General features: G+C 35.2%; 60 protein-coding genes, 1 tRNA gene and 2 riboswitches (2 of these 63 cut by a window edge). Of the genes, 19 read left to right on the top strand and 42 right to left on the bottom strand.

Features of this window, described 5'->3' with window-relative positions; genetic code table 11:
• From HWV59_RS06285 to HWV59_RS06265, 6 genes are all read right to left on the bottom strand, one after another.
• Positions 1 to 115, bottom strand: the 5' portion of a protein-coding gene (locus tag HWV59_RS06285) for a DUF2442 domain-containing protein (RefSeq protein ID WP_175638338.1). It extends 275 nt beyond the left edge of the window; the window shows 115 of its 390 coding nt (coding positions 1-115); its start codon is at positions 113 to 115; the stop codon falls past the left edge of the window.
• A 71-nt stretch (positions 116 to 186) separates the two neighbouring features.
• Positions 187 to 444 (bottom strand): hypothetical protein, encoded by a 258-nt coding sequence (locus HWV59_RS06280; protein ID WP_175638337.1) that lies wholly within the window; start codon positions 442 to 444, stop codon positions 187 to 189.
• 298 nt (positions 445 to 742) lie between these two features.
• Entirely contained in the window at positions 743 to 1000 is a 258-nt protein-coding gene (locus HWV59_RS06275; RefSeq protein ID WP_175638336.1) for a hypothetical protein, read from the bottom strand.
• A 131-nt stretch (positions 1001 to 1131) separates the two neighbouring features.
• A complete protein-coding gene (locus HWV59_RS27255) occupies positions 1132 to 1263 on the bottom strand; it encodes a hypothetical protein (protein ID WP_268921751.1) in 132 nt (43 codons plus the stop codon).
• A gap of 201 nt (positions 1264 to 1464) precedes the next feature.
• Complete coding sequence (locus HWV59_RS06270; RefSeq protein WP_175638335.1) at positions 1465 to 1809, bottom strand: DUF6075 family protein; 345 nt, start codon at positions 1807 to 1809, stop codon at positions 1465 to 1467.
• Between the two features lie 73 nt (positions 1810 to 1882).
• Positions 1883 to 2278, bottom strand: a complete 396-nt coding sequence (locus HWV59_RS06265) for a hypothetical protein (RefSeq protein WP_175638334.1) — start codon at positions 2276 to 2278, stop codon at positions 1883 to 1885.
• Positions 2279 to 2478: 200 nt separating this feature from the next.
• On the opposite strand from HWV59_RS06265, the gene HWV59_RS06260 reads away from it, so the two are divergent.
• Positions 2479 to 2817: a YolD-like family protein gene (locus HWV59_RS06260; RefSeq protein ID WP_175638333.1), complete on the top strand. Its 339-nt coding sequence runs from the start codon at positions 2479 to 2481 to the stop codon at positions 2815 to 2817.
• A gap of 99 nt (positions 2818 to 2916) precedes the next feature.
• Here HWV59_RS06260 and HWV59_RS06255 read toward each other — a convergent pair whose 3' ends face one another.
• Both HWV59_RS06255 and HWV59_RS06250 read right to left on the bottom strand, forming a co-directional pair.
• A complete protein-coding gene (locus HWV59_RS06255) occupies positions 2917 to 3561 on the bottom strand; it encodes a hypothetical protein (RefSeq protein WP_175638332.1) in 645 nt (214 codons plus the stop codon).
• Between the two features lie 31 nt (positions 3562 to 3592).
• Positions 3593 to 3892 carry a hypothetical protein gene (locus HWV59_RS06250; protein WP_175638331.1) on the bottom strand — a complete coding sequence of 100 codons (300 nt, stop codon included), beginning with the start codon at positions 3890 to 3892 and terminating at the stop codon, positions 3593 to 3595.
• Positions 3893 to 4166: 274 nt separating this feature from the next.
• On the opposite strand from HWV59_RS06250, the gene HWV59_RS06245 reads away from it, so the two are divergent.
• Positions 4167 to 4634 carry a helix-turn-helix domain-containing protein gene (locus HWV59_RS06245; protein ID WP_217708441.1) on the top strand — a complete coding sequence of 156 codons (468 nt, stop codon included), beginning with the start codon at positions 4167 to 4169 and terminating at the stop codon, positions 4632 to 4634.
• Positions 4635 to 4751: 117 nt separating this feature from the next.
• Complete coding sequence (locus HWV59_RS06240) at positions 4752 to 5258, top strand: hypothetical protein (RefSeq protein WP_175638329.1); 507 nt, start codon at positions 4752 to 4754, stop codon at positions 5256 to 5258.
• A 956-nt stretch (positions 5259 to 6214) separates the two neighbouring features.
• Here HWV59_RS06240 and HWV59_RS06235 read toward each other — a convergent pair.
• From HWV59_RS06235 to HWV59_RS06215, 5 genes are all read right to left on the bottom strand, one after another.
• On the bottom strand, positions 6215 to 7228 hold the full coding sequence (locus tag HWV59_RS06235) for a hypothetical protein (RefSeq protein ID WP_175638328.1): 1014 nt from the start codon (positions 7226 to 7228) through the stop codon (positions 6215 to 6217).
• A complete protein-coding gene (locus HWV59_RS06230) occupies positions 7215 to 8651 on the bottom strand; it encodes an AAA family ATPase (protein WP_175638327.1) in 1437 nt (478 codons plus the stop codon). Before HWV59_RS06230 ends, HWV59_RS06235 begins: the two co-directional genes overlap by 14 nt.
• Positions 8652 to 8689: 38 nt before the next feature.
• Positions 8690 to 9520, bottom strand: coding sequence for a hypothetical protein (locus HWV59_RS06225; protein WP_175638326.1), 831 nt, complete (start codon positions 9518 to 9520; stop codon positions 8690 to 8692).
• Positions 9521 to 9974: 454 nt separating this feature from the next.
• On the bottom strand, positions 9975 to 12530 hold the full coding sequence (locus tag HWV59_RS06220) for an AAA family ATPase (RefSeq protein WP_175638325.1): 2556 nt from the start codon (positions 12528 to 12530) through the stop codon (positions 9975 to 9977).
• 429 nt (positions 12531 to 12959) lie between these two features.
• The gene (locus HWV59_RS06215) at positions 12960 to 13163 is read right to left on the bottom strand and encodes a helix-turn-helix domain-containing protein (RefSeq protein WP_175638324.1); all 204 of its coding nucleotides are present in this window, start codon (positions 13161 to 13163) and stop codon (positions 12960 to 12962) included.
• A 245-nt stretch (positions 13164 to 13408) separates the two neighbouring features.
• On the opposite strand from HWV59_RS06215, the gene HWV59_RS06210 reads away from it, so the two are divergent.
• Both HWV59_RS06210 and HWV59_RS06205 read left to right on the top strand, forming a co-directional pair.
• Positions 13409 to 14194 (top strand): hypothetical protein, encoded by a 786-nt coding sequence (locus HWV59_RS06210; RefSeq protein ID WP_175638323.1) that lies wholly within the window; start codon positions 13409 to 13411, stop codon positions 14192 to 14194.
• Between the two features lie 21 nt (positions 14195 to 14215).
• Complete coding sequence (locus HWV59_RS06205; RefSeq protein WP_175638322.1) at positions 14216 to 15403, top strand: tyrosine-type recombinase/integrase; 1188 nt, start codon at positions 14216 to 14218, stop codon at positions 15401 to 15403.
• A gap of 539 nt (positions 15404 to 15942) precedes the next feature.
• Here the strand turns inward: HWV59_RS06205 and HWV59_RS06200 are convergent.
• Both HWV59_RS06200 and HWV59_RS06195 read right to left on the bottom strand, forming a co-directional pair.
• Positions 15943 to 16014: transfer RNA gene (locus tag HWV59_RS06200), tRNA-Val, on the bottom strand.
• 264 nt (positions 16015 to 16278) lie between these two features.
• A complete protein-coding gene (locus HWV59_RS06195) occupies positions 16279 to 17289 on the bottom strand; it encodes a TAXI family TRAP transporter solute-binding subunit (RefSeq protein ID WP_102232279.1) in 1011 nt (336 codons plus the stop codon).
• Positions 17290 to 17485: 196 nt separating this feature from the next.
• Here HWV59_RS06195 and HWV59_RS06190 point away from each other — a divergent pair, with 196 nt between their 5' ends.
• Entirely contained in the window at positions 17486 to 20020 is a 2535-nt protein-coding gene (locus HWV59_RS06190; protein WP_102232278.1) for a bifunctional diguanylate cyclase/phosphodiesterase, read from the top strand.
• Between the two features lie 465 nt (positions 20021 to 20485).
• On the opposite strand, the gene HWV59_RS06185 is transcribed toward HWV59_RS06190, so the two are convergent.
• The 4 genes from HWV59_RS06185 to HWV59_RS06170 all read right to left on the bottom strand — a co-directional run bounded on the left by HWV59_RS06185 (position 20486) and on the right by HWV59_RS06170 (position 25754).
• Complete coding sequence (locus HWV59_RS06185) at positions 20486 to 21481, bottom strand: DoxX family membrane protein (protein WP_102233226.1); 996 nt, start codon at positions 21479 to 21481, stop codon at positions 20486 to 20488.
• Between the two features lie 246 nt (positions 21482 to 21727).
• On the bottom strand, positions 21728 to 22915 hold the full coding sequence (metC, locus tag HWV59_RS06180) for a cystathionine beta-lyase (protein ID WP_102233227.1): 1188 nt from the start codon (positions 22913 to 22915) through the stop codon (positions 21728 to 21730).
• A complete protein-coding gene (locus HWV59_RS06175) occupies positions 22902 to 24026 on the bottom strand; it encodes a methionine biosynthesis PLP-dependent protein (RefSeq protein ID WP_175638321.1) in 1125 nt (374 codons plus the stop codon). The genes metC and HWV59_RS06175 overlap by 14 nt, the downstream gene beginning before the upstream one ends.
• Before the next feature lie 356 nt (positions 24027 to 24382).
• Positions 24383 to 24522: riboswitch (SAM riboswitch) on the bottom strand.
• 953 nt (positions 24523 to 25475) lie between these two features.
• Entirely contained in the window at positions 25476 to 25754 is a 279-nt protein-coding gene (locus HWV59_RS06170) for a hypothetical protein (RefSeq protein WP_175638320.1), read from the bottom strand.
• 172 nt (positions 25755 to 25926) lie between these two features.
• On the opposite strand from HWV59_RS06170, the gene HWV59_RS06165 reads away from it, so the two are divergent.
• The 3 genes from HWV59_RS06165 (at position 25927) to HWV59_RS06155 (ending at position 27690) form a co-directional block, all read left to right on the top strand.
• The gene (locus tag HWV59_RS06165; protein WP_175638319.1) at positions 25927 to 26652 is read left to right on the top strand and encodes an alpha/beta hydrolase; all 726 of its coding nucleotides are present in this window, start codon (positions 25927 to 25929) and stop codon (positions 26650 to 26652) included.
• An 84-nt stretch (positions 26653 to 26736) separates the two neighbouring features.
• A complete protein-coding gene (locus HWV59_RS06160) occupies positions 26737 to 27252 on the top strand; it encodes a YjcG family protein (protein ID WP_175638318.1) in 516 nt (171 codons plus the stop codon).
• Between the two features lie 3 nt (positions 27253 to 27255).
• Positions 27256 to 27690, top strand: a complete 435-nt coding sequence (locus tag HWV59_RS06155) for a GNAT family N-acetyltransferase (protein ID WP_175638317.1) — start codon at positions 27256 to 27258, stop codon at positions 27688 to 27690.
• Positions 27691 to 27711: 21 nt separating this feature from the next.
• On the opposite strand, the gene HWV59_RS06150 is transcribed toward HWV59_RS06155, so the two are convergent.
• Positions 27712 to 28725 carry a DUF3231 family protein gene (locus HWV59_RS06150; protein WP_175638316.1) on the bottom strand — a complete coding sequence of 338 codons (1014 nt, stop codon included), beginning with the start codon at positions 28723 to 28725 and terminating at the stop codon, positions 27712 to 27714.
• Between the two features lie 156 nt (positions 28726 to 28881).
• Between HWV59_RS06150 and HWV59_RS06145 the strand changes: the two genes are divergently transcribed.
• Positions 28882 to 29556, top strand: a complete 675-nt coding sequence (locus HWV59_RS06145; RefSeq protein WP_102233234.1) for a YetF domain-containing protein — start codon at positions 28882 to 28884, stop codon at positions 29554 to 29556.
• A 107-nt stretch (positions 29557 to 29663) separates the two neighbouring features.
• On the opposite strand, the gene HWV59_RS06140 is transcribed toward HWV59_RS06145, so the two are convergent.
• Both HWV59_RS06140 and HWV59_RS06135 read right to left on the bottom strand, forming a co-directional pair.
• Positions 29664 to 31232 (bottom strand): IS1182 family transposase, encoded by a 1569-nt coding sequence (locus tag HWV59_RS06140; RefSeq protein WP_102228465.1) that lies wholly within the window; start codon positions 31230 to 31232, stop codon positions 29664 to 29666.
• 184 nt (positions 31233 to 31416) lie between these two features.
• Complete coding sequence (locus HWV59_RS06135; protein WP_175638315.1) at positions 31417 to 31662, bottom strand: PLP-dependent aminotransferase family protein; 246 nt, start codon at positions 31660 to 31662, stop codon at positions 31417 to 31419.
• Positions 31663 to 31838: 176 nt separating this feature from the next.
• Between HWV59_RS06135 and HWV59_RS06130 the strand changes: the two genes are divergently transcribed.
• On the top strand, positions 31839 to 34124 hold the full coding sequence (locus tag HWV59_RS06130; protein WP_102228463.1) for an ATP-dependent helicase: 2286 nt from the start codon (positions 31839 to 31841) through the stop codon (positions 34122 to 34124).
• A 55-nt stretch (positions 34125 to 34179) separates the two neighbouring features.
• Here the strand turns inward: HWV59_RS06130 and HWV59_RS06125 are convergent, their stop codons facing one another.
• The 7 genes from HWV59_RS06125 to HWV59_RS06100 form a co-directional block, all read right to left on the bottom strand.
• Positions 34180 to 34434: a stage VI sporulation protein F gene (locus HWV59_RS06125; protein WP_102228462.1), complete on the bottom strand. Its 255-nt coding sequence runs from the start codon at positions 34432 to 34434 to the stop codon at positions 34180 to 34182.
• 166 nt (positions 34435 to 34600) lie between these two features.
• Positions 34601 to 34726 carry a YjcZ family sporulation protein gene (locus tag HWV59_RS06120; RefSeq protein WP_026561090.1) on the bottom strand — a complete coding sequence of 42 codons (126 nt, stop codon included), beginning with the start codon at positions 34724 to 34726 and terminating at the stop codon, positions 34601 to 34603.
• 92 nt (positions 34727 to 34818) lie between these two features.
• Positions 34819 to 35022 carry a hypothetical protein gene (locus HWV59_RS06115; RefSeq protein ID WP_102228461.1) on the bottom strand — a complete coding sequence of 68 codons (204 nt, stop codon included), beginning with the start codon at positions 35020 to 35022 and terminating at the stop codon, positions 34819 to 34821.
• A 16-nt stretch (positions 35023 to 35038) separates the two neighbouring features.
• A complete protein-coding gene (locus HWV59_RS06110) occupies positions 35039 to 35731 on the bottom strand; it encodes a DUF421 domain-containing protein (protein ID WP_175638314.1) in 693 nt (230 codons plus the stop codon).
• A 163-nt stretch (positions 35732 to 35894) separates the two neighbouring features.
• Positions 35895 to 37169, bottom strand: a complete 1275-nt coding sequence (ltrA, locus tag HWV59_RS06105; RefSeq protein WP_175638313.1) for a group II intron reverse transcriptase/maturase — start codon at positions 37167 to 37169, stop codon at positions 35895 to 35897.
• A gap of 558 nt (positions 37170 to 37727) precedes the next feature.
• The gene (locus HWV59_RS27250) at positions 37728 to 37853 is read right to left on the bottom strand and encodes a hypothetical protein (RefSeq protein WP_268921750.1); all 126 of its coding nucleotides are present in this window, start codon (positions 37851 to 37853) and stop codon (positions 37728 to 37730) included.
• A 142-nt stretch (positions 37854 to 37995) separates the two neighbouring features.
• Positions 37996 to 38346: a DUF1360 domain-containing protein gene (locus HWV59_RS06100; RefSeq protein WP_102228459.1), complete on the bottom strand. Its 351-nt coding sequence runs from the start codon at positions 38344 to 38346 to the stop codon at positions 37996 to 37998.
• Positions 38347 to 38652: 306 nt separating this feature from the next.
• On the opposite strand from HWV59_RS06100, the gene HWV59_RS06095 reads away from it, so the two are divergent.
• From HWV59_RS06095 to HWV59_RS06075, 5 genes are all read left to right on the top strand, one after another.
• Positions 38653 to 39075, top strand: a complete 423-nt coding sequence (locus HWV59_RS06095; RefSeq protein ID WP_102228458.1) for a spore coat protein — start codon at positions 38653 to 38655, stop codon at positions 39073 to 39075.
• 74 nt (positions 39076 to 39149) lie between these two features.
• Complete coding sequence (locus HWV59_RS06090) at positions 39150 to 39431, top strand: hypothetical protein (protein ID WP_102228457.1); 282 nt, start codon at positions 39150 to 39152, stop codon at positions 39429 to 39431.
• Between the two features lie 93 nt (positions 39432 to 39524).
• Positions 39525 to 40031, top strand: a complete 507-nt coding sequence (locus tag HWV59_RS06085; protein ID WP_102228456.1) for a spore coat protein — start codon at positions 39525 to 39527, stop codon at positions 40029 to 40031.
• 383 nt (positions 40032 to 40414) lie between these two features.
• Positions 40415 to 40903, top strand: coding sequence for a CotY/CotZ family spore coat protein (locus HWV59_RS06080; protein ID WP_102228455.1), 489 nt, complete (start codon positions 40415 to 40417; stop codon positions 40901 to 40903).
• 330 nt (positions 40904 to 41233) lie between these two features.
• Positions 41234 to 41644, top strand: a complete 411-nt coding sequence (locus HWV59_RS06075) for a CotY/CotZ family spore coat protein (RefSeq protein ID WP_102228454.1) — start codon at positions 41234 to 41236, stop codon at positions 41642 to 41644.
• Positions 41645 to 41696: 52 nt separating this feature from the next.
• Here the strand turns inward: HWV59_RS06075 and HWV59_RS06070 are convergent, their stop codons facing one another.
• Positions 41697 to 42224 (bottom strand): CotO family spore coat protein, encoded by a 528-nt coding sequence (locus HWV59_RS06070; RefSeq protein ID WP_175638312.1) that lies wholly within the window; start codon positions 42222 to 42224, stop codon positions 41697 to 41699.
• A gap of 219 nt (positions 42225 to 42443) precedes the next feature.
• Here HWV59_RS06070 and HWV59_RS06065 point away from each other — a divergent pair, with 219 nt between their 5' ends.
• Positions 42444 to 43406 (top strand): EAL domain-containing protein, encoded by a 963-nt coding sequence (locus HWV59_RS06065; protein WP_175638311.1) that lies wholly within the window; start codon positions 42444 to 42446, stop codon positions 43404 to 43406.
• 33 nt (positions 43407 to 43439) lie between these two features.
• On the opposite strand, the gene fabI is transcribed toward HWV59_RS06065, so the two are convergent.
• The 10 genes from fabI to mgtE form a co-directional block, all read right to left on the bottom strand.
• Positions 43440 to 44213 (bottom strand): enoyl-ACP reductase FabI, encoded by a 774-nt coding sequence (fabI, locus tag HWV59_RS06060; protein WP_102228451.1) that lies wholly within the window; start codon positions 44211 to 44213, stop codon positions 43440 to 43442.
• 79 nt (positions 44214 to 44292) lie between these two features.
• Positions 44293 to 44934, bottom strand: a complete 642-nt coding sequence (gene thiE / locus HWV59_RS06055) for a thiamine phosphate synthase (protein ID WP_175639988.1) — start codon at positions 44932 to 44934, stop codon at positions 44293 to 44295.
• Between the two features lie 181 nt (positions 44935 to 45115).
• Positions 45116 to 45934: a bifunctional hydroxymethylpyrimidine kinase/phosphomethylpyrimidine kinase gene (gene thiD, locus HWV59_RS06050; protein WP_102228449.1), complete on the bottom strand. Its 819-nt coding sequence runs from the start codon at positions 45932 to 45934 to the stop codon at positions 45116 to 45118.
• A 17-nt stretch (positions 45935 to 45951) separates the two neighbouring features.
• Positions 45952 to 46968, bottom strand: coding sequence for a thiazole biosynthesis adenylyltransferase ThiF (locus HWV59_RS06045; protein WP_102228448.1), 1017 nt, complete (start codon positions 46966 to 46968; stop codon positions 45952 to 45954).
• On the bottom strand, positions 46968 to 47735 hold the full coding sequence (locus HWV59_RS06040; RefSeq protein WP_102228821.1) for a thiazole synthase: 768 nt from the start codon (positions 47733 to 47735) through the stop codon (positions 46968 to 46970). Before HWV59_RS06040 ends, HWV59_RS06045 begins: the two co-directional genes overlap by 1 nt.
• Positions 47736 to 47740: 5 nt before the next feature.
• On the bottom strand, positions 47741 to 47944 hold the full coding sequence (thiS, locus tag HWV59_RS06035) for a sulfur carrier protein ThiS (protein ID WP_175638310.1): 204 nt from the start codon (positions 47942 to 47944) through the stop codon (positions 47741 to 47743).
• A 4-nt stretch (positions 47945 to 47948) separates the two neighbouring features.
• Positions 47949 to 49067, bottom strand: coding sequence for a glycine oxidase ThiO (gene thiO, locus HWV59_RS06030; RefSeq protein WP_175638309.1), 1119 nt, complete (start codon positions 49065 to 49067; stop codon positions 47949 to 47951).
• Entirely contained in the window at positions 49064 to 49672 is a 609-nt protein-coding gene (locus HWV59_RS06025) for a thiamine phosphate synthase (RefSeq protein WP_175638308.1), read from the bottom strand. Before HWV59_RS06025 ends, thiO begins: the two co-directional genes overlap by 4 nt.
• A gap of 76 nt (positions 49673 to 49748) precedes the next feature.
• Positions 49749 to 49858: riboswitch (TPP riboswitch) on the bottom strand.
• 367 nt (positions 49859 to 50225) lie between these two features.
• Entirely contained in the window at positions 50226 to 52073 is a 1848-nt protein-coding gene (locus HWV59_RS06020) for a monovalent cation:proton antiporter family protein (RefSeq protein WP_102228444.1), read from the bottom strand.
• Positions 52074 to 52260: 187 nt separating this feature from the next.
• Positions 52261 to 53631, bottom strand: a complete 1371-nt coding sequence (gene mgtE, locus HWV59_RS06015; protein ID WP_175638307.1) for a magnesium transporter — start codon at positions 53629 to 53631, stop codon at positions 52261 to 52263.
• A 351-nt stretch (positions 53632 to 53982) separates the two neighbouring features.
• Between mgtE and HWV59_RS06010 the strand changes: the two genes are divergently transcribed.
• Both HWV59_RS06010 and prpE read left to right on the top strand, forming a co-directional pair.
• Positions 53983 to 55158, top strand: coding sequence for an FtsW/RodA/SpoVE family cell cycle protein (locus HWV59_RS06010; RefSeq protein ID WP_102228442.1), 1176 nt, complete (start codon positions 53983 to 53985; stop codon positions 55156 to 55158).
• A 121-nt stretch (positions 55159 to 55279) separates the two neighbouring features.
• Positions 55280 to 56014, top strand: coding sequence for a bis(5'-nucleosyl)-tetraphosphatase PrpE (gene prpE / locus HWV59_RS06005; protein WP_102228441.1), 735 nt, complete (start codon positions 55280 to 55282; stop codon positions 56012 to 56014).
• A 28-nt stretch (positions 56015 to 56042) separates the two neighbouring features.
• Here the strand turns inward: prpE and HWV59_RS06000 are convergent, their stop codons facing one another.
• Both HWV59_RS06000 and HWV59_RS05995 read right to left on the bottom strand, forming a co-directional pair.
• Positions 56043 to 56942, bottom strand: coding sequence for an RluA family pseudouridine synthase (locus HWV59_RS06000; protein WP_175638306.1), 900 nt, complete (start codon positions 56940 to 56942; stop codon positions 56043 to 56045).
• Positions 56942 to 57671: the 3' portion of an NAD kinase gene (locus HWV59_RS05995; protein WP_102228439.1), read on the bottom strand. Its footprint extends 74 nt past the window's final position; 730 of the gene's 804 nt are visible here — the last part of the coding sequence; its start codon lies beyond the right edge, outside the window — the gene reads right to left on this strand; it ends in the stop codon at positions 56942 to 56944. Before HWV59_RS05995 ends, HWV59_RS06000 begins: the two co-directional genes overlap by 1 nt.

Here is a 57671-nt window from a genome sequence, read left to right as displayed (position 1 = left end):
CTGTTCCTTCTTCGTTCTGTAGAAACTCCCGCATATCTAAAAGTCGATAATCGCCATTTTCAAATTCCATTATAAACTTGAAGGTTTTAGTCAGGTAAAACGATAAAATCCTCATGCATTCCTTCCCCCTATTGATTAAGATGCTATTCTTCACAATCAAAACTAATCAAGACTCCTAACTACTTATCATAACAATAATCTCTTAGCATGCATTTTAAGCAATTTGAAGTCTTCATCTAACTTTTCTTTTGAATAAATACCTTGTTCCAACGCCTGCTTCCATAAATCACTTCTCTCCCAAAACAACCTTACTTGTTCCTTAAAATCTGGAATCGTCATATCTTTATATGTTTTACCGCTTTCAATAAATTCTGATAATTCCTTCAACGCATTTTCATAGTTCTCTTTTAATTGCTTCAATTTGATTTCATTATTTGAATTCAATACATCGCCTCCATTTCTTCAAACATAAATTCGTATCAATAACCTTGTTTTTCAATTATCCTTGTCAACAACCAAAACTAATGGTGAATTATTAATAGCAAAATATTCAATCAGTTTAATCACCTAACAAAACCAGAAATATCTACTATTTTCTTCTGTATATTAAATCAATGACTCTATCTATTTCAGATATTACTTTTGATAATCCCCAATTCGTCACTTTTGTTCTCGGAAGTTTGGGATTCCTTTTATTCCCCCTTTTTATTCCTGCTTTCTTTTCCACTCTATATTTAGCCATTTAATCCCGATTCCTCGGTGTTCTTGCTCGAACAACGATGTTCTCTGCCGAATCATGGGAAAAGTACCTTTTCCCGTTTACTTCCCACACTTCTTTTATTACAATTGCAAATTCAGAAATATCCTTTATAATAACGATACTTCCTGAAACCAGCTCTTTATCCGTTTCAATCAATGAACCATTTAAATTATCAAAACGGTACTGATAAACCTCATCAAAATCGTCATATGTTTTGCGAATTGGATGATAAAGTAACAATGACAACATCTCCTTTTTGATTTCATTTCCCATTAATTATTCGATCACTATGTCACTTTTTTATTTAACACCCTGTTGTTCACATTAGTGTGCAGGACAATTAACTTTGTATAATAAGGAATTATCTTACATCAAAACAACCAAACTTTTAATGAGTATCCAATCATCAAGCCAACCATAAGAAAAAGAATTTTACCAGATGCCTCAATGACAAGATTTCGAATAACGCCTTTTGCTTCTAATTTTGAAATTATCCTTTCCATTACAAATCACCCTTTCAAAAATGTGATATCGTTTCTCTGACAACATAATAAAAAATGCCCAGACGATGTGTCTGAGCATAATTCTTCCATTTATTAAATTGTGAGGTCTCTCTACTGATATCCCCATCATTTTCACCTATTCAAATATTGTATTTATCCATTCATCATAAATGAACTTCACTAACACGTCAATAAATCATGTTAATCCATTTTAAATCTAAATTGAATCGCATTTAATGCCAACATTCGATTCTTTTCATCCAAATTTCCAAACAAATCAACCACTGTACCACAAGGGGAATTGTTGTATAGATTAAACCCCAATTTTACTAACGATTTTTCACTACTGGATAAACTTGCTTCATCATAGCCCTCAATCCGAATCATTCTTTCCGAAAAATCGTAAAAGAATGGAATCTTATCTGCCAATTCGCTAATCCCTGAAAAAATGTAAAACATTGCTTTTCTCTCAACATCCAAATTGTGAGTCCCATCTTGCTCTAAGAAACATTTAAACCTTTCCTGATGGTCTTGACATAGAAACATAGAAATTCCCTCCTACTTTTGTTAATTTCTATGTTATATGTAGAAATGGTGATAATAATAATGGAACGAAAAGTTAAAGCAGATGCAGATTGACTTTTATTAACCATACGAGTTTTTCTATCTCTTCCTTCCTATGAATTTTCACATCTGGTGGCTCCACTTCATTTCCTACATCAAATCCTTCATTCTGTAGTTGCTCTTGGTTCAAAAGATTATTAAATATAACAACATGAATATGGTCATGATCTCGCCTTGGTGCAGATGATAATAGCCGTTTCTTTGGTTTGCTTGAAAAGTAGTAGTAAAGTACACCATACCCCCTATTTGGTGTCGGCTTTTCACTGATTAATTTTGCAAGCCCCGATTCCAATAGACATTTTTCTAAACACTCCATTAACGATTCAGAATTCTTAGTTGCTTGATAGATTTTCTTAGTTTCCGAAGTATTCCAACTAACGTTATATAGCATTTGTATCCTCCCTTCCATTTTTATGTACTAAAAATTCCCTCCTTTATTTTACTGTTAAAATACCATGAAATAGGGCAACTTTTTTTAAATAAAATACAAAAGACCTACATTTTTGTTCGTCAGAAGCAATCCGATATTTTGGTTGTTGATATTACAAGAACGTATGTTCTATAATAAGATAATAAAAGGGGGGCAAATTAGTGGCGATTCGTGATCGAGGCAAGCTAAAATGGCAATCAGCGTTCTTTATGCCAGAGCATGTAAAAATGCTTCAAGATTTAAAAAGAGATGATCAAAAAGTAGGTAGGCCTATCCTTGATGAATACCAAATAGTTGAATTTGAGCAGAAGATATGCTTGGCAATGGAATTTTCATATCAGGTAAAAGTTAAGACTTGGGAAAAAGGATTCTTTAAGTGTTATACAGGATTACTCCATAGGCTTGATGAAATCAATAAGACTTTAATTATCGAGCAAGAAGAACAGTTTATCTATCTTAGATTTAGTTACATTGTTGGCATAGAGTTAGTGGAAGGATAAAAGAGTAATCATAGATATGAATTACATAAAAAGGTATTGTTCAAATAAACCCAAAGGATAGTGAACCCACTTTTTCCTTCGGGTTATACTTTTCTTAAATTAGTTTTTCGTAGCGACTTTTTCTTTATCTTGAAAGGGAGCAAACTCTTCATCAAAACACATAAACCAATAATCCGATTCGTCTTGTTTGCATACTGCCTGTCTACTTTCACTTAAACCAGATGGCGTATAAAAATAGGCATTTACTCTTTCTATATCATAATCACTTTCATAATAACGGTAGATCATCAAAGCATTTGACTTTTGAATAGAATTCTTTTTAGAAATCAATTCATTTAATAAGTCTATTCTCTCAACTGATTCGATGTATTGTATTCCTATAACATTATGTGGAGTATAGCCTTCCTCCGTATTAGAAAAGAGCTTTTCAATTGTATCAACATCTTTATTCCATACATTTTCTCTTTCTAAATGTAATGCAAGATATATAAAATTTTCCTTATCCTTACGTGCATCCCACTTCCACCATGATAAATCCATTGGTCTTGAACGACCTTTAATCCGATCAAATTTGGAATCCTCAACAAATGCATCAAAACCTAACATTTCACCTAAATTAGCAAAATAGTCAATTTCCCTTTTTGTAAACATTGATCGGTTATGCAAGTGAGATAAATTCATTCTTCGATAATTTCGAACGTACCCATCAAAAAATTGCATTAGATTAAAATATTGCTTTTCCATTCGGAGAATACCTCGCTATCTCGATTAATGTCTATAAACTCCTTGTTTTTTCATAAAGTTTGATTCGAGGAAATTCCCTTTCATTGATGAATAGATAATACTTTCTTACAGCATTTTGATAAACATTGTGGTGCAATCCATCATTCAGCTCCATCTGTATTTGAAGCAATAGATTATACATCTTCTCATCATCCTTAACCTCATTATCCAAATTCACATTTAATTGCCTTTCGACCATTAGTGCTTTTGCAACCCTCGAATTAACCGCTTTCACTTTACTTTCAATATCACTATTATTGATAAGGAACTGTCTAAACTCTACCTCTCTCATTTGAAATCTCCCAATCAGTATTTTTCTAAATAGTATCACATAAAAGTGCTGTTGTGATTTAACATTTTCCTTATGAAGCACTGGTGTTTAATCATTCATTATCAAATAAGGTTTGTAAACATACTTAACTCCAAACTTTCATCTTTTGATACAAGAAATAAAACCACCCAAATTATTATTTTTTGAAATTACAGAAATTTCAATCAAAATATATTGACACATACACACACACGTGTGTATTATGTGTGTATAAGACATTTGGGCGGTGAACAACGTGCTAACTACTAAAGAAATCAGCCAAATCCTTAGCGTCTCAGAAGAAACAGTCAGGAGGTGGATTCGGAATCAGGAGCTAAAAGCCAATCAGGAAGGTAAGAGCTACTATGTTGACAGTAATGACTTAATTGAGTTTGTAAAAGAGAAAGCAAAGGCTGGAACTACTACTTCAATTGGAAAGATGGCATCCTTTTTACCAATTGCAGGACTTATTGCAGGTGGAGCAACAGCTTCTTTATCAAAGATAATCAGTATGATTAATGCTAAGGAAAAAACAACACAGACTAAGATACAACCTATGCACAAAAATTTTGAAAAACAATCAATTGAACAGGTCGAGGAATGTATCAATGCTCTGAATCGTCAAAAAAAGAAACTTGAATTAGAGTATCAAATGAACTTACTTGAAGTCGAAGAGGAAATTGAAAAATATCAAAAAATAAAACAAAACTTAAAAACGGAGTGATAACACAAGGCTAATACAGGAAAATTGGAATTAAACATTTTAATAGCTGTATTACCATTAGTGATTCAATTCTTTTTAGAAACTATGAAAGAAAAAAACAAGGAGTGTGATTAAGATATGGAAAACGAGGTATTGTTGAAGAAAATTCAAAAAAAGGGAATAGATCCAGATCACCTGACTAATGACGACATAAAGACATTGATAGAAATGAACATACAAGGTCAAATTGAAAAGGAAATTCTCAAGGAATTCTTAAAGGAATCTAATATAACTTACAAAACATTTGTTGAAGGTTTAAAGACTTTTATTGATAGCCATAAATCTTCCAGTAATAAATATATGGAAGCATTGGATTATCGTATGAAAGGGTTGATGAAACAAGCAGAGAATGCAAATACTCCTGAGGATAAGGAAAAAGTAGATAAAGAAATAGATATAATACTTGATCGTTTAAAAGAAGAGGTTGATTCCAATAGAAAGCACACTTTGAAAGTTGTAATGGTAGCTGGTGGCATAGGAACAATTCTTGCAGGAAGTGCAATCTTTATAGCTACACGTAATCCAGAGGTTTTGAAAAAAGGTGTAGAAATGATTGCTAAAGAGACTGTTAAACAAATCGTCTAAAAGGACTGATGTTTCATCTCAGTTCTTTTTTTATTTGAATGCGGTAAGGCATTTTGTTTGAAAATGACATTTATCCACTTTTGATTTTAGTATTCAAGCAAATCTTCTATTTCTTCTCGCTTTAAATCTTTAGGTTTTACTCCTTATTGCTTACAGTAGTCCACATAGCCCTCACCTTTACTCTTGGTTCTTTTGGATTTGGAATAATCACAAAGATAACATCAGGAAAAGCATTATCAAACTCCTCAATTTTCCTGCTAAACCCTCACCCCCTAAATCCCTTTTCGGCTACTATATCTCTTTGTAATTAAGTTGTTATCTCCCCATATCTTCTCTAATCCCCCTCAAACCATTCTCCCGCTTGCCTACGCTCTTTCTCACCTTAAACCTTATCTCTTTCCTGTATTTCAAGTTCTTCCCCAAAACCAACCTTTCGGGTGGAAAAATTGTACGATAACGGAACAGAAAGTAAGGTGAAAATTTAGTTAAGTTTTTCCGTAGTAGAGGCAAGGATTAAGGTCAAAAGATGGTTAATCAGACGTTTTTTTCAGGCTTTTCTCCACGCCTTTTTCTTACTTGTTTATTACCTGTTGATATCTAACATTTCTTCGCTCTTCCCCATGCTTTTCCTCTAACCTTATCCCTAATCTGTGTATATACTGTTGATATTGCAGTGTTTCCTTTTCCTCTTATTCACACTTATCCACCATTTAACTCAAACCATCCCCTCTCTTTTTCGCCATTTTTTAATGCACACAAAAAAGAACCGAGAAAACGTAACAACGGCACGTATCCCGATTCTTCTAAAGTAATCATACATAATGTTGTAATTGCTCCCGCATTCTCCCCTGTTCAGGTACGAACTTGAATTACATAGGGAAGAACTAAATTGCGAAAAGACATAATAGATGCAAGGTAAAAAAAGCAAGAAGTTCTTACTCCTTATTAACATTATATTATTTAAAGGTCTTGTACATCGGATAATTACTAATAATCGACCTTAGAGCAAGTGACAAATTGTTCATTTTTTCTCTTCTTTGAATATATAAATCTATTTCTTTTAATGTAGGTGAACCAGAATTGGTTAGTGTTTCAAACAAACTATTAGCTTCATGGTCTACACTTTCAAAAACCATACGATCTGAGTATCTCGAATATAACTGTAGAAATTTAAAATAGTTATGATGTTCCTGTCTGCCTGAATTTATTAATGTGATTTTTTTCGATAAAAAATCAACCTCAAATTTTGCAAAATCACCTATATTTTCATTATACGGAGACACTATTGGAACTTCTGGGATTCGATCTCCTTTTCCTTCATCAGCTTTATTACATGCATAACAAGAAGATAATAAATTTAATGGATTCATTGCTATTAAGGGGTACTTTGATTTTGGCAAAAAATGTTCTACGTTATTATTTGAACCCGCTACAGCAGTATCAACATCGCAATAAGGACAAACAGCCATTTTATTTTCCAACTTAAAGTTTCTGTGAAATTCTTTTCTATTGTACGTTTCTCCCGCTAAAGTCATCCATACATAGTCATCTGCAAAAAATGTATTGTAATAATAAATTACAAATATACTCTTGAAGATATCATCAACTTGTATTTGCGGAATATCATAATTTCCATCAAGAATCTCTTTGTTTTGTTGTTTATATAATAAATAGATTTGCTCCACATAGGATGAATCAAAAGTTACTACAATGGAGTAAAAAAGATCTTGTAATTTTTCTCCTGATACTGTTTTTTGCATAATATAAGTAAATAAATTTTTTTGATCCACTGATGCTTTACGAAAATGCTCTGTGTATTTCCAAATATCTGTTTTTTCTAAAGGTAAAATAATTTCACCCTGTTCTATCTCAATAACAACATCACTTATCATATTAAAGAATGGGAGAATAATCTCTGACTCAAATTTAATTAGGTATTGTGTATTTGTGCTATTCTCAACCTTCCACATCTGTTTTAGTCCCTTGTTTTCCCAACATAATATTAAATAGTTTGAATTTGGTGTACGATTCACCTAAATACCCAAGAATCTCCTCTAATTCATCATCGCTTGCGATGCTAACCTTGTTCCAAAGTTTATTTTCAACATAATTTACTTTTTTTGAATTAGCAAAAAACTGGTTGCTTATTTCAACTTCATTCGCCAAAAAAGTATTTATATTTGGATCGGGGTTGATAAAACTTTTTTGATTAGCAAAAAGAATATTTTCAGGAAACACTGTATTAATAAAAGCGTAACTATGGGTAGATATTAAGAAATGCACTTTATAATTTCCGAATAACATTTGTAGCATAGTAATAATCTGCTTATTCCATGAAGGATTCAAATGCAATTCTGGTTCCTCAATAATTATCAATGCGTTATCCTCTATAGAGGATAATAAAGAGAGGATTCTCATGAAAAACATCTTTTCACCAGAACTCATATTCTTCAAGGATATGTGTTCGCCATCTTTTTCAAATGCTATATCGTTCATATATATGATTTCCTCTTTTTCGTATCTTTGGAACAAATCATAGTTTTCCTCACATACCTCAATCCAACCGTCATCATTTGTTGAATATTTCTCAGTAAGTTTTTCTAATGAAAGATACTCATTCCTCAATATTCTATCTTCTTCAGAAAATAGATCATCAAACTCTTCATCATCTACATCAAGACCGTAAGAAGGTAAAGTTGTAAAACGCTCACGAATTAAAACTTTGTTATCAAATTTTATATTTAATAAATACAGTAATTCCTCCACTACAGAGGTATTGTTCCTGTAGGTTTCTATAAATCTGGATATTCCCTTTGAAAGAGAAGAAAATCCATAATGATTTGCACCATAAACTTTTGAAATATCGTAATTCTCAATTATTCTATCTCCTATAAAGTTTAATGGTCTTTCAGTAGGATATTCTCCATGAAAGGAAAAAACAGATGTGATTATTGCCGATGGTAGATATGGCCTAATTACATCATAAGTTACCTTGTTTTCAAATTGAATTTGATTTTCTTTTATTATGTATCCTTGTTTGGGATGTAGCTCCAACAACACAGATTTTGGTATGGAATTTTCTACTGTAATAAACACATTTTCATTTTCTTTCTCAATTGTAACTGCCTTTTTTTCATGATTCTGTTCGATTTTGTATTTCAAACAAAAGTCAGAAGAAATTCTGTCGTGAAATCTTTGTAAATCATTAAACATTTTTGCAATAAAACTCATTAAGGTTGTTTTCCCATTCCCATTTTCCCCTACTAAAATGGTGAAATTGTTGTTGCTAAAATAATCATAGTAATGATCGGGATATCCGCCTTCAGGAACAAATATTACTGTGCAATTTCTTAGCAATTTATATTCTTTAATAAATAAGGATTCCAATTGCATGTTATACCTACTTTCTAAACGGTAATTGTTTTTGATTTTTACAAGGTCTTAACAAACTTAGCAAAGTATTCCTCCCAATAATTATCTTCATCACCCCAAATATCATGTAACCAAATATACATCATTATTATTTCGAGGAACTGCTTTTTCCCTTTAATAAACGGTTTTTTTGATACTCTGGTGTACAGCGTATTCAGATTAAACAGATTAGTCTTTTGTGTAAAATCATAAATATATGGTCGCCAGTTTTCTTTATTTTTAATTTTATGTTTTGATGGCCATAAAGAATCATCCTCAGAAAAACGTTCTACATAATCTGAGGCAAAGGCCCAAATGTTTACTTTATATTTTAGCGAAGTTTTATCTAACCACTCATTTATCTCCTCAGTTAAAAAAACTGAAGTAGCATTAGTATGCTTTTGGCTTTGAATACTATGGTAATCTTTAATAAACAAAAATAGCATCTCGTTCTGATCTTTTAAAAATGAGTTCTTTTTAATCAATTGAGCATAACAATCGTATGAACAACTTCTAAATTCATTTTCTGTATTATACAAAAAAAACAGATCGTCTTTTTTCAAAAAGCTAATAATTGAACGATGTATCTGTTTATCGTGATCATTATATATATTTACAAGCCAATCCTGGATATCAGCATAATATGGTTCCAATTGCTTTCTGAGTTTCTCCAACCGTTCCCCATTTAAAAATGTTCTCTGCTCCAATTCATCAATGTTTAAATACTGATTATAATATTCAAATACATAATTAACACATATCCTCATGTTATCCATTCTGGAGTCAATTTCAAATTCATTTAATTTATCTTCACGCTTTCTTTTTGCTATGTAATCTTCGAGAGTCAGCATTCTTTTCACTCCAATAGTGGTTGTAGCATCTACTTATATTTCGATTATATTTATTCAATAAAAAGAAGCACTTACCCTGCATAATAAATTGGAAAGTGCTTCTTTAAATCTTAGAATTCAGGATCTTTCCATCCTCCAGGATTAATAGCCCCTATATTTCCTCGTCTACCAAAACATCTTGAACCTCTCATCCCTCTTACTCTTCTAACTGGATATGATTTTGATGTTCTTAGTCCAACCGTGTCATTTATATAGCACTCACCTACTACTTTTTCCTGTTCTTACTAAGTAAATTCTATCATCATCAATATAACCAATATGATTGCCAGTTTCATTGTAAATCTGATTTCAATTACCTATCCGCAAAATCTACCACTTAATGTCCATATCGAATATTCCACTTTTCTTTCACTCACTTTACTATTTATTTAAGATAAAATAGTTCATTTGGTGATTACTTATAATGATCATAAAGCAGATTGATGTATTTCATATCAACATTAAACGCCTCTTTATTTGCCCGAACATGCTGAGTTTCAGTAGATTGGCTATGCCCTGCCATCCAACGGCATGATCTATCAAATAACTCACTTACTGTTTCTAATTCGTCTACAAAACTCCCTTTAATCTCTTTAAGTTTTGTGAACATAATATTTGCTTCATATCTCCGAATAACACTATTAAAAAAGCCTTCCTCTACAATTAATTCACACCATGTTCGGATATCAGAATATACTTTCTTTAATGCTTCCTCTAATGCATCACCCACACATGATTTAGAATTTATAAATTGTGCTTGATTTTTTAATTTACCCATTACTTCTTTTAAAGTCTCCAATCTTCCACTGAAAGACTCAGATACAATTCCTTTATTCCACCTGTCAAATTCGTCAACCTTGAAGAACTTGTTTTCTTTATTTTTATCCTTTGCACAGGCGTTATAGAGATAGTAATAAAACATAATATTGTGCGTAAAAACAATAACCTGCCTATTCATTGACAATTTATAAATCAAATTAGCAATAATTTCTGACCGTTTATAGTCTAATGAAGTCACAGGATCATCAAAAAGAACTGTATTAAAATCTTTACGTATAGTTAAGTCAGTAGCAAACTCAGCCATCGCTACGGCTTTTTGTTCACCTTCACTCATAATTTGCGATACCTTATATTCTTCAGAGGTAACAAACTTTTTTCTTAAAGTTTTTCCCTTTTTGGGTATTAGTTTTAGATTAACATTTGACACTTTAAGCTCTTGTGCAAAGCGTTCAAATATTTCAAAATACTCACCTTGTATTATTTTTTGGAAAGCCTCAGATTGTTTCTGTGTCAAAGAATTTGTGGAAAATTTACTTTTTGCTTTACTATATTCTTTAATACTTTTCTGAATATCAAACCATTCTATTAAGGAATCGATTGAAGCATGAAGTTTTTCATTTTTCTTCAAGGTTTCTTTTAAAGCCTTGCGTGAATCAGTAATATCGCCTGCTTCTGTACTCGTTTTCTTTAGATTGTCTATTCTATTTTCTAAAGCCTTTATTTCCTGATTAATTTCCTCTACAACATCGGATACATCCAAAATCAACTGATCAGAGATAATTTTTCTTGAATTAAGAAGTGTACTAAATAATTCTTTATTGCGGTTTACTAATTGAATAGTTGATTTAACTCTCCCTAAAAACTTTTCACTTTCAAATAATGCTGTCTCTTCATCAGAAAAATTAACCCCAATGCTCTCAATATTGTATTTTAGAAGTTCTTTTTCAATCGAGTTTAATACTCCTCCATTACTCTTTGCAATATGATTAAAATTGCTTTCTATAACCTTAACACTGTTGGAATCCAGAGCTTGACTACAAAAAATACAAGATTCACCTTTATGAACTTGATCAATATTAATAGATTCATAATATTTTTTGCCCATCTTGATAAATGAAAACCATTCTTGGTTTACTTCTTCAAGAAAAGAGACATTTTTTTGGAAATCTTCATTATACTCACGTTCCTCCTGTACCTTTTGCTCATAGTCTTTGATTAATGTATTGACTTTATCTATATTATCTCGACTTAACATTGTTGATAATTTTGTTAATGATTGTTTAATTGAGATAAGTTTTGTTCTTTGTGCTGTTAATATAATAATTTTATCCTTTGGATTAGCAGATTCTAATTCCTTAATTTGAAGATCAATTTCTTTAACTACGACTTCATACGAATCGCTTCTTGGATAATTACTACAAAGAAAATCTTTTATATCCTTTGAATCTTTAACTTCCCCCATAATTCTATTAAGCTCTTCCCGTATAAAGTCAAAAGAAGAATCGGAGAATAATATTTCTTGTTTATTCTTCTTACCATCAATAACCTCTGAAACTTCATTACGTAAAGTGTCCAACAAACCTGAAACTAATTGGAATTTCTCAAATCCTTTTGGGAGTAAGTTAAAAATAAGGTCACTATTAATCAAAGGAAGAACAGATTCACTATCGAAAACATTAATCTTACTTAGTTCATTATGTGGATTATTAATGTCTACAAGATCTTTATTCGTTTTATCATCCAATAAATATGTAACTTCAACCGTCTGTGGTACATACTCTTCTGTCAGTTCTTCCTTATAAACATTTGGTATTATAGTAAGATCCTTCTCGGAGGTAAAATAGTTATCAGCCAATTTTCGAAACATACGAACATAAGATGACTTTCCTGAGCCATTTTCCCCATAAAATACATTTAGATTTTTCCCTAATGTAAATTGAGCATCAGTTGATAAGGCATTAATATTTATTGGAGTATTTATTTCATTTATAATTAATCTCATTTTTTCCAATGGTTCGCTTCCTAAATCTGAAACCTTATCAGCTTTTCCTTTAACCTTCATTAATTGTAGGACTTCAACCAACAGTTGCGATGAATTAATTTCCCCTTTTGCTTTAACGATATTTAGAATGTGATTCTTCCATGATTCTTCTCCTGCCCACTCAGCCAAAAAATCAACTGCTGTTTTCATATTTCCCCTCCCATTTTCTCGTATTTTATACTATATCAAAATGTAAAATTTTGTTGAATTTAGTCAATCATACCACATATCTGACCTATAAAAAAAACCCATGATGTTTAACCATGGGATTCTTTTACTTTGCTGTTAGTATTAACTTATCAATAATATATTAAGAATATTGTAATGACCTCCACTCCACTTTTTTATATTAAATACACAACTTTCAAATGCCATTATAGTTGGCATCTTATTCACATTCTATTACTCTTTGTAATTCATACACATAATTAATTAAAAGATTCAAATTAGGAATGTTGTTTATCATTGTTTCTAATAATATTATCTTACCGATTTTCATATTTTATGTTAGTTATCGGAATCAAGTGATATCAGATTGAGGTTATAAATTGGAATTTTTTTGAAGGTTTTAGGAAAGAATTATAATAGAGGATTTATGTGTGTTGTGCAATTCGAGGATTCTTGTTCGCATAGCCATTTTTTTATTGTTTCAAACTGAAAAACATACCTCCTTTTCATCTTTACATGAGGGATTTCCTTCCTACGACACATATCGTAAATCGTATCTGTACACACTCTCAAATAAATGGCTACCTCTTCAACTGTTAAAATCTCGTTGTTCATAATAATATCTCCTTTCGTTTTAAAAAATACACCAACAAATCTTATTTTTGTGGTTTACATTAACATGATTAATTGTATCAGCACAATTTTATTTTGGCAATACTTTAAATTACTAACCTTATTTATCTCAAAATGTTAAAACCAACTCAACACATTGTACACCACATTTTATTGACTTAGAGGTTTACATATGACATTATATAGATAGTGTATTAACAACAATTCAATAGAAAGAAGCGATGATAATGAATGGCATAAAATGTTTAACGACTTTTACTGTTTTTCAGGACTATAAAGAAATTACAGTTAAAAATCTCTCAGACGAAGAATTGGGAGTAGATCGATTGTATTTACAACCAGAGTATGTTTTTCAAATTAAAGCAATAAATGATCCTTTAAAACCTTGCCTCACTTTCAACCCATTGAAAGATGCCCCTTTTTTATATCTCGAAATAGCAAAAATTAATTCAGATGATACCTTAATGAAATTCGTTCAAATCTATGGTCTACCACTTGAACATCAGGAGATACCATTTAACAAGGAAGTTAAAGCGACAATAATGGATACCATTCCTTTTTTTAAAAAACTTTCCTATTACAAGGATTTGTTGTATTTGTGGTTTGAACTGCAAAACAAACAAAACAAAGAAGGTAAATTTCCATTTGAACCTTCTACGCATTATAATTCAATACTTTCATCAAATCGGGGCAAAAGCGTTGGAACGGTTATCACAAACGTTCTTAACGAAATGAAAACATGGCAAGAGTCTTACGAACAAATTGAGAATGACAACACAATTTTTCACTGTGTTAGATTTAAAAATCTTTTGGAAACAGCTTACTTTCAATTAACAAAAGCTATCTTGAATAAGGCTACTTTAAGAAGATGTAACGAATGCAATGAGTTATTTGAAGTAACACATGAGTCGCAAAAATTTTGTCCACCTAAAATGGGAAGAAAAAGAAGTACGTGTGAAAACACACATAAAGTACGTAAAAGTAGACAAAAACTAAAACAAAGCCAAAAATAAAATCAGAAAGGAAATACTCTAATGGCATCATACGGTTCAGTTTATCAAGAAGGAAAAAATCCTCACAAATATCGTATTCAATTTTATTATGGTAAAAATCCTAATGGAAAACCAAAAAAATATTCAAAAATGATTACCGCTAACGGCAACACTGAAAAGCAACGGAAAAAAGATGCAGAAAGGCAATTGGCTGAATATAGGGATGAAATACTCTCAGGCAACTATATAAAACCTGAAAAACTTCTTCTCAAAGATTTCATCAACGATTGGAGAGAACAATATGCAGTGCATAAACTTGCTCATAGCACATTGGAACTTTATGACCTTCAACTCAAAACAAGAATCATCCCCACATTAGGCCATTATCATTTAGAAGAAATTACTCCCTTCATTATTCAAAGTTTTTTAAATGACTTAAAAAAAGATGGTGCAAGAAGGGACGGTAAAAATGAAGCCCTTAAAGGAAGCTCCATTAACTTTGTTCGTAGAGTTGTAAAAAACGTGTTTAGTAGAGCCGTAGAATGGAAGTTTATTAAAGAAAACCCTGTAATTATCAAAAAAGAAAAAGAATCTTCAAGTGCAGGGAATGTGTATAGTAAGGATGAATTATCAGAGCTTCTAAAATATTTACCGAAACTTGAACTTGGTTGGAGACTTTTCTTTCAAATTGCTGTAACTTGCGGACTTCGTAAAGGAGAATTAATGGGTCTACAGTGGGAAGATATTGATTTAGATACAGGGATTATTCATGTTAGACATTCTTTATCATATAGCAATAATACAGTTAATGGATTTATTCTTAAAAAGCCAAAGTCTGAAAAATCTATTCGTTATATTTCCTTGCCATCAGATATCATTCCCTTGTTAAGAAAATTTCATGAACAGAGAAACAGAGAAAAAAACATGCTATCCGACTTATGGGAAGGTGGAGAATACTTTTTTGTTTTCTCTAACGAATTTGGAAAACCATATAGTAAACGATACCCTTTAACAAAATGGAATCGATTTACAAAGAGATTTGGCTTACGAAAAATTCGTTTGCATGACCTCAGGCACACCAATGCAACGTTTTTGTTATTAAACAAAGTAGATTTGAAAACCGTAAGTTCAAGATTGGGTCATTCAAGAGCAAGTTTTACGGCAGATGTCTACGCTCACAAAACAAAAGAAACCGATAAACAGGCTTCTGAATTATTTGCAACCTTATAAAAAAGACTAACTACATTGCGGATTGCAAAGAGGTTAGTCTCTTTTTTTATCATTTATTCTATTTGCATTTTTTCACATTATTCTCAATGATATGCAAACAATATCATATTAACTTTGAAAGCAGGACTTTTCAAAAAGGATATAATTCGATCCACTATATAAACACTACGATTACCGAATTAAAGCCTCTGATGAAAACTTTTGTGATTTAATAAATAACTTAGAATCCTTTCAAATAATAAACCTGATTTTTCAAAGCCACATATTTCTCGGTCAAGAATTTTTATATGAGGATTTTTAATAATATATTTGGACTTTATTAAAAGAGACATTTTATAAACCAGCATTTCCTATAGCATGGGTATAAAATGTGTAAATCAACGTGCTTTACATAAAACTGTGTCCCAAATAACTCATTTAGTGAAATCACCCCGAAATCACCCCGAAACCTATTTTTCTGTTTTCCATTAGAAAATCCTATTGAAAAACAAAAAGACACATCCCAATAAATGAATGTGTCTTAATGCCTGTCATATCAATGATCTGAGAGGGATTCGAACCCCCGACCCCGTCCCTGTCAAGGACGTATTCTCCCGCTGAACTATCAGATCGTATAAAGTGAGTGTTACCCTGTCAAGGTAGTGTTCTCCCACTGAACTATCGGATCAATATATTATTTTATGCAACGCTTTAAGCTACATATTCTATTATATTCAGTTACCCACCTCAAGTCAATACTTCTTCTCTATCACTGTTCGACTTATTTCCCAGAAAATATTTGAATCATGTCAAAATGGACTTGCTATATGACAAAACCCTCCCATTCTGACACGATTCTCATCATTTTTCTTCAAAACTCTAGACTTCTATTTATATTACTGAATCCCTTTTTCTTCAAAATATTTCGCTGCACCTGGATGTAATTCCAGATTTCCCAATCCTTCAAGTGCAGTTTCAGGTGTAATAAATTCACCCTTAGCATGTGTAATTTTATCTGTGTTCTCAAATAGAGATTTTGTCATCTCATAAACGAGTTCTTCATCTAAGTCATTTGTTACAACAAGCATTGCCTTTACAGCAACTGTTGTTACGTCTTCTTCTATCTTATATGTTCCTGCAGCAATTGTATCTTGTGCATAATATGGATACTGATCAATTAATGCTTGAATTTTGTCTTCTGCAAAAGGAACAATCACGATTTCATTTTGGGCTGATAGTGCTTCTACCGCACCTGTAGGAGTACCTGCTGTAATAAATGCTGCGTCGATCGTTCCAGCCTGAATGCCATCAGTTGATTCATCAAAGGATAGGTTTTGAGGCTTAATATCTTTATCTGTTAGTCCATGAGCCTCTAACACTTGCATGGCATTGATATATGCCCCTGAACCGGGCGCACCTACAGATACTGCTTTCCCCTTTAAGTCTTCTACGGACGTAATACTACTATCTTTCGTTGTGACAAGCTGAACTGTTTCCGGATATAAAGATCCGATTGCTTGAATATTATCGATGGCATTTCCTTCAAACATTTCAAGTCCATCAATAGCATAGGCTGCAATATCAGTTTGTGAAAATGCTATTTCCGCTTCACCAGCTCTTAAGGTTTCCATGTTTTCAGCTGATGCACCTGACGTTTGTGGTGTAATGTTGGCATCCGTATTGTCTGTGATAATTTTTCCAATTTGTCCACCGAGAGGATAGTACGTACCACCTGTTCCGCCTGTTAATAAGCTTAAATCTTGCTTTTCACCAGAATTATTATCAGTATCAGCTGTGCCCTCTCCATCATTCGCATTCCCGGAATCATTTCCACTACTACAAGCAGCCATGATCATCATGAATGAAAGGAGTAAAATAAACAACAAGCTATTGCGCATTTTTCTCATCTCTGTTTCCCCCTTTGAAAAAATTGTGTTAAAGTGCAAGCTCTTTTTTATATATGATGAAACCCCTCTGTACATGCATAAGAATCTTGATATGTTTTCCTTTATCTACCACCACTAGGAAGACTAGTTCCCAGATAATTCTGTATAGTATAATGTCCGTAAGTATATTCATAAAAAAGAAGAAGAAGGGTTACAAATGGAAGTGGATCAAAATAACATCCTAACTAAGATTATTGACACTAGTCCTGATATTATCGTATTGAAGGATAAAAAGGGACGTTGGATAAAAACGAATAAGCAAACACTCAATATATTTGGGATAGATGAACATTCTTATAAAGGGAAAACAGAGGAAGAATTAGGAGACCTTTTTCCTTGCTTCGCTCCTTATGCTCCTTACTTTACTGCATCTGATAAAAAAGCATGGGATGCAGGACAACAAATTAAAGTAGAAGAAATTATCCCGATTAATGGGACGGATCATATTTTTGAAGTCATAAAAATCCCTCTCTATGACTCACTTGGTCATCCTGACACAATTGTTGTCATTGGGCGTGATATCACAGAATTAGTATGTAGTAACCAACGATATAAAACATTTTTTGACCAGCATCCTGATGGTGTTTTTTCATTGGACATGGAAGGGAACTTTTTAGATATAAATCAAGAAGTTGAAAAAATTGTCGGCTATCAGAAAGACGAATTAATTGACCAGCACTTTGCTAAAGTCATTGCAAAAGATAACCTCACATTTGTTACGGAGAGGTTTGAAAATGTTAAAAAAGGCCATGCAGAAACACATGAAGCTAAGATTGTTAGAAAAGACGGAAAGATCATTGACATGCAAATCACAACAATCCCTTCTACTTTAAATGATAAAACAATAGGTATTCATGGGGTTGCGAAGGATATTACCGATCAGAAGCTAAGTCAAAAGATGAAAGAATTTCAGTACATGTATTTAGCAAAAATTGCTTCCGGAGACCCAATACAAGACATCTTATTAGGAATTGTAGAAACCGTTGAAAATCTATCAAATGAAAGTTATTGCTCAATTATGCTTTATGAAAAGGAACATAATTGGCTTCGTTTGGCATATGCATCTCAATTACCATCATCATTTCAAGTTCAGGTAGATAAATTTCCTGTAAAACTAAATCTTGCTTCTTGCGGGCATGCCGCTTACACGAAAAAAACAAAAATTACAAAGAACATAGAAACCGATCCGAAATGGGAAAATTGGAAAAGCATAGCATTAAAACATGGTATACATTCGTGTTGGTCAAAGCCCATCTTGTCAACAGACGGGGAATTACTAGGAACATTTGCCATTTACCATTCACACGTTCGTGAGCCAGAACGCTACGAACTTGATATGTTAAATGTGTTTAGCTATCTTTCCGGTCTTGCATTGGAACGGAATATAAAGGAACAGGAGATTCACTATTTAGCATCACATGACTTGTTAACAGACCTTTATAATATTCGCTATCTTCATGATGTTTCTAACACAATTATTCAAGAAACGAAAGCAAGTGAATCAAAGTTTGCGATTTTAGTTATGGACTTAGATCGATTTAAGCCGATTAATGATTCATTTGGTCATGCATTTGGAGATAAACTTCTTCAACATGTCGCAAAGAGAATTACCGATCATGTACGTGACGGGGATATTGTTTCCCGTATGGGCGGCGATGAATTTGTCCTTTTATTACGTGATGTAACCGATAAAACACTTCTGCTCACTATTGCAGACAGAATGATTCATGAAATCAAGAAACCTATCGTAATAGAAAATCGCGAATTTTATGTCTCAGCGAGCATTGGGATTAGTGTATTCCCTGAACATGGAGACACCTTAGATCTTCTCATTAGGAATGCAGATATTGCTATGTACCAACGAAAAGGGGCTGGCGGTAAATCTATCGCTTTGTATGATGAATCGATGACTGAGCGTGGAATTGAATTGTTCATGCTTAATGAAGAGCTCCATCACGCATTAAGTAAGAACCAATTCGAATTATATTACCAACCTAAAATCAATGCCGAAGTAGGGAAAGTAATAGGACTAGAGGCATTAATTCGATGGAACCACCCGGAAAAAGGGGTAGTCGGTCCACTTCAATTTATTCCTTCAGTAGAAGAAAGTGGATTTATCGAGGAACTAGGAAAATGGGTTATATGGGAAGCATGCAGGCAAATTCAAGAATGGAAGAAACAACAGCATCCGATCGTTCCAATTGCCGTAAATGTTTCCGTAAATCAGTTTATTTTAACTGATATTCCATCATTTGTTGAGAAAACGTTAGCAGAATTTACTCTTTCTCCAAATTGCTTAGAAATTGAAATCACAGAAAGTGTATTAAATCAACATAGTCAGCTTATTCAACATTCGGTGAAACGATTGCAGGAAATAGGTGTAAAAATCGCGATTGATGATTTCGGGACAGGCTATGCTTCTATTACGTACCTAAGACAAATTCGAGTTGATACAATTAAAATTGACCGGTCATTTATCTCAACTCTCCCAAATAACCACGAAGATGGAGCAATTGTTTCAGCCCTTATCACGCTTGCACGAGAGTTAAAAATTCAAATCATAGCAGAAGGCGTTGAAACTAAAGAACAACTGGAATTCTTGCTATCTAAAGGTTGTAAAGATTTTCAAGGATTTTATTTTAGTCGACCACTACAAGCAAATAAAGTATATGAGTTTATAGGAACCATTTAAATAGAGGGATGAGAATTTCAAGGTCTAATTGAAGAACTAACTGATTCATGTTTTAATTGACGAAAGAGATATGATCATATTTCATAAAAAAATCGTCCCTTTCTTGTATAAGGTGGTGTGGTAACTTCATTATACAAAATAGGGCGATTTTTTTGTTCAATTATGTCTTTAAATAAGGCTGTTTTCGTAGGGTTACATTTATTAATACCATTTTAGATCGATAGTGGAATGGAGCGGAAGACACTTGACTCCTGCGGGAAGTGAGGCAAGGCTGAGACCCCGCAGCCGAAGGCGAGGAGGCTCAGCTTCCTCCCCGCGGAAAGCAAGTGTCTGGAGCGCAATGAAACGTCCCGGTATACACGTTTATTTGCATCAAAAAATCAAAAATATCAAAGTATGTAAAAGAACCTAAAAAGGCTAACCCAAATGTCTAAAATCTAGACTTTTGGGTCAGCCCCTTTCCTACTATGCAAATCGATAATAAATAAGTAAAAACGCACTTAATACAAACAAAAAGTTTAATGATACAAAAATCATTTGATCTAATTTTGTTTTATGCATTCTAATCGGAGGATGGTAAAACGAAATTCCTTCTATAATAAAGATGAGCAGCACAATGTGAATCATCGCATGTCCAACAACCTCTGTATAGCCGAAAATGGTTGTTGTTAAAATAAACAAAATCGTGACCACAACCGCTAATACTCGATTTAAGATTCCAACAACTAATAGATACCCAACAACAAACTCGATAAAAGCCGAAAGTACAACAAATATTCCAGGTTCAAAGCCAAATGTCGGAACATTGTGATGGTGGATAATCTCAGTTGTCATCATTGGATACACCCATTTTTCAACGGCTACCCAACATAAACTTAACCCTGTCCCTAAGTATAAAAATGGAAATCCCACATTTTCCAGCCTTGTTTTTCCGATTAATAATACTCCGATAATCGCTACATAAAACCCATAATCTAACATATGGAACCAACCGGCTTCACTCCATACAAAGATAAATAACCCAAGCATAAAAAGGGCTGCAATTTTCGTCGCATAGTGATGTGGAATAAGCAAAAAGATGATAATAATCCACATGATGAGCGTTTGCCATGTTTGATTAATTGCGAACTCAGGTGCAAACATTGTCCCATTCACAACCTGAAGGATAAACGATAAAGCTGTTCCATATTTCAGCAAATACCTTGAATACTTGCGAAAGCTGTCCAGTTTTAAATCAATTTTTGCTGCAAGAGGAATATCCAATACTTTCCCCATTACTTGAGATAAAACAGCTAAAATGATTGCACATAATAAGGAAATCGTAATAAAAAATGGTGATAAAATTTGCTCAATGCTTATTTTCTCAGGTTCAACTGTTGCAAACCATTTAACATGTGCACTTGCTATGACAGGTATGATCATACACGTCAACGTTAACAAGAAAATCAGTCGTTTTTTCATGTAATAAACTCCTCTACTGAAAATAGATACTACTTAGTCTGGTAAATATGAATTTAAATATGTATGATCATAGACTAAGTAACGTAACCTCAACCAAAATAACCAGGATATTTTACCTACCTAAAAGATGTATTGATTATATTACTTTAAACCTAAAGAAACAATAAAGACTTTTTAAACATTGTGTGAATAAAAAATCCATTTCAATAAAAAAGAGCTAACTCAAAAAGAGTCAGCTCTAGTCCTTTATACATTTACATTTTCACTTTTCTTTACAGCCGGTAGCTTCTCCAATGCTGCATCAAAATCCTTAATCAAGTCTTCTACTTTCTCCAATCCTACACTTAATCGGAGCAATCCATCAGAAATTCCGCGTTTTTCACGCTCTGCAGGCGGCATTGCTGCGTGCGACATTTTAGCAGGATAGGAAAGAATTGATTCAACAGCACCTAAACTTACAGCAAAAACAGGAAGCTGAACATTCTCAACTAATGTTCTTACTGCATCTCCATCCGCTAATTTAAATGATAATACCGCTCCTGGCCCATCCGCTTGATATCGTTGTGTATCATGTCCCGGATGAAAGCTCAAGCCCGGGTAATATACCTCTTCTACTTTTGGATGATCTGCTAAAAACTCGGCGATCTTTAATGCTGATGCTTGAGATTGTTGCAGGCGAACATGCAGCGTCTTTAATCCTCTAAGAACCAACCAGGCATCCTGTACACCAAGCACAGCACCAAATGCATTTTGTAATTTATATAAACGATCACCCAGCTCTGGATCCTTAATAACAGCTAGTCCCGCAAGCACATCACTATGACCTGCTAAAAACTTCGTTGCACTATGAAGCACAATATCTACACCAAGCTCTAATGGTCTTTGAAGCTCTGGCGTTAAAAACGTATTATCTAAAAAGGTTAGACAATTATTAGCTTTTGCCAAGTTCACAATGCCTTGAATGTCGGTTACCTTTAACAATGGATTTGAAGGTGTTTCCATATAAATGACCTTCGTATTTGGTCTAATTTCAGATGCAACCTGATGAAGATCTGTCATATCGACAAACGTATGCTCAATGCCAAAACGAGTTAAAACATCTGTAATAATTCGAAATGTTCCACCATATACATCCTCTGTTACCAATACATGATCACCTTGGGATAGTAATAAAAATGCAGTAGAGATAGCTGCCATTCCTGAAGAAAATGCCAAGCCTCTAGTTCCACCCTCTAATTCTGCAATAGCTTGTTCCAAAGCTTCTCGTGTCGGATTTCCTGAACGAGCATAATCATATTTTCCAAATTCATCAATATCAAATTGATGAAATGTTGAAGAATGATGAATCGGCACACTTACCGATCCTGTGCTGTGATCCACCTTTGATTCATTATGAAGTAGTTTTGTTTGAAATGACCAATCATGATTGCTCAACTGCTACCGCCTCCTTCATCGCTTTAAATGCTTGTGCTAAATCTTCTATAATATCCTCTGCGTGCTCCACACCTACCGAGAAGCGCAGCAATTTGTTACAGACACCATTTGCAATTCGAATGTCCAGAGGAATGTCCATATGAGTTTGTGTAGCTGGATAGGTGATAAAGCTTTCAATCCCGCCTAAGCTTTCAGCAAATGTGATAGTCTTTAGATTTTTCAAAAATGGATTTACCCATGTTTCATCCTGCAAACGGAACGAAAGCATTCCACCTTTTCCCGGGTAAAGGACATCAAGTACATCAGGATGCTCCTCTAAAAACTGTGACACTTGCTGAGCATTTTGCTGATGCTGTCTCATGCGAAGTGATAATGTCTTCATTCCTCTCATTAATAACCATGAATCAAATGGAGATAAAACTGCTCCAATTGCATTTTGATGTTGAAAAAATTCATCACTTAATTCCTGACCTTTTGTCACAACTAATCCGGCAAGTACGTCATTGTGGCCACCTAAATATTTGGTTGCACTATGAATCACAATGTCTGCACCATCTAAAATTGGTGTTTGTAACACCGGCGTATAAAATGTGTTATCAACAATCACTAATATTTCATGTTTTTTAGCGATTGATACTAATTCTTTTATATCCGTTTCCTGCATTAATGGATTTGTTGGTGTTTCAATGAATAAGGCTTTTGTTTTTTCATTAATTAGCTTTTCAGTTTCTGTTGGATTTGTGAAATCATCGTATTGAAAAGATAATCCGTATTTTCTCCACTCTCTTTCAAACAAACGATATGTTCCACCATATAAATCAGAAGAAACGATTAATTCATCACCACTTTGGAATAATGCCATGATCGTTTGGATTGCAGCCATACCTGAGCTAAAAGCAAATCCTCGATCACCGTGTTCTAAATCAGCAATCGCCTGCTCAACAAGTAATCTGGTTGGATTTCCTGTACGGATATAGTCAAACCCGGTTGATTCTCCAATTCCTGCATGACGATAAGCTGTAGAAAAATAGACTGGCGGGCTAACAGTACCTGTCACATTTTCACTTCGATTCCCAATTTGCGCTAATTTCGTTTCAATTCGTTTGCTCATGTTTCTCACTCCTAAAAGTTGTATTAATCATTATGGGCATTGAGAGAAAGCGTTCGTTATCCCACTGGGACAAAATAAAAAGCCTTCCTCGTTAAGAAGAAGACTGTATGTTTTAAGTGCGCTTCTTCTTATCTCTCAAGCATAAAGCTGGTGTTGCTTGCTGGATTTAGCACCTTGGCACTCGTGGAAGATCTTAATAGAATACGTTAACTTAATATTTACTAGGAACCTAGAACCTACTTAATTTGTTTAAGTGGGGCTTTTAAAAGCACGCAAGTGCTTGCGGCTTGCGATGCAAGCCTGCGACAGATGATGAAAAATGCTTCGAACAAACAAAACCGCTTTGTTCGCTTCATTTTTCATCATCTGTCGGTGCTTTTAAAAACCAACATAGGTATCTGCTAAAACAGTAAATATTAATCACCAGATCTTCACTCGTTATGAACCGGTTGCTGAGGCTTCATAGGGCCAGTCCCTCTGCCTCTCTTGATAAGAAATATATGAAATTTTTGATTTACTTTTTTTACTACTTTACATGATTTATGTATATATTGCAATATAATTATCGTAATAGTTTGACTTGTATGTTCAATTGTAATGGTAACACAGGTATATTTTTCATCCAATTTAAGAAAAGTGCAAGCTCCTTACTCCGCCCCGACAGGGATTAGAAGCTCTTGGTATTCACTTTTTCCCTTTATTTGGATTTCGCGAATGGTTTTATACTGGCTTTCTTTATAAAAGCATTCACATTCCTTTTTTCCGTATGCTTTTAGCACCTTTTCCATTTAAAAACGATACATATTTGGATTATTTTTACAATTCACACCTCTTTCGAAAGCACATTTCCCTTTTTTTGGCTTTTGCGAAAGGTTTTATACTTGCTTTCTTATAGATGCATTCACATTCCTTATTTTCGTATGCTTTTAGCACTTTTCTGCTTAAAAGAGATTCACATTTGGATTATTATTACAATTCACACCACTTCCGTGAGCATATTTTCCTTTTTTTGGATCTTACGGAAGGTTTTATGCTGGCTTTCTATATAGATGCATTCACATTCCTTATTTTCGTATGCTTTTAGCACTTTTCTACTTAAAAAAGATACATATTTGGATTATTATTACAATTCACACTACTTTTAGATTCATATTTATCTTTTCCTCGATTTTGCGAAAGGTTTTATACTAGCTATCTTTAAAAAAGCATTCACATTCCTTTTTCCGTATGCTTTTAGCACCTTTTCCACTTCAAAACGATACACATTTGGATTATTATTACAATTCACACCTCTTTCGAAAGCATATTTCCCTTTTGTCCGTATGCACTTATCCTTTCGAATGAGAAAATGTTCTTTATCTTTAATTCAAGAATGCTTATGACCTTGTGCCCTTTGTACAAGGAGTTAGGCACGTTTTAACAAAAATAAAAACCGACAAATTCGTCGGCTCACTTTGTTTTTTCATTAAAATAATTTACAGCATACATAGATCCTTCCGCCACCATTGTATTATCATCAATATCATATGGATCAGGGTGGCCGGCTTTTTCCATAACTGGTTCTTTTCTAGATAAAAGTATTTTTGCTTTATTTTTCATGCGTTGTATTTCATAATTCATCTTATTTTTTCGTTTTTCATCTTTTAACAAATATGAAGTAACACCTATTGTTGATAGTGCAACACCGGATAAAACCACTGTCCTCTTTGATAAGGCTTGTTTTTTCATTGTGATTCTCCTCTCACTCTTTTTTAAATAGGTTTACTATGTACATTCCCTTGTCCCAATTTTTCAAACCTGTTTCTCAAAATTTTTTCTATATGCATTTTTAAGGATGAAACTACTTATGCGTGTTAAAATAGAAAGGGGTTTCAAACATATATGCATCAGGAGGGAAATCATGAGTAAACAAACAGGGATTATAGAGGAGCGTTCCTTTTATTCAGCTTCATTAGATGAAGAGGTAACATTACTTATTTATCTGCCGGCAAATTTTTCTCCTTTATATAAGTATAGTTTACTAATTGCACAGGATGGACAGGATTATTTCAAGCTGGGACGTGTTGGGAGACAAATCGAAGCGCTCATGAAAGAGGAAGAAATTGAAAATGTCATTGTTATAGGAATTCCATATAACAATGTGGAGGAACGAAGGGATAAATACCATCCAAATGGTGTAAAAGTGAAGCAATATGTACGCTTTCTTGCACATGAGCTTGTTCCATATCTGGATGAGGAATTTCCATCCTACCAAGTCGGATACGGACGTGCTCTTATCGGGGATTCCTTAGGGGCAACAGTTTCATTGCTAACAGGCTTAACGTATCCGAATATTTTTGGTAAGCTTATTCTGCAATCACCTTTTGTAAATGATGATGTGTTGGAAGCAGTGGAAAACTTCACTTCACCTACCCGACCTATTGTTTATCATCAAATCGGAAAACAAGAAACAGCTGTAAAAACAACTAATGGTGAAATCGCTGATTTTCTAACACCAAATCGCGAGCTTTCAAAAGCAATTAAAAAAAAGAAATTCTCTTATACGTATGAAGAATTTGATGGCGATCATACGTGGAAGTATTGGCAGCCTTCATTAACACCTATTTTCAAACAAATATTTGAGTAATTTTTTCACACTTCTTACGTACATATGTTTATTTTCAAAAATTTGATATACTAACACTATAATGACTCGTTAGGAGGGAATGACATGAAATACGGAATTGCCCTTTTTCCATCTAAAAAACTGCAGGATCTTGCCAATTCTTATCGAAAACGCTATGACACTCATTACGCTTTAGTCCCGCCGCATTTAACATTAAAGACTCCATTTGAATCAGAAGATAATGAGATCAAGACTATTGCAAAAGAATTGCGTAAAGTCGCTGAATCTACAAAGCCATTACACATTTCCATTAAAAAGGTAAGCTCTTTTTCACCAGTGAATAACGTCATTTATTTAAAAGTAGACCCTACAGATGAGCTTAAAGCTCTTCATGATCAGTTACATACAGGTTCACTGGAAAGCAATCCGGAATATGCGTTTGTTCCACATATTACAATTGGTCAAAACTTATCAGATGATGAACACTCAGATGTTTTAGGGAACCTCAAAATGTTAGATATTCATCATGAAGAAATCATTGACCGTTTTCACCTTTTATATCAATTAGAAAACGGGACTTGGACTGTCCATGAAACATTTTTACTCGGAAAGGAAAGCTAATAATTGAACATACAACAAGTGACAACAAAAGAACAACTAGATGATGCATTTTCAGTAAGATACACTGTTTTTGTAGACGAACAACAAGTTCCTGCCGAAGAAGAAATTGATCAATTTGAAAATGAAGCAGAACATGTCGTGTTATATGATGACAGTCAAAAGCCTGCCGGTGCCGGTCGTGTACGCATTGTCGATGGCATAGGAAAGCTTGAAAGAATTTGTGTTTTATCAGCAAATCGCAAAAACGGTGCCGGTCGAATCATCGTTGAAAAATTAGAGGAAATTGCCATCCAACAAGGTGTTAGCAAACTTAAGCTAAACGCACAAACACACGCCATTTCCTTTTATGAAAAATTAGGCTATGAGGTTGTATCAGAAGAGTTTATGGATGCAGGTATCCCTCATGTGACAATGATAAAAGAAATAGAAAAAAGCTAACTTATTTGGTTAGCTTTTTTTCTATACTTCCTTTTTCACAAGCTTTTTTCGATCCTTTAATCCCGGCGGCTGCTCCAGCCAATTATTTTTTATCATAATATCTGCCCCGGTTTTTGCAAATTCTGCAATTTCTACAGATAGCCTCTCATAATTCACCGCTAAATCCGCTCGTTGACTTGCGGCTGCAGCAGTTGAGTAATTCCCTGTACCTGCAGCACTAAGTAATGACATTTGAAACATCATTAACTTATCTGAGTATGTTTGTGAAGTAGAATCACTTACACAAACATCCGGAGAACCCGGAGCGATGAGGTCACTTTCCGCTAATGTTTTCCCGAATATTTCCACATGTTTTTTGGAAATCTCGCTTCCTCTTATCATATATTCCTGTACTTCCTTATTTTGCGATGTTTGCCCGAAGCTTAAGCATAATTTACTGCCGATCGAATTGGTTTGGATGTTCAAGTATAAATGAGAAATTTCAATTGCATTTAATGGCCGTTTCTCTGCAAAAGGATTTAATCCACTAAGATATTTTTTCGTATCCACATAGTCAATTTCTTCTGGTACTTCTATGTATGGTGCTTGAACATAGAACCCTTTAGATAAAGCTGTTTCAACAGTAGAATTATATAAGTTTGCTGCCTGTTGCAAACATTTTGTGAAAAACTGTCTTACATCCTCTCTCACACACATAGCTAAAAAGCCTGAGTAGCCAAGCATTGCAACCTTTGACATGTGATTAACATAGATTAAGGAAAATGTATCAGAATATAATTTTGGTACATTTGTATAAAGATCTTCATCTGTAAACCCCATTGGTTTCGCATATTTTTGCTCTTGGAAAAAATCAGCTAAGAAATCCACATTATTTTTGGCCATTTCATAAGATTGCTGGACTCCCGCTTTTATTTCCTTATCCTCTATGTCAATAAGCATATGTGTTAACATGGTCTTTACCATGCTTTCGTTCATATAGGTCGTCCAAAGTGATGCGATTTCAGTTGAGGTAAGCGTGTTGTAGCCTTCTGACACTTGTCTCCCTCCTTCTTTAGATGAAGAATTTTTTTATTATTCTTTGCTAGATATGCTTTTTTTATTTCAAAACTTCCTATTAAATTCTTTTCGTATAAAAAGTATATGGACGCTAAAGATACTATATATGGACATGTGCCGACGGAGGTTTTAGACATGCATTTTGGACAAATAACAATTGAACTCTTCTTTGGATTTATTGCTCTATTTGTTATCACGAGAGTCTTAGGTAAAACACAAATCACACAGATTACAGCCTTTGATTTTATCTCTGCCCTTGTGTTAGGCGAATTAGTTGGTAATGCTGTATTTGATGATCACGTCGATATTGTTGATGTTATATATGCAGTTACTGTCTGGGGGATTTTAATCTTTACTTTAGAAATCATTACCCAAAAATGGAGTAAGACAAGGGGATTTCTAGAAGGAAAACCAACGATTATTATTAGAGAGGGTCAAATACTAAGAGACAGTTTAAAAAAGTGTAAGCTGGATATCAATCAATTGCAACATTTAATACGATCAAAGGGCGTTTTTTCGATTCGGGAATTGGAGTATGCTGTTTTGGAAACAGACGGAACAGTTAGTATTCTTAAAAAGGCGGAGTATGAAAATCCGACTAAGTCAGATCTTCAACTGCCTCAAGAAAAAGTGAAAATTCCGATTACCCTTATTAGCGATGGAAAAGTATTGAAACAAAATTTAATTGAAGCCGGTTTTAATTACACTTGGCTTGATGAACAATTAAAGCAACAGAATATTTTTAGGACTGAGGAAGTACTATACGCAGAGTGGTTGGAAGGAACAGGATTGCACGTCCAATCCTTTTAAAATGAGAAAGAGGCTGGGACATAACTAGCTTCAAATAGTGAGAAAGGTGAATTTGAGGATACTCAAATTCACCTTTCTCTATTTATGAGGAAAATTCTTCTATTACCTTAGTTGTTGGCAGTGAATTTTCTTAAATTCACTGCCATTAACGCGAGTCCCATTTCGTTTTCAACCTTCGGTTTTCCTCGTACCGAAAATCGAGTGAAACGCAAATTGGCCTTCAAGAATCCAAAAACTGGTTCCACATCGATTTTACGTTTTCGATAGATGGCACTCGTTTCTTCTTCTGAAAGCTTCACTCTTACATATTCTTTTTGCTGTTCCCATTTTTCATTCACCATTATTTTTCGATTGTTACCTTCTTTTGCTTTTGTACATGATGAACGGAATGGGCATCCTGTACAGTCCTCAGATTCATAGATTTTATAATTCCGTTTGAAGCCTGTACGGTCATTACGGACAGAATGATATTGAAATTCAAGGCGTTTCTGATTAGGGCATGTATATGTATCTGTTTCCTCATCATACTGCCAGTTGTCGGGATTAAATTTGTTTTGTTTGTGCTTTTTCTTTTGTTCTTTCAAATACATATTATACGTAATAAGTGCTTCTCGTTTTCTGTTCAAAAGGATATCATTATAGTTTTGTTCACTACCATAACCTGCATCTGCGACAAGGTGTTTTGGCAACTCGAAATAATGCTGCTCAATCTCATCTAGAAATGGAATTAACGTATGCGTATCTGTTGGGTTAGAAAATAAACTATAGGCAAGCGAGTATTGACCTTCCGTGGCGATTTGTACATTATAACCTGCCTTCAATTGTCCATTTTTCATATAATCGTCTTTCATTCGCATAAATGTTGCTTCTGGATCTGTTTTAGAATAGCTATTCCGCGCACCAAGGATTTCAAGGTCTTGTTGGTATTTCTTTTTTCTCATGACAAAATCAATCAACTGTTTACGGATTTGTTTTGGATATTTACGATCATTTCTTAAAGCTTTTCGTTCTGTAACGTCTGACGATGCTTCAATTTGTTTATCATATGCGGTTACGACATCGTCCACTTTTTGAACAACTTCAGTGAGCTCTTCTAATGATAACTGTTCATCGCTTTCACGTTCAATTTCAGGTATGATTTCGTTCTCAAGTAGCTCATGGTATAGCTGGTTTGACTTTTCAATTAAACTTTGATGATATTTCTCAACCGATTTCTTCCAGACAAACGTAAATTTATTCGCATTCGCTTCAATCTTTGTACCATCGATAAAAATCGCTTCTTGATCGATAAGTTTTTCTTCAATTAATTGACAACGGAATTGGACGAAACACTGGCGAATTAATTCTTTCACTTCTGGTTGAACACGGAATCGGTTGATTGTACGGTAGCTGGGTTCATATCCTTGAGCTAACCACATCATACGGATACTGTCTTTTAATAGGGATTCAATTTTACGTCCTGAAAAAACAGATTGTGAGTAGGCGCATAAGATAATTTTTAGCATCATGCGTGGATGATAGGCAGGGCAACCCTCATTTCGAAGAAATGGTTCGAACGCTTCATGAGGAATACTTTCAACTAAATGATGGACATGGAAGGCGATATCATTTTTTTGTAATTTTACTTCTAAATCTAAAGGCAGAACTAATTGATTCATGGTATAATTTCTAAACATAAGGACCCTTCTTTCGGATGAAATTTTGTGTGGTAACTTTATTTTATCAGAAGTGGTCCTTATTTTTATTCAAAAAAATCAAAGCCGGTGAAATTTTACTCGTCGTAAAATTTCACCGGCTTTTTCATTTCAGAGTGGGTTTTGTCCCAGCCTCTTTTCATATAATAAAAATTCATTTACCGTTTTAAACATATTCGTTAAAAAGCTTTCCTTTTCCCGTACATTCGGATGAATATTTATTTTGTTTTAATTTTTCCTTCAATATATCTGCAAACCTTTGTTGTTCCGCTTGTGGACTTTCTCGTAGATGACGAGTATTCGGTGTGATCGCAGATGTTGGCATAACATGTGCATAATGATGTTGAACAGAGACAGATCGATTGGCATATTGAATGTATGTATCTTGTTGAATTGGTAAAATATAGCCCATTTTTATCACCCCTTTTTCTTATTCCCCTTACCTTTGGTACGTTAAACCATTTTCTTTCACTTTTCGTTCGGTTCCCATTCTGTTATCATAGATTTTGTCGCTTCATTTTATTGCTACTAAACTAAATTTCTATATACATACGAGGTATGATTTTACTTTATGGGAGGAGGACAACGATGAATTCAGCAAAGTTAAAGGAAACAATCATCTCCTTAACACAATTACCTCAACAGGAATTCCAGAGAATATATGAAGAAAGTATAAAAGAAGCTGTTACTTGCAGGTGCTGTGGAAAACCGGTGAAGCTGTATTTAGGCATTACCCATCCTCCCTATTTTTATCACTCAAACAAAGAATTGAATGAAACATGTCAAAAGCAATTTCAGATTGATTTTCCGGTTCAGGAAGAGTCAACCGCTCCTGTAAAAACCTCGACAGAGAAATACTCTGAACAAAATGGATTTCGGATTCCAAAATCAAGAAGCATTGGTACAATCGACAAAAAAGAAACAGCTACATGGTGTGAGCCAAAAATGCTTAAAGGGAGAACAGCCTTTTCAGTAAAAGTAAAAGCTCCAACGTCACTTTTAGGGATTCCTTTAGATGTAGAACAAAAGGAAGCCGTCACAACTACAGAAGGACCGTTGCTAATTTTAGCTGGTGCTGGAAGTGGAAAAACACGTGTTTTAACAACAAGAGCTTTATACATGATGGAAGAAAAAAAGATCTCACCTACTTCAATGATGCTTGTCACGTTTACGGCAAAAGCTGCCAAAGAAATGCAGCAACGGCTCATTACAAACTCTTCTATCCATGCTTTAAAACTTAATCAATTGGTAATCGGTACGTTTCATAGTATTTTTTATAAAATTCTTCTTCACCATGATCGTGAAAAGTGGAATAGCCGACACCTGTTAAAATGGGATTGGCAAAAGGAAAGCTATCTAAAAGCTTCTTGCAGAGAACTAGGTATTGATGATAAAGATTTTCCATTTGACCAAGCGATTCAACAAATTGGTTTTTGGAAAAACACGATGCACATGCCACATGATATCCGTCCTGCTGATGACTGGGAGCAAACAGCTCTAACTCTTTACCGGGAATATGAAGAACAAAAACAACAGCGCGGACAATTCGATTTCGATGATATGCTTGTGAAATGCTACGAACTATTAAATGAAAATCCGGCAATTTTATCAGCTTACCAAAATCGATTTCAGTATTTTTTAATTGATGAATTTCAGGATATTAATCCTGTACAATATAAGCTTATTAAGCTTTTATCAAGTCATACTAACAATCTATGCGGTGTTGGTGATGATGATCAAACAATTTATAGTTTTAGAGGAAGCCAGCCGTCATTTATTCTGAATTTCAAGCAGGAATACCCTTCAGCAAAAGTGATTACACTCTCTGCTAATTATCGGTCAGATCACCAAATTGTCTCGACAGCAAATGATGTTATATCAAAAAACAAACATAGACTCAGTAAGCAAATGATTGCTCAATATGAAACACGACACTCACCTATTGCTTTTTTTCCATATGATGAAGAAGAAGAAGCAACGATGATTCTACAGGATATGAAGGAAAAAATTGAAGCTGGGGCAACGCCTGAGGAGTTTGCCGTTTTGTATCGGACGCATACAGGTGGACGAGCAGTGTTTGAACGTTTTGTACAATCAAGCATTCCCTTTACAATTGAAAAAGGGCAATCCTCCTTTTATGAAAGAAAAATGGTGCGAGCTATCTTATCGTATCTGCGATTAAGCATGAATTCAGATGATAGCTCGGCTATAACTGAGTTTATTAGGGCCTTGTTTTTAAAGCAATCAGTTCTCAATGATGTCAAAGCATTATCCATTTTACAGGACTGCTCACTTGTTGAAGCGTTACTTCATGTTAATGGATTACCTAACTTCCAAAAAGCCAAGCTTAAGAAAATTATCCCGAGAATTACTTCATTAAAATATGAAAAACCAGTTGTTGCTCTTACAATGATTGAAAAAGATTTAGGCTTTACTGATTATTTAAAAAAGCAAGGTAACGAAGGTAATGCGATGGAAAAAGGCTCTGATGACTTGAATGATTTAAAGGTTGTGGCGAAGAAATTTCTGACTGTACATGAGTTCCTCCAGCATGTCGACCATATGATTGTGACACAGCAAGCGATCAAAACATCGACACAGACTTCAAACGGCGTTCAGCTTATGACCATCCACCGCTCAAAAGGCCTTGAATTTAAATATGTGTATGTACTAGGTGTTGTCGACGGATCTTTACCTCATGATTTTGCCCTGGAGTCGGCTCGGAAAGAAAAATTTGAACATCTCGAAGAAGAAAGACGATTGCTTTATGTTGCGATGACGCGGGCAAGGGAACATTTATATCTGTCAGTTCCTTCTTATCGAAGAGGGAGAAAGGCCGTTCCTTCGAGATTTATGCGTGGAATGATGAAATAGATTTTCCAAAACATACGTAAAAAAGGTCTGACCAAAGTCAGACCTTTTTTACCGTTTATTTCTTATTGATCATTTTAGCAATCGTATTAAAATCAAGTTTCTCGTTACCATTAACGATCGAGTTGACAATTTTATCTTCCATTTGCTTGTTAACTGGTTTATTTGCAATCTTAGAAACTCGTTGAATGACACTTCGAACTGTTTTTTCGTCTTTAAAGTTTGCTCCTTGTAATGAGTTAGCTAATGAGAAAATATCATTCATGTTTACGCCAGTTTTACCTTCAAGATTCTTAAAGAATTTGCTATCCATTTTCCCGCCTCCTTAATTCATGATATATCGTATGGAGTTCCACATAAAATGTGATAAGAAATTCATCTTTTTAATAAAATTCAAGCCATCTACTATCACACTCGAACTCTATAAAAAGACGAAAGTACGAGCAGCCCAGCCGCTCGTACCTATTCGCCTTTACTTATTAGTTATAAAAAGATGCACCAACAATGATTAAAAGGATGAACAATACAACGATTAATACGAAAGTACTTCCGTAGTATCCGCCACCGCCATAACCATAGTTACCACCACCGTAGCCGTAACCCATGTGCTTAGCACCTCCTCTACCCTAACTTCTCTATAATTTATGTAGGTATGGAGGAAACGGTGTGGACGAATATCAGTGTTCCACACATAATTTTACTTAGTTTTTGATTTCACCCATTTTTCATATTCTCTTGCAGCTATCTCCATTCGATATTCAAAATCTTCTGCTTCCTGGTCTAATGTTTTCAATTGATCATACATTTCACCCAATTTTGTTTCTTCTCCAGCATGAATTCGATCATGCTTTCTCATTTTTGATTCCAGCAATCCTTCAAAAAATAACTCTAATATATTCATTTGTTCTCCCCGGTTTCTATTTTTTTAGTCTATCGTCATAGTAATCAGCATATAAATTTCCATTAGAATCTATTTGAGCTAGAAATACATCCTCTACACTTCTTTTTTTCGCTTCAAGTTTGCTTCTTACCCAATCAATAGTGTAGCCCCCCTCATTGATTGACTCTTCCATATATACCCCATCCATAATCACCGTTATTGGTGCTTTCAGTTTTACTCCTTCCCCGAAAAAATCCTCCCATTTTGCAGGCTGTTTTTCTTTTTTCAATAACACACTTAGTTCACCATTTGTCTCCAATACAGCAAATTCAACATCTGATACTTGGAAGATGTCTTTCTTGCGCAGCTGTTCAAGTAATTCATCTGTACTATATTTTTCATGCTTTAAATTATCTTCTAAAATCTTGCCATCCTGAATAAATGTTGTCGCTTTCCCCTCAACGATGTCGCGAAACTTCTTACTTTTAAGGGAGACATAGGATATCACTAGTGGAAATAACGTCCATACGACGATTGACACAACACCGTTCACTATATTTAATTCAATATCCATCGTGATTGTTCCCGCAATATCTCCAACCGTAATGCCGACAATATATTCAAAAAAGGATAATTTGGATAATTGCTTTTTCCCTAGTAACTTTGTAATAAAAAAGAGTCCACCGATAATGCAAAAGGAACGAATGACAACTTCAATCCAATCTGGCATATAACATTCTCCCTAACTTATAGAATAAAAACTGAATATAGTATGTGTATATGATTGTAAATATATGTAATACTTTTCCCAAATCGAGTAGAGGGAAAATAATCTAATTATTTTCGCCCCTCTCACACCACCGTACGTACGGTTCCGTATACGGCGGTTCAATTTATATTACAGTGTGTACTTTTAGATAATGATCTAAAGCAGAGGGAAGACCCCTCTGCTTTAGTCTTTTGTTTGAGATTGCTCTTTGAACAACTTTCGATAAACCGATGTATCGATAACCTCTTCGACAGAAGGTTAATCCCTTCGCCTCTCCCTCAGGGATTCCTAATTGGATAAGCGATTTGATTCGTTTCTTCGATACCTTCCATTGCTTCCATATGATGACTCTAATTCTGGAGCGAAGCTTCTTATCTATCTCAGTCATTGCTTTTTTCATATTCGAGATTCTAAAGTAGTTTACCCACCCAAGTATGACTTGTTTTAGTTTTAAGGTTCGGTAGTCTAGCGAAACACTCCAATTTCGCTTTGTTAATTTTCGAAGCTTCCTTTGAAATTTTTGTATTGACGTTGAATGGGGTTTTACTTGGTATTTCTCATTCTTAAAATCGTAATAATATCCAAATCCTAAGAATTTCAAATCTTTTGGACGGGAGATTTTACTCTTTTCTCCGTTGACTATTAACCCTAATTTATTTTCTATAAATCTCACAATTGATTCCATCACTCTATTCGCTGCTTTCTCACTCTTCACGAAGATTAGGGCATCATCAGCGTATCTCACGAATTGGAGTCCTCTACTTTCTAGCTCCTTATCAAGTTCGTTCAACATAATATTACTAAGCAGTGGGCTTAGGTTTCCTCCTTGCGGAGTTCCAACTGGTGTTTCTTCATATTTCCCATTCACCATAACTCCACTGACAAGATATTTCCTTATTAGGGAAATGACATCTCCATCATCTATTGTATTAGAGATGATCCGCATGAGTTTATCGTGATGAACTGTATCGAAAAATCTTTCAAGGTCAATATCCACAATCCAATCGTATCCATCATTTAGAAATTCCAAGCTTTTAATAATTGCCATCTCACAACTTCTTTTTGGTCTAAAGCCATAACTGAATTCACTGAATTGCTTTTCAAATATTGGACTGAGAACTTGATGAATGGCTTGTTGAACTACCCTATCCACTACTGTTGGTATTCCCAATTTGCGCATCTTACCATTTTCTTTTGGGATCTCCACTCTTAAGGCAACTTGTGGTTGGTACTTTCTTGTTCTGATGCGCTGACGTAGCTCATCCTTGTTCTCTCTCAGATATTGTTTCAGTTCATTGACCGTTATTCCATCGACCCCACTAGCACCTTTGTTTTTATATACACGCAAGTAGGCTTCATTCATATTTTGATTACTTAGAATTTGTTCTAAAAGTTCCACACTCGTTTCTCCTTTCCTCTCACGTAGTAAGTGATAGCTCCATTTTGGTTATCTTTTGAGGTACGCTCATACTTTCACCATTAACACATTCGGAGTATGTCACTTACGCATTCGTGGTGTTGAAACACTATAAATTGTTCAGCCCTTCATGAAATTACTTCACTACTATGGCTTCTGCTGACTTCTTGCGGCTAACCTTTTTCGACTGTACCCTTTGTACATCCGCAAGATCTCCCAGGGTAAGACAACCATCTTTCCTCTTTTACTCGCCTGATCTACTTTACAAAGTTACGCACATCTTTTGGACTTTAACTTGTTTGGGAGTCTTATCCCTTTGTAAAGCCTTAGTATCAGATTTCTGTTCGTCGAGCCAAGATTTTATTCCACGCTTCCTCCAGCCCTTATCTCACGATAAGTACCTTGCGCTTCCTTAGTGGTTGGTCGATGTGTACCCCCACAGTGGACTTTCACCACCTAGATAGTTGCCATGCCTGGCACACCAAAAAAAGAGACTACTTTTTTACATAAGTAGTCTCACCATTCAAACCCTATAAAAAGCTACACTCGTTTTTTTCTCTTTCCACAGCCGCAGCCACTCTTTTTTACCTTTTTAGGTTTTGACACAGAGATCGATTGATTCGAGTTAGTCGGTCTTCCGGAAGGATTCAAGTTTGCCTTTTTCATGATTATCCCACCTTCCTATCGATATAATAAAGCCCTTAGACGTTTTGCAAATGAACCTGTTGGATCATTTTAACGTCCGCAGTGATTTAGCTTTTATATCTCATCTTATGTGTAAATAATTTTATGTTTCTATGTGTTTTGCCTATTCTACTAATTTGCCTACGATAGATTCGATAATTCCAGCTAAGCCTGCAATGGCCAAGATCAAAATTAATGGTTCGGCTCCTGCCGGCCAAAGCCACCACATTCCAAATAGTAATGCTGAACACCAGACTCCCGTACACCAATAGCAGCTTAATAGTTCACCTATCCATGCCCGCAATCCTTTTCCTTTAATCTCAATATAAATTTCGGTTTCACCGTTTTCATTTATCTCTTCAACTTCCTTATGAAAAGGACTACGAATAAAGGTGGTGATTTTATCATAAACCAGTAATCTTGTTAACCGAAAGGATGCCATTGCCAAAATCAATAATTCTATCCATGTGACCATCCCCTCCCACCTTTCTAATCATAATCTTCTATACATTATGAAAGGATTTTCGTTTTATGAACTTGGACGAGTTAATTATTTTATTGTAGGTATATCCCTAAAATAATCATTTGTCCATCAGCATTTATAAGAAAAATGGGTGCAAACCTGTATGTTTGCCTCATTCAAAACCTAGTGAATCTGCATTATATACAAGTAAAAGGGAACACGGCATACCTCACGATTTCTTTCTCCCCAAACGTCCCATCGTAACGGTTCATCATTGTGTTCCCTTTTTACCTCTTATCGTGAAAGGAGTGAATTTGGATGTCAACTAGATGGTCTGCGCTAGATGATTGCAAATGTAAACATGAGAAATCAAACACAACACAAGATGCTGTACAAACAAATGAAACAGTTCAAGTTTCAGAAGAATTTATCCACATTAAAGATTCTTGCAACATTGATATTAAATCAACAGACACACAAGTTGCTGTTTCATTACAAGCAGCAATTCAAGTAGCGATTGCATTAGTAATTAACCTAACAATTGCTGACAGTGCTCGTGCTGAACAAGTAACTCAGGATTTGTTACAAAACTCTGTCATTAGGCAAGCAAATAAACAAAAAGTCATTATCGAGAACTCCCGTGACGTTAAAATTACGACAACTGATACAGATGTAGCCATTTCTCTCCAGGTTCTAATTCAAATTTTACTAGCATTGTTAGTATCAATTGATATCCTATAAAATGGCCAAAAATATATATGGGGAAGGGTTAGCTATGCGCTAATTCCCCTATCCATTTATGGAGGTGAACAACATTGTCAAATGAGAAATTAAATCTTCAAGACATCTCCCAAACAATGATGCAATTATTCGTGCAGGATGTTTTAAGCAAAAACAACATTTCAGATGAAAATAAAAAGAAGTTAACCGACGATCAAAAGGAACAACTTAAAAAGGTTGTAGCTGATCTTCAAGCACAAGTGAATGAATTTGTTAAAGGAGCTCAAGCAAAAAAAGAAGAACCTGAAAAAGTTGCGGAAACTCCAAAAAACATGACACTACGTGACATGTTAAAAAATAAAAAGAAAGACAAATAAACTAAAAATGGGTAAAAACACCAGGATGTTTGTCTTATACAAAAAAAAAATCCTGACATTTAATAATAGTACATCGAAAGGAGGAAATAAAACATGCAAGCAAAACCATATGAGTGGGTAGCATTAGACAGAAATTCTTGTCATCCAACACACTGTGATTGTCATCATCACAACAACAACAACAACGAGGTGGCTGGAGCAAACGTTGGCAACTTCTTTGGTGACGATGCTCAAGTATCACAAGTAGCTAATCAAGTTAGTGAAACAGAGCAATTTTCTTCTGAAACAATCATCGTAAAAGATTCTTGTGACATTGATATCAAATCAACTGATACTCAAGTAGCTGTTTCCCTTCAAGTAGCACTTCAAGTGGCAATTGCACTTGTAATCAACTTGACAATCGCTGACAGCGCTCGCGCAGAACAAGTAACTCAACAATTATTACAAGAAGCTGACATGAAACAAGTTAACAAACAAAAACTAGTCATTGAAAATTCTAAAGATGTAAAAGTAACAACTACTGACACTGACGTTGCAATCTCACTTCAAGTACTTCTTCAAATCTTAATCGCATTAGTAGTCAACATCGACATTTTCTAATGACAAGAAGCAGGCATAGTCCTGCTTTTTTTCTTTGGCTATTTTCACATAATGTGTTGTTTTTTATGTAGTGTTAAAGGTGGAATTTAGTTCGTTCTATTGGCTGAAGCCACTCCAAACGACGAGGAGCTCACTGCACGCTCCACGGAAAGCGAGCATCCCAGAGCTGCAATCAACCAGCACAACACTTATTACTTTAACAGCATAGTATACAGAAACTTGTTTTTAAAAAGACAAGTTTCACCCCTATTTTTAATACATTCACCTAAAAACTTTCTAGATGAATGCATACAATATAGACGATAACCCACACCAACTAGTCATTTCCCACATAGTCTGTTAAGGACTAAAGTCAATAAATCATTTAAGGAGATGACTATTCAATGGGTTGCAAAGATAAAAGAGATAGAGACAATAATTGCGTATGCGAAGCTGTTGAACAAATTTTAGCTGAACAAGAAGCAGTAGAAGAAATTACATGCCCAACTAGCTGCTTCAGTAATTTATTAGGCCCTGTGGCTGGTCCGCAAAGAGACACAATTCCTTTCATCCTTTACGGAAAAAAAGGTGAACTCTTCAAAGCATTCGGTAATGTTGGTGGATTCACTGGAGACATGGCTTGCTTCCAAACAATCTTCTTCCGTGTAGAAGCTGTTGAAGATTGCTGTGCAACATTATCATTATTACGTCCTGTAGACGTTGATGGTAATACGCTAAGCGTATGTAATCCTTGTGACGAAGATTTCTTCGGTCTAGAAAAAACTGACTTCTGTATCGAAGTAGACTTAGATTGCTTCTGTGCTATCCAATGCTTATCACCAGAATTAGTGGACCGCGTTGCAGACGAAAGAAAAAAACACCACCGCAAATAATAAGATGATCATAGACTGCTGAACAATCAGCAGTCTTTTCTTTTTTAGAAAGGCTATTTTCGCTAAGTTTGTTGCTTATGAATAATTATATACTTCTATAGTGGAATGGAGCGGAAGACAATCGACTCCTGCGGGAAGTAGAGGAAAGCGATTGTCTGAAGCGCATTGGAACGAACTAATTACGAATCTTTACTGCGTTAAAAAACAAAAGCATGCGAAAACAGCCTTTAGAAATGAATGATTCACCAAAAATATACCCTTTCCCTAGAACCAATTTACGAATTGAATCTTATACTATTAATAAGAATTATTGGTGGGAGGGATATCAAAATGGGACATAAAAATGCCTTTAACTGTGTATGTGATGCGGTAGAAAACATACTGAAGCAACAGGAAGCTGCCGAGGATGTAAAATGTTCAAGCTGTTATTCAAACCTTCTTAATCCTGTCAAAACACTTGGGGATACGATACCCTTTATCTTGTTAAATGAAAAGGGCGAGCCTTTTAAAGCATTTGGTCATGTTGGCGGAGAATGCTTTGAAACAAACTTTTTCAGAGTCGAACATATTCACCATTGCTGTGCAACACTTAGACTCCTACTTCCACTCGATTGCCACGTGCATGCAGCTCATAAAATTTGTGACGTAACAAAACTAGTAAAAACAAGAAATTGTGTTGAGGTTGACTTAAGCTGTTTCTGTGCGATCCAATGCTTATCTCCTCGTCTACTTGTTGATTAAGCAACGAAAAAAGTTAGACACCCAAGTGCCTAACTTTTTTTATTTAAGTACATTAAAAACCTAACAAATTAATTTCTTTAATTTGGTTTAACGGTATGTCTAACGGCTTGGAATGTGTTAACGAACGGATTGTTACAATCTCATTTTCTTCTGTCATAATGACACCGCGATACGTTTCTTCAACTGTTTTTATTTGACATAGTGTTCTAGGCATATTCTTTGGCAAATGTTTAAAAAACTCAATTTTTTCTTGAATATTCATTTGTGTAATTGGTTTTCTTTGTTTTCGATATTGCTTAACTGTAGGTTCTTCCTCTACCTTTAGCTCCACCTGCTCTTCTTCCTGAATCTCAACAACTGTACTTACATCAACAGCTGACCTGACAGCTGGTTGGGATTTAGCATCTACTACTTCTTCAATTTCTGTTTCCACAATATTTTCTGCCTGCTTTGGGCTTTCCGCTACTTTTCTTTTTGCTTTTTTCACAACATACGATTGCATATTTACATGAACACCATCTGAATCAGGTTGAACAATATACATAAGGGGTTTCATTTTGTAACTTTGCTTATTAGCCATTTTCTTTCCCTCCTAAAGCATAAGTCTACACACACATGTTATGCGGGAATACTAGGTAATGTGCCTATTTTCTTTGAGAGCTGAAAAATCTATTTCTCTAATAAAAACTAAATTTAACATTGGATTAACTTTCCCTTAACAATCAAATGGTATTGTCGAATTAGGCAGAAAAAGATATTTTCTAAACACCTTTGATGTTTACAAAAAGGAGAATTTTTTATGAACAATGCACGTCATTATTTTCCGGGCAAAGAGACAGAATTAAAAATAGAATTGGAACGAATTCTTCACGATAAGCTTCTAAGCATCCACTTCCAACCAATTGTCCATTATCATAGCAACACAATCTTTGGATTTGAAGCATTATCTCGCGGACCCATTAACAGTCCATTTTATCGCCCCGATTCTTTATTCCCCTATGCAGAAAAGGAAGGTCTGTTATATTCACTTGAAAAAATAGCAAGAGAAAAAACATTTGAAGCAAGTAAGGGCAATCTACATAACCAAAAACTTTTCATTAATTTAAATGCTTGCGTCATTTATGACAGACAATTCAATCCCGGTCATACAATTTCATTGCTAAAACAATATGAAATTGAGCCGCAAAATGTTGTATTTGAAATAACGGAAAGAAATGCAATCAATGACTTTGAGGCATTTAGAAATGCGCTCAATCATTATCGGGAGCAAGGCTTTCAAATTGCTGTAGATGATGCAGGTGCCGGATATTCTTCCTTGCAATCCATTTCAGAATTAATGCCGGATTACATTAAAGTGGATCGCTCTTTAATTCGCGGGATTGACTTTAATGAAGTAAAATCAAATATATTAGAAGCTTTTGTTACGTTTGCCAAGAAAATGAACAGTAAGATTATTGCTGAAGGAATTGAAACAGAGGCTGAGTTAAAAAGAGTGATGAGTTTAGGGATTGAGTTCGGACAGGGCTTTTTTATTGCAAAACCGGGATCCACCTTCCCTGCTATAAATGAGTATGCAAGAGAATGTATAGAAGTAGCCAATCCAAATAGAAAAAGAAAATCGGTCATTGTTGATGTCGCAGATGAAATTGTTCTCGTCCAAAATGGAACCATATTAAAACGCCAACCAGCTAAAAAGCTGTTGTCCGGGAACAACATTACTGAAGACAATTTTTCCATACTCCAAACAGAAAAAGCGACTTAACTACATACTAAGTCGCTTTTTCTTACATTTATTTTAAGCTAAAATATGGTATCCTGAGTCAACATGGAGATTTTCTCCAGTCATTCCACGTGATAAATCACTGAATAGGAATAATGCAGTATCTCCAACTTCTTCCGGAGTTGTTGTACGGCGAAGAGGAGAACGTTCTTCAATATCTTTTAAGATTGAGTTAAAGTCACTAATACCTTTCGCAGAAAGAGTACGAATTGGACCAGCGGAAATCGAGTTCACACGAATACCATCTTTTCCAAGGTCACTTGCTAAGTATCTTACACTAGCTTCTAAAGAAGCCTTTGCTACACCCATTACGTTGTAGTTAGGCAATACTCTTTCTCCACCAAGATATGTTAACGTCACAATGCTGCCGCCGTCTGATAAAAGACCTCTCGCTTCCTTAGCAACAGCTGTTAAAGAATAAGAGCTAATGTTTTGTGAAAGCAGGAATCCGTCACGAGTTGTGTTTAAATATTCACCTTGAAGCTCTTCTTTATTCGCAAATGCGATACAATGTGCAATTCCGTGAATGACACCAACTTGTTCCTTAATTGCTCCAAAACAAGTTTTAATTTCTTCATCACTTGTGATATCACAAGGTAGTACAAGTGAATCATTACCTTCTAATGTTTCAGCTAAATCACGAACAGATTTCTCAAGACGCTCACCAGCGTATGTAAAAATCAATCGTGCTCCGGCATTATGTAAAGAACGCGCAATTCCCCAAGCAATACTGCGTTTATTGGCTACTCCCATTACGACAATATTACGTCCTTTTAATGATAAGTTCATGTAGATCCTCCTTATATTAATACATGTTATTAGTACCTGGTTATAATTATAACACTGATTTAGAAAAAGTGCTATTGCTTCATTTTAAGGAATAAAAAGCTGCTGCAGCATGTTTCGGTGAATCAGCTCCACTAATTGCACTTATAACAGCAACACCATTTGCTCCTGCCTGATAAACAAGTTTTGCACGATCAAGGGTAATTCCCCCTATCCCGACAATTGGAATATGATCCAAGCCTGAACTTCTAATTTTTTTAATTAAATCTGGGCCCACCACTTGATGTGCATCCTTTTTAGTGTTGGTGGGAAACATCGGCCCTACACCAATATAGTCTGCTCCGTCTTTAACTGCCTGTTGTGCTTCTTCTACAGAATGTGTAGATATTCCCAGCCACATATTCTGGCCAATTTGTTTCCTTGTTAAATATGGATCACCATCGTCTTGGCCAATATGTACCCCGTCTGCATGAAGTTCAAGGGCCATCTCAATATCATCATTGACAATAAACGGAATCTTATTCTTCTCACATAGGTGTCTTAATTTTTGTCCTAAATACAAACAGTCATTTCCTTTTAAAGCCTTATTTCCTTTTTCCCTAAATTGAAATAATGTAATTCCTCCTTTAATTGCTTCAGCCAGTGTCTTTTCCGGATCAAACATACGACAATTTGCCGATCCCATGACAAAATATAGTTTTAATGATTTAGACACATTCACGATTATGTCACTCCTATTAGAAAAACACGACTTACCGCCAAGAATGGCGGAAGTCGATGTCTTTTCTTATACTTTATTCCTTTAATACAGTTAATCATTCTTAGCGTATAAAAAAACTGACCCCTCACATACACTGGCAACTATACTTAGATTGCCTCGCCTAATTTAGGAGTCAGTCCTATTTTTATTTTGAACTAAATATAAGATTGTTTTTTCGATATGCCCAATGGTTTGTCGGACCATGACCTCCACCAATTCCCAGTTGGTCATCGATTGCTGCCTGTATAAATTTCTTGGCAGTTTCTACTGCTTGGGGCACCGTTTTTCCTTTGCTTAATTCCGCTGTAATCGCTGCTGCAAATGTACATCCGGTCCCATGAGTATGCCGTGTCTCTCTTCGTATACCTTCAAATGATTCAAAGCTGGTTCCATCATATAAAAGATCAATCACGACTTCTCCTGTAAAATCATGGCCACCCTTGATCATGACAAATTTAGCGCCAAGATCGAAAAGCTTTTTAGCAGCTTCTTTTTTATGCTCAAGTGTTTGAATGCTCATTCCTGTTAGAACTTCTGCTTCAGGGATATTCGGTGTAATCACTTTTGCCAAAGGTACTAAAGCTGTCAACAGAGCACTAACCGCTTCCTTTTCCAAAAGTGACTGTCCACCTTTTGCGATCATAACCGGATCGACCACAACATTCTTCCAACCATAATACTGAATGCGCTCTGAAACTAACTGAATCATATCTGCATTAAAAAGCATTCCTGTTTTTAAAGCGCCCGGCTCCAAATCAATAGCAACAGAATCAATCTGGGCTTTTAACGCATCTAAGCTGAGCGGATATACACCTTGAACTCCTAATGTATTTTGGGCTGTCACAGCCGTAATCGCTGACATACCAAATACACCAAGCTCCTGAAAGGTTTTTAGATCTGCCTGAATTCCTGCTCCTCCTCCAGAATCAGATCCGGCAATTGTAAGCGCTCGAGACACTGTCATGTTTCTACCTCTCCCTACTATCCAACATAGCGGTGGTAAATCTTCTTCGCTTCAGCTATATCCTTTGTACCATGAATTAAGGCGCGGCCATCTTTAAACAAGACGATTCTATGCTCACCAAATGTAAATGACATTAAGAATGGATTTTCTAAAAATGCATCTGCAAGAGGCTTCACACGTTGACCAACTTGTTCAAATGAAAATTGCTTTGTTTCACTTGGTCTAATTTGCACAGTATCTCTTCCACAAAGAACCGCAGCCTTTGTTTCCATTTCAGCTGTAAGGTAAGGATATACCGGATTTGTTCCGCATGTCGGGCACGCATTATTTTTTAAACGATCCATGTTGATTGACGAATATTGGTTTTTCCATAAATCAAAGGATACAAGCTTTCCACGTCTATTTTCTTCATCTCCCACAAGAAGCTTTAACGCTTCTGTTGTTTGGTGGGAAGCAACCATGCTGACAATTGGAGAAATAACTCCGACAGTATCACATGTCATCCCATCAAATGGAATATGTTTTAATAAACAGTGCAAACAAGGTGTTTCATGTGGAATAATCGTAAAAGATAAACCATAACTTCCAACAACACCACCATAAATCCATGGAATTTCATGTTTTAATGCAACGTCATTAATCAATAATCTTGTTTCAAAATTATCAGTGGCATCTATGATTAAATCCACATGCTCAGCAAATTCTTCAATATTGGCAGATGTTACATCCTCAACAAATGAATGTACTTCCACTTCTGAATTTATTTTTTTAAGATGAAGCTTTGCCGCAACAGCTTTAGGAATGCGTTTCTGTGCATCATCCTCTATATAAAGCTGTTGACGCTGCAAATTGCTCCATTCTACATAATCACGATCAACAATTGTTAGTTTGCCAATCCCGGCCCGAGCTATCATCTCCGCGTTTGCAGTACCTAATGCACCTGCACCAACAACTAAAATATGTTTCTTTCGTATTTGCTCCTGACCTTTTTCTCCGATCGGAGAGAATAATATTTGTCTAGAATAGCGTTCCATTAAGTCGTAATCATTCCTTCTGTTGGACTACTTGCGATAGCATAGTCTTTTTTAGCTATTCTACCAGCTTCATACCCTAATCTGCCAGCTTCAATAGCCAGCTTCATTGCAACAGCCATTTTCACAGGATCTTTTGCAGCAGAAACAGCTGTATTTAAAAGGACTCCATCTGCACCGAGTTCCATTGCCAATGCAGCATCTGCAGGAGAGCCAATTCCGGCATCAATGATAACAGGAACCTTTGATTGCTCAATAATAAATGATAGATTAAGAGGATTTAATAATCCCTGACCAGAACCTATTGGTGAAGCACCAGGCATAATAGCATGAACACCTAATTCTTCTAATCTTCTTGCCAGCACAACATCATCTGACGTATAAGGTAAAACAATAAATCCTTCCTCAAGCAGCATTTCACTAGCCTTTAATGTCTCAACAGGATCGGGAAGTAATGAACGGTCACAACCGATCACTTCTACTTTAATCATGTCACATAGTCCTGATGCTTTTGCAAGCTTCGCAATTCTCACAGCTTCCTCAGCTGTTTTTGCTCCTGCCGTATTTGGTAATAGTGTATATTTTGATACATCTAACTGCTCCAGAAAATTAGGCTGTGATTCTTCAAAAATATTCATTCGACGAACGGCAAATGTTAAAATCTCTGCTTCTGACTGAGCGACTGCCTCCTTTTGGATATCGAATGATGGATATTTTCCTGTCCCTAATAATAATCTTGATTGAAATACTTTATCTGCAATTTTTAACATAACAATCATCCTCCTCCTACAAAATGAACTAATTCAATTTCATCACCATGCTGAATGGTTGTTGAATCATATTGATCTTTTAAGATAATTTCGCGATTATGTTCCACGATGACTAAACGATTTTCTAACTCGTAAAAAGCTAATAACTGCTGAACTGTCTTAACATCTTCCTTTAAATTAACGAATTCTCCATTTAGTTTTATACTCATCATATCACCTCACAGATTGTGTTAAATTTCTTGTTATGGAGAAAGCCCTGACATAATTTTCATCTATCTTTCTCTTTAAAATAAAGTCTCTAATCATTGTCCCTGTTTGAGGGGCAAGCAGAATCCCATTTCGGTAATGTCCTGTTGCGAACAGGATGTTATCATCTTCAGGATGCAGGCCAATATATGGTTTTCCATCTTCTGACTGTGGTCTTAATCCAGCCCAGGTACTTACTAGCTGTGCTGAAGATATACTTGGCATTAACGGGGTGATCTTCTCAATTAAAGCTTGAATCCCACCTAAAGAAGGTGTTGTACTCCAATCATCCTCCACCATTGTTGCACCAATAACAAACCTTCCATCACCTTTAGGAACAATATAGCAATGATCATAAAAAATCGTCTTTTCCAAATGCAGTGTATTACTTTTCACTGCCAAGCATTCACCTTTTACTGGTTTCATACCATTTGGTAATCCCAACTGTTTAAAGAAATAGCCGCTCCAAACACCATTCGCTACGACCACTTTATTACAAGTAAAATCTCCTTGTGGTGTGCAAAGAACATAATCATTTACTGATGTTTTTTGGATGGAATGAACAGGAGCATTCTCGATAAATGTTGCACCTAGTAAACTAGCTGATTTTGTAAATGCCTTACAAACATGGATTGGTGAAACATGCCCATCCTCTGGAATATGTAGTGCTCCTTCAATTTCATTTGATACATAAGGTTCATTTATTAAAACTGTTTCTTTTGTGTGCCATTCAAGTGACTCATGGTGATGAACGGCTTGTTTTAATGACATTACTTCTTCTAACGTTTTAGCAACTTTATACATGCCTTTATCAACTAGTTGAATATGAATCTGTGATAAATCTAAAAGTTCGTCTTGTAAATGATGGTATTGTCGTTGACTTTCCTTTGCAAATTGGAAAAACGCATCATTCTGTTCGAGTTCAGAATTAGCCCCAAGCATTCCCGCTGCCGCACTTGTCGCGCCAGATCCTCCTTTATCACGTTCCAATACAAGGACAGAGACACCTTCTTTTGCTAATTGGTAGGCAATCGATTGACCAATGATTCCGCCACCAACAATTCCTACATCATAGTGTTTGCTCATTGTATCTCTCCTCTATTACTCTTTTCTTTTAATTTTATTAACGCCTGCTTTGGGTCTTTGTTCTGCATGATATAAGACATAACCGCTACTCCATAAACATTTGTTCCTTTTAGCTGATCAATTGTCACTGGAGTAATTCCCCCTATTGCTATAACCGGGACCTTGACGTTTTCACAGATTATCTTTAACTGCTCAACACCTCTTGGTAAAAGGTCAACCTTACACGTTGTCTCGAAAATATGTCCATATAATAGATAATCTGCGCCCTCTTTTTCACATTGAATCGCTTCTTCTAATGAATGAATAGATCGTCCGATTCTAAATGCGGGCCTGTATTTTTTTACTTCCTGAATCGAAAAACTATGGCTTGGTAAATGGAGATTAGGTATGTTTTGTAATATAGCAACATCCATTCGATCATTTATGACGAGCTTTTCCTTTTGTACACCTTTTGCCACTAATTCAGATACAAGCAACATTATGTCTGAAGCTGATTTTGTTTTTTCACGTATATGGATATAGTCTACTTCATTGTGAATAATAGACAATCGCTTTATCAGTTCAGCGATGGTTTGCTTTCCGTCTGTTATGACATGAAATTCCATTACAATCACCTTGTTCTTTATAGCAAATAAAAAAACCACTTTTCGATAGAAAAGTGGTTTTACATACATATATGTATTATGCTGTAATCCACTTCCCTACGCTGGTATGAACCAGATCAGGTTATAAGGGTCTTAAAGAATCACTTTAATCTCAGCCCATTGTATAGGGCTCCCCTAGCGGTTATTTGCCAATATTCATTTGTTATTTAGTATTATCATACCAAATGTGTGAAAACTTTCAAGAAATTATTTTATTTCTAATAGATGTTTTCGCATACTTAGATATTTATTATTAAGTTAGAAGTAAGATCAGATCGTTTCATTGCGCTGCAGACACTCGCTTTCCGCGGGGAGGAAGCTGAGCCCTCCTCGGCTTCGCCTGTGGGGTCTCAGCCTTTCCTCACTTCCCGCAGGAGTCGAGTGTCTTCCGCTCCATTCCACTATCGACTTTAAAATAGTATTCAAAAGAATAAATCTTCACGAAAATGTATCCCCATAAACAATCGTTTATTTTTAAATATCTATTTTCCAATAACCTAATAACCTACATATTCTAGAACAACTCTAACTCCTGTTTTAGCTCGTTCACATATTCTCTTGATCCTGTCACGATGAGGCGGTCGCCTAGTTTGAGGTCTGTGTCACCGTGTGGAACGATTGAGTCTTTTCCTCTAAAGATTCTTACGAAGATGATATCACCTGTAAACGGGAAATTGCGTAGTAAGATATCATCGTATTTTGGGTTATTTAAATTAATTTGATGAAGAGTTGTTTCTTGGTTTGTTAGGATTCTCATGACACTTGGTGCTTCGATTAGTGCTCGCAGCACTGTATTTGTTGAAAGAAGTGTTGAGAATATGTCAATTCCTTCATCTTTTAACTTACTTGCTAAGTCAGGTGAACCAACACTAGCAATAACTCGATCAACTTGTTCTTCTTTTGCAAACGTGGCAATCGCAGCATTTTTTTGTTCATCACCAGTCGCTACAACGACCATATCCACATCAAACGCATTATGCTCTTTTAATGCATCAACGTTAAATTCGTTAATTTCTTTTATTTCAAATAATGATTCAGCGATTTTTTGATCAATTTTATCTTGTTGAATATGGTAAACCGTTGTTTCATAAAGATCAGGATTCAATTCTCTTGTAACAGGCAGTGTCATTTGATTTGCACCAATAAACGCCACTTTAATTTTTGTTGGCCCACCTTCCGTTTTAGGGAAGAGCTTTTTAAAGAATATTGGTGTCACAATACTCGTAATGACAGCAACTAAGATCAAGGCTCCAGACATTTGGGATGTGATAATCTCCATTCTCTCCCCAATTGTTGCTGCTGCAATAACTAAAGATAATGTTGATGTCAGCAAAAACCCTGAAGCTAAAGTAGTTTTCATATCATACCATTTCTTCAAATAGAGAACAGGTACAATCTTCGAAATTAACAGGGCGATAAAAAGTAAAGGAATGAGAATAAAGATTTTTGGATCTTTGAATAATTCCCAAATATCTAAATCAACTCCAACCATTACGAAGAAAATTGGGATAAGAAAACCATAACCAAAGGAATCAAGCTTTTGTACCATTTCTTTATTTGGCGATAGAAGGGAAACTAATACCCCCGCTAAAAAGGCACCAAGAATATTTTCTGCACCAATCGTCTCAGATATCGCCACTAATAAAATGATTAATGTGAATACAGCACGTGTCCCAATTTGAATTGTCCCCTTGGACATTGTTTCAATAAAGGAGCGATTCATGAATGTTTTTCCTAAGAAATAGAGAGCTACACCGGCACCGAATAGAATTAATAATAGCCATGTATTGCTTTCTCCTCCACCATATATAGAGGCAAAAACAGCAAGCAAAATCATCGTTACTAAATCAGCGATAACAGCGACCAACAAAATAATCTGACCGATGTTGGATTTCATAATCCCAGCATCTTTTAAGGTTGGCACAACAACACCTAATGAAATCGTTGAGATTATCAATGTCATGAGGAAAGCATTGTCCATTAAACCAATCCATACGAATATGTACGAAAGAAGTAGTGATAAGGCAAATATCCCCGTAAAAATAATCATTGAAACTAAGAACGTGTTAGGGGCATTTTTTCCTGAAGGAAGCTTTTCTTTCTTTTTCCCTCCTGCAAATGCTGTAAAGTCGATTTCAAGTCCACTTAGGAACATGAGGAAAATGAATCCAAGCATTGATAATGTTTCTAACCACATATCCTGATGAACAATATCAAAACCGCTTTTTCCAATGAATAAACCGACAATAATCTCAGCTACCACGACAGGCATAAAATTCATCTTTAAACGGTGGAGTAAAATTGGGGTTAAAAATGCTGCGAGTATGACAATAACTAATGAAGTTACAGACGCTCCATGCATCCTATCCCTCCTTCTTTTTTGTTTTTTGTACTTCAGTGAAATATAGTAATGGTTGAATGCAGCAAGAGGATGTTTAGTTTGCTCCATTCAACCTGAACATTTTTTCTCCATAATACAAACTGTTTAAAATAATCTAGTTCCTATAATATACAAATTTAATTTTTTATTGTAATAATATGCTTGCTCGTTATTTAATCAAATATTGCATAAACAATGTAGCCATTCCAAAATAAATTAAAATACTAATAATATCATTAATCGTTGTAATAAACGGTCCTGATGCAACAGCAGGATCTACTTTTAATTTGTGCATAATTAAAGGAATAAATGCTCCGGAAATAGTTGCGACAGTCAGTGTTGCCAGAATAGACAAACCTACTAAAATCCCAAGGAAAAGAGTTCCCTTCCATATAAAGACAGTAAGAGCTACAACAATACCACATATTGCTCCTGTAATGAGTCCAGTACCAGCTTCTTTTAAGAGCATCTTCATTAGGCTTTGATCTTCTGAGTCACCTAACGATATTTTTCTTACCGCAACCGCTAATGCTTGTGTCCCCGTATTACCGGCCATTCCGGCAATTAATGGAATAAATACAGCTAAAATGGCTACTTTTTCTAAGGTTTCTTCAAAGCGTCCTATTAAACTCGCTGTGAACATACCTAAGAATAAAAGGATAATGAGCCATGGCAGCCTCTTTTTCGCTGCTGAAAACGGACTTCGATCGGTTGAATCAACATCGGAAACGGCAGCTAATTTAGAATAGTCATCACTTGCCTCTTCATCAATTACATCAACAATATCATCAACTGTAATGATACCTAATAAATGACCCTGAAAATCTACAACTGGAAGAGCTAAAAAGTTATAGTCCTTCATTTTTCTAGCAACTTCTTCTTGATCCTCAGCAACACTTACTGAATAGACCCGTTCGCTCATAATCTCTGAAATCATTGTATCAGGTTCACTTATAATAAGATCTCTTAACGAAATAACTCCGGCCAGCTTTTCATCCTCATCAATGACAAACACATAATAAATCGTTTCAGCATTTGGTGCTTCCTGCTTTAATATTTGCATGGCAGAGTGAACGGTTTGATGTGCATGAATGGAGATATACTCCGTCGTCATGATACTCCCTGCTGTATATTCTTCATAGTGAAGCAGTTCACGAATTTCTTCAGCTGCCTCATTATCCATAATGGTTAAATAGCTTGCCACCTGGTCTTTATCTAGTTCATTCAAAACATCAACAGCATCATCCGCATACATATGTGCAAGCATTTGTGCAGCAAATGTGGGATCCATTTCAGACAAATACGCTTCATATTGCCCATCTTCATCTTCAATGTTCTCAAACACTGCAGCCATTTCTTCCGGTGAAAGATATTGATATACTGTATTTCGTTGATCAAAATCAAGTTTAATAAACAAACTTGCTTGATCATATGGATGCTGCTCTAAAAAAACTGATCGAAACTCATCCATATTTTTATCTGTTAAACTTGTTAGAAGTGCTTCATATTCAAGCTCTACTTGTTCTTTCACTTCTGACATAAGTTATTCCTCCTCTCTTTAGGTTAAATTATATATATGAAAAAATGTTCCATGCATTCGACAAAAACTTAAGTATTTCTACATATTGTGCTTCTGCTCATAATAACTATAATATTCTATATGTATTTAATGAATCAATAAGTTGACAACTATTTACACAATTGAAACATTTCAGAAATGCTCAACATCCTTTACTTGATCAAATTATCAGATCCACAAAGTACAAAAATAACTTTATTTTCCTTTTATAAAAGGATTCTTTGCAAATCGTTCACAATCCTTTAAGATTGTAAATGATACAATGAAGATAGACCGTTTTTCAAGTTAAAAGATTTTAGAAAGGGATCGAATATGACAAATGATAAATCCCCTCAACAGCAAATAGATTATACGTTAATTTTTATATTATTTTTATTAGCGATTGTCAGTACAGTTGCTATTGATAGTGCGGAAACAACATTACCTGCCACACTGCAAAGTATTAATTTTTCGATAAAACAAATTCAGTGGTACATCATTGGAGCTGTTGCTATTGCTGTGACAATGCTCATCGATTATGATCGCTTTAGACAGCTTTCATGGTATTTATATGGTTTCGGTTTATTACTGTTACTAGGTTTGGAAGTATTACCGGAAGGAATTGTTCAAACCATTAAAGGGGCAACAGCCTGGTATAAATTAGGACCGCTTGGGAATTTCCAGCCTTCAGAATTAATGAAAATTATTATTATTATCGTCTTAAGTAAAGTCGTTGCTGACCATCGAGAGAGTTATCCACAAAATACAACAAAGGATGATTTTCTTCTTATAGGAAAAATAGCGGCAGTTGCCGGTCCCCCTATTCTATTGTTAATTAGACAACCGGATATGGGAATGACAATGGTATTCTGTGTGATTATTGCTTCATTACTTCTGATTTCAGGCATTAAATGGCGTATTATTTTACCAGCAGTTATTACGTTTGTAGTGGGTGTAGCTACATTCCTTATCCTATTTTTTAAATATCCTGATATCCTTTTAAAATATATTCTTGGTGGTCAATCCTATCAATTGGATCGATTTTATGGTTGGTTAAATCCTTATGAATATTCCGGAGAACAGGGTTTCCAGCTTGTTAAATCACTACTCGCAATTGGGTCAGGAGAATTAGGTGGAAAAGGATATAATAATTTAGAAGTGTATTTACCAGAGGCTCATACTGATTTTATTTTTGCTATTATAGCTGAGCAATTTGGTTTCATTGGTGGTAGTATCGTTGTATCGCTATTCTTTTTACTTATCTACCGAATGATCCATATCTCTTTAGAAAGTAATGATCCATATGGCAGCTATCTATGTACAGGTGTTATCGGAATGATTACTTTCCAAGTATTCCAAAACATCGGCATGACAATCGGTCTTCTTCCTATCACCGGATTACCATTACCATTTGTTAGCTATGGCGGTAGTTCACTCGCAACCTATATGGTAGCAATCGGTATTGTTTTAAATGTTCGCTCAAGAACAAGAAAATATATGTTTGATTAAGAAAAGTGGTACCCGGACTGCAAGCAACGGTTAGCAATTATACTTAATCTAATCTAAGGGTACTCTATCACTAGAGTGCCCTTTTTATTATATTAAAAGAACTGACAAGAGGTGTTTACATATGAAAATTGATGTAATAGGTGATATACATGGATGTTATGCTGAATTCGAGGAGTTAACGAAAAAGTTGGGCTATGAATGGGAATCAGGCATACCTTTGCATCCAGATGGAAGAAAGCTGTCTTTTGTTGGAGATTTAACAGATCGCGGGCCCAATTCTATTCAGGTCATTCATGTGGTTTATCAGCTTCTAAAGGAAAATCATGCCCACTATTCTCCTGGGAATCACTGCAATAAACTTTATCGCTTCTTTTTAGGAAATAAAGTACAAATCACTCATGGACTTGAAACTACTGTGGCTGAATATGAACAGTTAGCCCCAAAGGACCAAGCCGATGTTAAGGCTAAATTTATGTGGTTATATGAATCTTCTCATCTTTACCAAATTCTCGATAACGGCAAATTAGTTGTTGCTCACGCAGGCATTCGCGAGGATTATATAGGCAAGAACACTAATGCAGTCAAAACCTTTGTTTTATATGGAGATATTACAGGAAAGAAAAATCCGGATGGAACGCCTGAACGCCGCGATTGGGCTCAGCATTATCAAGGAAAACCAATGATTGTATATGGTCATACCCCGATAAAAGAAGCCAGGCGAGTGAATCGCACAATTAACATTGATACCGGAGCTGTTTTTGGAAATAAACTCACAGCCTTTCGTTACCCGGAGGAGGAGCTTATTTCTGTTCCATCAAGCCTGCCATATGATGAAACAAGATTTAGAGAAAAGTAATGGTTCAATATAAAAAGCCCTACTGTTTTCATGTAGTAGGGCTAAGTAATTTACTCATATCCTCAGGCATTTCGGACTCAAACTTACATTGCTTTTCTAGCATTGGATGCCAAAATGACAGCTCTGAGCTATGAAGGGCCTGCCTCTTTATCTCTTCTTCATTTCCACCGTATAATTGATCTCCGCATAAAGGATGTCCAATTGATGACATATGTACACGAATTTGATGAGTTCTTCCAGTTTCAAGAACAAGCTTTACAAGTGTTTTATCTTCAAATCGTTGAATGACCTCATAATGTGTAACCGCAGCTTGTCCATTCTCACAGACTTCTCTTTCAATGATACTATCTTTTTTTCTTCCAATCGGGCTTGATATTGTTCCTCTTTCCTGAATAAGTACACCATGAACGATTGCTTTGTATGTGCGATGGATTTCCTTCGTTTTTTGTTGTGTAGAAAATAAAGAATGTGCAAAACGATGCTTCGCTACAAGCATAAGTCCTGATGTATCTTTATCCAAACGGTTCACAATATGAATGGTAGAAGGTATATGATGTTCTTCATAATAGTGAATCAATCCATTCGCAATTGTTCCGTTTGTATGCTCCCGGGATGGAATAGAAGGAACATACGGCGGTTTATTGATAACTAAACAATGTTGATCCTCATAAACAATATCAAAGGGTACTTCGTCAGCTTGTAAACCTAAACCTCTTTCTTCCTCGGGAAAAATGATGGTTAGGACATCTCCCTCTTTTACCTTATGTCTAACAGTCACATGTTCAGAATTGACTAAGATGTCTCCACCGTTAAATTTAATATCTGTTAAAGCCCGCTTAGAGATCTTCTTTGCTTTCACAAAGTCAAAGATGAGCATATCTGCTTCTTCCTTACGAATTGTCCATTCCAACTGAAATGCTCTGTTCATTATTTTTCGGTATTTCCTACAAATGAATCTCGCACACGATTCCAGAATGGGAATGGCTTGAATCTTGCAAAACGAACATTTTCATGTGCCACTCTACATTGAATCGACTTTACATCTTTATGCAGCAATGTTAGATGATCAATCGTAATTTGAAAATCAACATCATTCACTGGCTTTAACATACATGTATGATGCTCAGGCAAAATTAATGGAGATCCAATTGTTCGAAAGACCCTGTTATTAATTGACGCCATTTCTGCCAATTGAATTGCCCGTATAGAAGGATGTAAAATAGCTCCACCTAGTGCTTTATTATAAGCAGTACTTCCTGAAGGTGTAGACATACACAACCCGTCACCTCTAAAGGTTTCAAACATTTGTCCTTTAATCTCAACATTCATAACAAGTGTTCCTTCAATGCTTTTCACCGTACATTCATTGAGGGCTAAATACTTTGCCTCTCGTCCACCATCATTATGACGGATAATGACCTCTAAGATTGGATATTCTACAACCTGATAAGGTGTCTTCGCAATGGCAATAACAAGCTTTTCAATTTCCTCAGGTACCCAATCCGCATAAAACCCTAAGTGACCTGTATGTACCCCAATAAAGGCCGTTTTATCTAATCTATCTTTGTAACGATGGAATGCATATAAAAGCGTTCCATCCCCTCCAACTGAAATCACGATATCCGGATAATCTTCATCATATTCAAGCTGAAAATCA

It is taken from the genome of Metabacillus schmidteae (assembly GCF_903166545.1).
In the GTDB taxonomy this organism is placed as follows: domain Bacteria; phylum Bacillota; class Bacilli; order Bacillales; family Bacillaceae; genus Metabacillus; species Metabacillus schmidteae.
The sequence above is the reverse complement of the archived record's forward strand: the minus strand, read 5'-3'. Positions and strand labels throughout refer to the sequence as shown.

What these genes read in the sequence shown, in the direction of transcription:
- HWV59_RS06195 (WP_102232279.1), bottom strand. Translation starts at nt 17,289, where the DNA reads ATGAGAAAAATGCGCAATAGCTTGTTGTTTATTTTACTCCTTTCATTC.
- HWV59_RS06220 (WP_175638325.1), bottom strand. Translation starts at nt 12,530, where the DNA reads ATGAAAACAGCAGTTGATTTTTTGGCTGAGTGGGCAGGAGAAGAATCA.
- HWV59_RS06270 (WP_175638335.1), bottom strand. Translation starts at nt 1,809, where the DNA reads ATGTTTCTATGTCAAGACCATCAGGAAAGGTTTAAATGTTTCTTAGAG.
- thiO (WP_175638309.1), bottom strand. Translation starts at nt 49,067, where the DNA reads ATGAGCAAACACTATGATGTAGGAATTGTTGGTGGCGGAATCATTGGT.
- prpE (WP_102228441.1), top strand. Translation starts at nt 55,280, where the DNA reads ATGAAAATTGATGTAATAGGTGATATACATGGATGTTATGCTGAATTC.
- HWV59_RS06215 (WP_175638324.1), bottom strand. Translation starts at nt 13,163, where the DNA reads ATGAACAACGAGATTTTAACAGTTGAAGAGGTAGCCATTTATTTGAGA.
- HWV59_RS06020 (WP_102228444.1), bottom strand. Translation starts at nt 52,073, where the DNA reads ATGCATGGAGCGTCTGTAACTTCATTAGTTATTGTCATACTCGCAGCA.
- HWV59_RS06255 (WP_175638332.1), bottom strand. Translation starts at nt 3,561, where the DNA reads ATGGAAAAGCAATATTTTAATCTAATGCAATTTTTTGATGGGTACGTT.
- HWV59_RS06045 (WP_102228448.1), bottom strand. Translation starts at nt 46,968, where the DNA reads ATGGAACGCTATTCTAGACAAATATTATTCTCTCCGATCGGAGAAAAA.
- HWV59_RS06110 (WP_175638314.1), bottom strand. Translation starts at nt 35,731, where the DNA reads ATGCCAGATTGGATTGAAGTTGTCATTCGTTCCTTTTGCATTATCGGT.
- HWV59_RS27250 (WP_268921750.1), bottom strand. Translation starts at nt 37,853, where the DNA reads ATGAAAAAGGCAAACTTGAATCCTTCCGGAAGACCGACTAACTCGAAT.
- HWV59_RS06185 (WP_102233226.1), bottom strand. Translation starts at nt 21,481, where the DNA reads ATGAAAAAACGACTGATTTTCTTGTTAACGTTGACGTGTATGATCATA.
- HWV59_RS06240 (WP_175638329.1), top strand. Translation starts at nt 4,752, where the DNA reads ATGGAAAACGAGGTATTGTTGAAGAAAATTCAAAAAAAGGGAATAGAT.
- HWV59_RS06160 (WP_175638318.1), top strand. Translation starts at nt 26,737, where the DNA reads ATGAAATACGGAATTGCCCTTTTTCCATCTAAAAAACTGCAGGATCTT.
- HWV59_RS06210 (WP_175638323.1), top strand. Translation starts at nt 13,409, where the DNA reads ATGAATGGCATAAAATGTTTAACGACTTTTACTGTTTTTCAGGACTAT.
- HWV59_RS06235 (WP_175638328.1), bottom strand. Translation starts at nt 7,228, where the DNA reads ATGTGGAAGGTTGAGAATAGCACAAATACACAATACCTAATTAAATTT.
- HWV59_RS06085 (WP_102228456.1), top strand. Translation starts at nt 39,525, where the DNA reads ATGCAAGCAAAACCATATGAGTGGGTAGCATTAGACAGAAATTCTTGT.
- HWV59_RS06125 (WP_102228462.1), bottom strand. Translation starts at nt 34,434, where the DNA reads ATGGATAGCAAATTCTTTAAGAATCTTGAAGGTAAAACTGGCGTAAAC.
- HWV59_RS06095 (WP_102228458.1), top strand. Translation starts at nt 38,653, where the DNA reads ATGTCAACTAGATGGTCTGCGCTAGATGATTGCAAATGTAAACATGAG.
- HWV59_RS06130 (WP_102228463.1), top strand. Translation starts at nt 31,839, where the DNA reads ATGAATTCAGCAAAGTTAAAGGAAACAATCATCTCCTTAACACAATTA.
- HWV59_RS06250 (WP_175638331.1), bottom strand. Translation starts at nt 3,892, where the DNA reads ATGAGAGAGGTAGAGTTTAGACAGTTCCTTATCAATAATAGTGATATT.
- thiS (WP_175638310.1), bottom strand. Translation starts at nt 47,944, where the DNA reads ATGAGTATAAAACTAAATGGAGAATTCGTTAATTTAAAGGAAGATGTT.
- HWV59_RS06205 (WP_175638322.1), top strand. Translation starts at nt 14,216, where the DNA reads ATGGCATCATACGGTTCAGTTTATCAAGAAGGAAAAAATCCTCACAAA.
- HWV59_RS06080 (WP_102228455.1), top strand. Translation starts at nt 40,415, where the DNA reads ATGGGTTGCAAAGATAAAAGAGATAGAGACAATAATTGCGTATGCGAA.
- HWV59_RS06135 (WP_175638315.1), bottom strand. Translation starts at nt 31,662, where the DNA reads ATGGGCTATATTTTACCAATTCAACAAGATACATACATTCAATATGCC.
- HWV59_RS06040 (WP_102228821.1), bottom strand. Translation starts at nt 47,735, where the DNA reads ATGTTAAAAATTGCAGATAAAGTATTTCAATCAAGATTATTATTAGGG.
- HWV59_RS06100 (WP_102228459.1), bottom strand. Translation starts at nt 38,346, where the DNA reads ATGGTCACATGGATAGAATTATTGATTTTGGCAATGGCATCCTTTCGG.
- HWV59_RS06170 (WP_175638320.1), bottom strand. Translation starts at nt 25,754, where the DNA reads ATGAAAAAACAAGCCTTATCAAAGAGGACAGTGGTTTTATCCGGTGTT.
- HWV59_RS06025 (WP_175638308.1), bottom strand. Translation starts at nt 49,672, where the DNA reads ATGGAATTTCATGTCATAACAGACGGAAAGCAAACCATCGCTGAACTG.
- mgtE (WP_175638307.1), bottom strand. Translation starts at nt 53,631, where the DNA reads ATGTCAGAAGTGAAAGAACAAGTAGAGCTTGAATATGAAGCACTTCTA.
- fabI (WP_102228451.1), bottom strand. Translation starts at nt 44,213, where the DNA reads ATGAACTTATCATTAAAAGGACGTAATATTGTCGTAATGGGAGTAGCC.
- HWV59_RS06230 (WP_175638327.1), bottom strand. Translation starts at nt 8,651, where the DNA reads ATGCAATTGGAATCCTTATTTATTAAAGAATATAAATTGCTAAGAAAT.
- HWV59_RS06070 (WP_175638312.1), bottom strand. Translation starts at nt 42,224, where the DNA reads ATGGCTAATAAGCAAAGTTACAAAATGAAACCCCTTATGTATATTGTT.
- HWV59_RS06265 (WP_175638334.1), bottom strand. Translation starts at nt 2,278, where the DNA reads ATGCTATATAACGTTAGTTGGAATACTTCGGAAACTAAGAAAATCTAT.
- HWV59_RS06000 (WP_175638306.1), bottom strand. Translation starts at nt 56,942, where the DNA reads ATGAACAGAGCATTTCAGTTGGAATGGACAATTCGTAAGGAAGAAGCA.
- HWV59_RS06075 (WP_102228454.1), top strand. Translation starts at nt 41,234, where the DNA reads ATGGGACATAAAAATGCCTTTAACTGTGTATGTGATGCGGTAGAAAAC.
- HWV59_RS06165 (WP_175638319.1), top strand. Translation starts at nt 25,927, where the DNA reads ATGAGTAAACAAACAGGGATTATAGAGGAGCGTTCCTTTTATTCAGCT.
- HWV59_RS06140 (WP_102228465.1), bottom strand. Translation starts at nt 31,232, where the DNA reads ATGTTTAGAAATTATACCATGAATCAATTAGTTCTGCCTTTAGATTTA.
- HWV59_RS06225 (WP_175638326.1), bottom strand. Translation starts at nt 9,520, where the DNA reads ATGCTGACTCTCGAAGATTACATAGCAAAAAGAAAGCGTGAAGATAAA.
- HWV59_RS06115 (WP_102228461.1), bottom strand. Translation starts at nt 35,022, where the DNA reads ATGAATATATTAGAGTTATTTTTTGAAGGATTGCTGGAATCAAAAATG.
- thiD (WP_102228449.1), bottom strand. Translation starts at nt 45,934, where the DNA reads ATGACAGTGTCTCGAGCGCTTACAATTGCCGGATCTGATTCTGGAGGA.
- HWV59_RS06065 (WP_175638311.1), top strand. Translation starts at nt 42,444, where the DNA reads ATGAACAATGCACGTCATTATTTTCCGGGCAAAGAGACAGAATTAAAA.
- HWV59_RS06190 (WP_102232278.1), top strand. Translation starts at nt 17,486, where the DNA reads ATGGAAGTGGATCAAAATAACATCCTAACTAAGATTATTGACACTAGT.
- HWV59_RS06010 (WP_102228442.1), top strand. Translation starts at nt 53,983, where the DNA reads ATGACAAATGATAAATCCCCTCAACAGCAAATAGATTATACGTTAATT.
- HWV59_RS27255 (WP_268921751.1), bottom strand. Translation starts at nt 1,263, where the DNA reads ATGGAAAGGATAATTTCAAAATTAGAAGCAAAAGGCGTTATTCGAAAT.
- HWV59_RS06120 (WP_026561090.1), bottom strand. Translation starts at nt 34,726, where the DNA reads ATGGGTTACGGCTACGGTGGTGGTAACTATGGTTATGGCGGTGGCGGA.
- HWV59_RS06175 (WP_175638321.1), bottom strand. Translation starts at nt 24,026, where the DNA reads ATGAGCAAACGAATTGAAACGAAATTAGCGCAAATTGGGAATCGAAGT.
- HWV59_RS06145 (WP_102233234.1), top strand. Translation starts at nt 28,882, where the DNA reads ATGCATTTTGGACAAATAACAATTGAACTCTTCTTTGGATTTATTGCT.